The sequence below is a fragment of the Streptomyces sp. NPDC048211 genome (assembly GCF_043202315.1).
Taxonomy (GTDB): domain Bacteria; phylum Actinomycetota; class Actinomycetes; order Streptomycetales; family Streptomycetaceae; genus Streptomyces.
In genome coordinates this window covers 54,974-110,065 of the sequence record NZ_JBIDAD010000017.1, presented here as the reverse complement: position 1 = coordinate 110,065, position 55,092 = coordinate 54,974, and the positions used below count along the sequence as shown (strand labels likewise).

At 71.9% G+C, this 55,092-nt stretch carries 48 protein-coding genes (1 of these 48 running past the window's edge); 21 read left to right on the top strand and 27 right to left on the bottom strand.

Features of this window, described 5'->3' with window-relative positions:
• Positions 1-1,299 (bottom strand): heavy metal translocating P-type ATPase (locus tag ACGFZA_RS37985; RefSeq protein WP_393685252.1); only part of this gene is annotated, 1,299 nt, incomplete at its 3' end.
• Positions 1,300-1,549: 250 nt separating this feature from the next.
• Between ACGFZA_RS37985 and ACGFZA_RS37980 the strand changes: the two genes are divergently transcribed.
• Both ACGFZA_RS37980 and ACGFZA_RS37975 read left to right on the top strand, forming a co-directional pair.
• Complete coding sequence (locus tag ACGFZA_RS37980) at positions 1,550-2,239, top strand: copper homeostasis protein CutC (RefSeq protein ID WP_385288168.1); 690 nt, start codon at positions 1,550-1,552, stop codon at positions 2,237-2,239.
• A gap of 331 nt (positions 2,240-2,570) precedes the next feature.
• Positions 2,571-5,162, top strand: a complete 2,592-nt coding sequence (locus ACGFZA_RS37975) for a glycoside hydrolase family 9 protein (protein ID WP_393685249.1) — start codon at positions 2,571-2,573, stop codon at positions 5,160-5,162.
• Between the two features lie 80 nt (positions 5,163-5,242).
• Here the strand turns inward: ACGFZA_RS37975 and ACGFZA_RS37970 are convergent, their stop codons facing one another.
• Positions 5,243-7,321: a HelD family protein gene (locus ACGFZA_RS37970; RefSeq protein ID WP_385288173.1), complete on the bottom strand. Its 2,079-nt coding sequence runs from the start codon at positions 7,319-7,321 to the stop codon at positions 5,243-5,245.
• A 519-nt stretch (positions 7,322-7,840) separates the two neighbouring features.
• Here ACGFZA_RS37970 and ACGFZA_RS37965 point away from each other — a divergent pair.
• Positions 7,841-8,029 (top strand): hypothetical protein, encoded by a 189-nt coding sequence (locus tag ACGFZA_RS37965; protein WP_385288176.1) that lies wholly within the window; start codon positions 7,841-7,843, stop codon positions 8,027-8,029.
• A 53-nt stretch (positions 8,030-8,082) separates the two neighbouring features.
• Here ACGFZA_RS37965 and ACGFZA_RS37960 read toward each other — a convergent pair whose 3' ends face one another.
• Together ACGFZA_RS37960 and ACGFZA_RS37955 are read right to left on the bottom strand one after the other, a co-directional pair.
• Positions 8,083-9,726 (bottom strand): DNA repair helicase XPB, encoded by a 1,644-nt coding sequence (locus tag ACGFZA_RS37960; RefSeq protein WP_385288178.1) that lies wholly within the window; start codon positions 9,724-9,726, stop codon positions 8,083-8,085.
• Positions 9,727-10,401: 675 nt separating this feature from the next.
• Positions 10,402-12,855: a helicase C-terminal domain-containing protein gene (locus ACGFZA_RS37955; RefSeq protein WP_385288850.1), complete on the bottom strand. Its 2,454-nt coding sequence runs from the start codon at positions 12,853-12,855 to the stop codon at positions 10,402-10,404.
• Between the two features lie 75 nt (positions 12,856-12,930).
• Between ACGFZA_RS37955 and ACGFZA_RS37950 the strand changes: the two genes are divergently transcribed.
• Positions 12,931-13,992: a hypothetical protein gene (locus ACGFZA_RS37950; RefSeq protein ID WP_393685245.1), complete on the top strand. Its 1,062-nt coding sequence runs from the start codon at positions 12,931-12,933 to the stop codon at positions 13,990-13,992.
• A 620-nt stretch (positions 13,993-14,612) separates the two neighbouring features.
• Here ACGFZA_RS37950 and ACGFZA_RS37945 read toward each other — a convergent pair.
• From ACGFZA_RS37945 to ACGFZA_RS37930, 4 genes are read right to left on the bottom strand one after another with little or no spacing between them, the layout of a single operon-like run.
• Positions 14,613-15,593, bottom strand: a complete 981-nt coding sequence (locus tag ACGFZA_RS37945; RefSeq protein ID WP_393685243.1) for an ABC transporter substrate-binding protein — start codon at positions 15,591-15,593, stop codon at positions 14,613-14,615.
• Positions 15,594-15,617: 24 nt separating this feature from the next.
• Positions 15,618-16,463, bottom strand: a complete 846-nt coding sequence (locus tag ACGFZA_RS37940) for an ABC transporter ATP-binding protein (protein ID WP_385288499.1) — start codon at positions 16,461-16,463, stop codon at positions 15,618-15,620.
• Positions 16,460-17,530 (bottom strand): FecCD family ABC transporter permease, encoded by a 1,071-nt coding sequence (locus ACGFZA_RS37935; protein WP_385288502.1) that lies wholly within the window; start codon positions 17,528-17,530, stop codon positions 16,460-16,462. Before ACGFZA_RS37935 ends, ACGFZA_RS37940 begins: the two co-directional genes overlap by 4 nt.
• Entirely contained in the window at positions 17,527-18,537 is a 1,011-nt protein-coding gene (locus tag ACGFZA_RS37930) for a FecCD family ABC transporter permease (protein WP_393685240.1), read from the bottom strand. The genes ACGFZA_RS37935 and ACGFZA_RS37930 overlap by 4 nt, the downstream gene beginning before the upstream one ends.
• 124 nt (positions 18,538-18,661) lie before the next feature.
• Between ACGFZA_RS37930 and ACGFZA_RS37925 the strand changes: the two genes are divergently transcribed.
• On the top strand, positions 18,662-19,288 hold the full coding sequence (locus ACGFZA_RS37925) for an HAD family hydrolase (RefSeq protein ID WP_393685238.1): 627 nt from the start codon (positions 18,662-18,664) through the stop codon (positions 19,286-19,288).
• A gap of 1 nt (position 19,289) precedes the next feature.
• Here the strand turns inward: ACGFZA_RS37925 and ACGFZA_RS37920 are convergent, their stop codons facing one another.
• Complete coding sequence (locus ACGFZA_RS37920; protein WP_393685236.1) at positions 19,290-19,721, bottom strand: MerR family transcriptional regulator; 432 nt, start codon at positions 19,719-19,721, stop codon at positions 19,290-19,292.
• Between the two features lie 48 nt (positions 19,722-19,769).
• Here ACGFZA_RS37920 and ACGFZA_RS37915 point away from each other — a divergent pair, with 48 nt between their 5' ends.
• Positions 19,770-20,624, top strand: coding sequence for an MBL fold metallo-hydrolase (locus ACGFZA_RS37915; RefSeq protein ID WP_393685235.1), 855 nt, complete (start codon positions 19,770-19,772; stop codon positions 20,622-20,624).
• On the opposite strand, the gene ACGFZA_RS37910 is transcribed toward ACGFZA_RS37915, so the two are convergent.
• Positions 20,615-20,839 carry a hypothetical protein gene (locus tag ACGFZA_RS37910; RefSeq protein WP_385288515.1) on the bottom strand — a complete coding sequence of 75 codons (225 nt, stop codon included), beginning with the start codon at positions 20,837-20,839 and terminating at the stop codon, positions 20,615-20,617. The genes ACGFZA_RS37915 and ACGFZA_RS37910 overlap by 10 nt on opposite strands.
• A 209-nt stretch (positions 20,840-21,048) precedes the next feature.
• Here ACGFZA_RS37910 and ACGFZA_RS37905 point away from each other — a divergent pair, with 209 nt between their 5' ends.
• Positions 21,049-21,432, top strand: coding sequence for a cold-shock protein (locus ACGFZA_RS37905; protein ID WP_285574602.1), 384 nt, complete (start codon positions 21,049-21,051; stop codon positions 21,430-21,432).
• Positions 21,433-21,513: 81 nt separating this feature from the next.
• On the opposite strand, the gene ACGFZA_RS37900 is transcribed toward ACGFZA_RS37905, so the two are convergent.
• Genes ACGFZA_RS37900 through ACGFZA_RS37885 form a run of 4 tightly spaced genes read right to left on the bottom strand, consistent with a single transcriptional unit; the run spans position 21,514 to position 25,115 of the window.
• Positions 21,514-22,797 (bottom strand): ABC transporter permease, encoded by a 1,284-nt coding sequence (locus tag ACGFZA_RS37900; protein ID WP_393685233.1) that lies wholly within the window; start codon positions 22,795-22,797, stop codon positions 21,514-21,516.
• Positions 22,794-23,546, bottom strand: a complete 753-nt coding sequence (locus ACGFZA_RS37895) for an ABC transporter ATP-binding protein (protein ID WP_385288522.1) — start codon at positions 23,544-23,546, stop codon at positions 22,794-22,796. The genes ACGFZA_RS37900 and ACGFZA_RS37895 overlap by 4 nt, the downstream gene beginning before the upstream one ends.
• On the bottom strand, positions 23,543-24,892 hold the full coding sequence (locus tag ACGFZA_RS37890) for a peptidoglycan-binding protein (protein ID WP_393685230.1): 1,350 nt from the start codon (positions 24,890-24,892) through the stop codon (positions 23,543-23,545). Before ACGFZA_RS37890 ends, ACGFZA_RS37895 begins: the two co-directional genes overlap by 4 nt.
• A complete protein-coding gene (locus tag ACGFZA_RS37885; protein WP_385288528.1) occupies positions 24,882-25,115 on the bottom strand; it encodes a LuxR C-terminal-related transcriptional regulator in 234 nt (77 codons plus the stop codon). The genes ACGFZA_RS37890 and ACGFZA_RS37885 overlap by 11 nt, the downstream gene beginning before the upstream one ends.
• Before the next feature lie 334 nt (positions 25,116-25,449).
• Here ACGFZA_RS37885 and ACGFZA_RS37880 point away from each other — a divergent pair, with 334 nt between their 5' ends.
• Entirely contained in the window at positions 25,450-25,917 is a 468-nt protein-coding gene (locus tag ACGFZA_RS37880) for a hypothetical protein (RefSeq protein WP_385288531.1), read from the top strand.
• A gap of 4 nt (positions 25,918-25,921) precedes the next feature.
• Positions 25,922-26,842 (top strand): hypothetical protein, encoded by a 921-nt coding sequence (locus ACGFZA_RS37875; RefSeq protein WP_385288534.1) that lies wholly within the window; start codon positions 25,922-25,924, stop codon positions 26,840-26,842.
• A 247-nt stretch (positions 26,843-27,089) separates the two neighbouring features.
• Here the strand turns inward: ACGFZA_RS37875 and ACGFZA_RS37870 are convergent, their stop codons facing one another.
• From ACGFZA_RS37870 to ACGFZA_RS37855, 4 genes are read right to left on the bottom strand one after another with little or no spacing between them, the layout of a single operon-like run.
• Complete coding sequence (locus ACGFZA_RS37870; protein ID WP_385288537.1) at positions 27,090-27,965, bottom strand: 1,4-dihydroxy-6-naphthoate synthase; 876 nt, start codon at positions 27,963-27,965, stop codon at positions 27,090-27,092.
• Positions 27,946-28,650: a futalosine hydrolase gene (locus ACGFZA_RS37865; RefSeq protein WP_385288540.1), complete on the bottom strand. Its 705-nt coding sequence runs from the start codon at positions 28,648-28,650 to the stop codon at positions 27,946-27,948. The genes ACGFZA_RS37870 and ACGFZA_RS37865 overlap by 20 nt, the downstream gene beginning before the upstream one ends.
• 29 nt (positions 28,651-28,679) lie before the next feature.
• On the bottom strand, positions 28,680-29,159 hold the full coding sequence (locus ACGFZA_RS37860; protein WP_385288543.1) for a DUF2771 domain-containing protein: 480 nt from the start codon (positions 29,157-29,159) through the stop codon (positions 28,680-28,682).
• 27 nt (positions 29,160-29,186) lie between these two features.
• A complete protein-coding gene (locus tag ACGFZA_RS37855) occupies positions 29,187-30,617 on the bottom strand; it encodes an MFS transporter (protein WP_393685226.1) in 1,431 nt (476 codons plus the stop codon).
• 419 nt (positions 30,618-31,036) lie between these two features.
• On the opposite strand from ACGFZA_RS37855, the gene ACGFZA_RS37850 reads away from it, so the two are divergent.
• The 3 genes from ACGFZA_RS37850 to ACGFZA_RS37840 all read left to right on the top strand — a co-directional run bounded on the left by ACGFZA_RS37850 (position 31,037) and on the right by ACGFZA_RS37840 (position 36,767).
• Entirely contained in the window at positions 31,037-31,972 is a 936-nt protein-coding gene (locus ACGFZA_RS37850) for a DUF3027 domain-containing protein (RefSeq protein WP_385288548.1), read from the top strand.
• 604 nt (positions 31,973-32,576) lie between these two features.
• Entirely contained in the window at positions 32,577-35,783 is a 3,207-nt protein-coding gene (locus ACGFZA_RS37845) for a sacsin N-terminal ATP-binding-like domain-containing protein (protein WP_393685256.1), read from the top strand.
• A 240-nt stretch (positions 35,784-36,023) separates the two neighbouring features.
• A complete protein-coding gene (locus ACGFZA_RS37840; RefSeq protein WP_385283976.1) occupies positions 36,024-36,767 on the top strand; it encodes a calcium-binding protein in 744 nt (247 codons plus the stop codon).
• A 78-nt stretch (positions 36,768-36,845) separates the two neighbouring features.
• On the opposite strand, the gene ACGFZA_RS37835 is transcribed toward ACGFZA_RS37840, so the two are convergent.
• Positions 36,846-39,323 carry an HAD-IC family P-type ATPase gene (locus ACGFZA_RS37835; RefSeq protein WP_393685223.1) on the bottom strand — a complete coding sequence of 826 codons (2,478 nt, stop codon included), beginning with the start codon at positions 39,321-39,323 and terminating at the stop codon, positions 36,846-36,848.
• A 115-nt stretch (positions 39,324-39,438) separates the two neighbouring features.
• Positions 39,439-39,723, bottom strand: a complete 285-nt coding sequence (locus tag ACGFZA_RS37830) for a DUF2530 domain-containing protein (protein ID WP_393685221.1) — start codon at positions 39,721-39,723, stop codon at positions 39,439-39,441.
• A 188-nt stretch (positions 39,724-39,911) separates the two neighbouring features.
• Here ACGFZA_RS37830 and ACGFZA_RS37825 point away from each other — a divergent pair, with 188 nt between their 5' ends.
• Positions 39,912-41,360: an NCS2 family permease gene (locus ACGFZA_RS37825; RefSeq protein ID WP_385283967.1), complete on the top strand. Its 1,449-nt coding sequence runs from the start codon at positions 39,912-39,914 to the stop codon at positions 41,358-41,360.
• 45 nt (positions 41,361-41,405) lie between these two features.
• Here ACGFZA_RS37825 and ACGFZA_RS37820 read toward each other — a convergent pair whose 3' ends face one another.
• Positions 41,406-41,612: a ribbon-helix-helix protein, CopG family gene (locus ACGFZA_RS37820; RefSeq protein ID WP_326737854.1), complete on the bottom strand. Its 207-nt coding sequence runs from the start codon at positions 41,610-41,612 to the stop codon at positions 41,406-41,408.
• Positions 41,613-41,757: 145 nt separating this feature from the next.
• Here ACGFZA_RS37820 and ACGFZA_RS37815 point away from each other — a divergent pair, with 145 nt between their 5' ends.
• The 3 genes from ACGFZA_RS37815 to thpR all read left to right on the top strand — a co-directional run bounded on the left by ACGFZA_RS37815 (position 41,758) and on the right by thpR (position 44,284).
• Positions 41,758-42,198 (top strand): MarR family winged helix-turn-helix transcriptional regulator, encoded by a 441-nt coding sequence (locus tag ACGFZA_RS37815; protein ID WP_123524412.1) that lies wholly within the window; start codon positions 41,758-41,760, stop codon positions 42,196-42,198.
• A 94-nt stretch (positions 42,199-42,292) separates the two neighbouring features.
• The gene (locus tag ACGFZA_RS37810) at positions 42,293-43,627 is read left to right on the top strand and encodes an MFS transporter (protein WP_385283964.1); all 1,335 of its coding nucleotides are present in this window, start codon (positions 42,293-42,295) and stop codon (positions 43,625-43,627) included.
• Between the two features lie 93 nt (positions 43,628-43,720).
• The gene (thpR, locus tag ACGFZA_RS37805; RefSeq protein ID WP_393685217.1) at positions 43,721-44,284 is read left to right on the top strand and encodes an RNA 2',3'-cyclic phosphodiesterase; all 564 of its coding nucleotides are present in this window, start codon (positions 43,721-43,723) and stop codon (positions 44,282-44,284) included.
• A 121-nt stretch (positions 44,285-44,405) separates the two neighbouring features.
• On the opposite strand, the gene ACGFZA_RS37800 is transcribed toward thpR, so the two are convergent.
• Positions 44,406-45,182 carry an alpha/beta fold hydrolase gene (locus ACGFZA_RS37800; protein WP_385283958.1) on the bottom strand — a complete coding sequence of 259 codons (777 nt, stop codon included), beginning with the start codon at positions 45,180-45,182 and terminating at the stop codon, positions 44,406-44,408.
• 90 nt (positions 45,183-45,272) lie between these two features.
• On the opposite strand from ACGFZA_RS37800, the gene ACGFZA_RS37795 reads away from it, so the two are divergent.
• Both ACGFZA_RS37795 and ACGFZA_RS37790 read left to right on the top strand, forming a co-directional pair.
• Positions 45,273-45,797: a PadR family transcriptional regulator gene (locus ACGFZA_RS37795; protein ID WP_385283992.1), complete on the top strand. Its 525-nt coding sequence runs from the start codon at positions 45,273-45,275 to the stop codon at positions 45,795-45,797.
• Between the two features lie 64 nt (positions 45,798-45,861).
• Entirely contained in the window at positions 45,862-46,857 is a 996-nt protein-coding gene (locus ACGFZA_RS37790; protein ID WP_385283955.1) for an aldo/keto reductase, read from the top strand.
• A gap of 37 nt (positions 46,858-46,894) precedes the next feature.
• Here ACGFZA_RS37790 and ACGFZA_RS37785 read toward each other — a convergent pair whose 3' ends face one another.
• The 3 genes from ACGFZA_RS37785 to ACGFZA_RS37775 form a co-directional block, all read right to left on the bottom strand.
• Positions 46,895-48,547 (bottom strand): serine/threonine-protein kinase, encoded by a 1,653-nt coding sequence (locus ACGFZA_RS37785; RefSeq protein ID WP_393685214.1) that lies wholly within the window; start codon positions 48,545-48,547, stop codon positions 46,895-46,897.
• A 119-nt stretch (positions 48,548-48,666) separates the two neighbouring features.
• The gene (gene pip / locus ACGFZA_RS37780) at positions 48,667-49,641 is read right to left on the bottom strand and encodes a prolyl aminopeptidase (protein WP_393685212.1); all 975 of its coding nucleotides are present in this window, start codon (positions 49,639-49,641) and stop codon (positions 48,667-48,669) included.
• A gap of 46 nt (positions 49,642-49,687) precedes the next feature.
• Entirely contained in the window at positions 49,688-50,386 is a 699-nt protein-coding gene (locus ACGFZA_RS37775) for a hypothetical protein (RefSeq protein WP_393685210.1), read from the bottom strand.
• A 96-nt stretch (positions 50,387-50,482) separates the two neighbouring features.
• Here ACGFZA_RS37775 and ACGFZA_RS37770 point away from each other — a divergent pair, with 96 nt between their 5' ends.
• On the top strand, positions 50,483-50,983 hold the full coding sequence (locus ACGFZA_RS37770; protein ID WP_393685208.1) for a hypothetical protein: 501 nt from the start codon (positions 50,483-50,485) through the stop codon (positions 50,981-50,983).
• A gap of 22 nt (positions 50,984-51,005) precedes the next feature.
• On the opposite strand, the gene ACGFZA_RS37765 is transcribed toward ACGFZA_RS37770, so the two are convergent.
• Positions 51,006-51,689 (bottom strand): glycoside hydrolase family 11 protein, encoded by a 684-nt coding sequence (locus tag ACGFZA_RS37765; protein ID WP_385283989.1) that lies wholly within the window; start codon positions 51,687-51,689, stop codon positions 51,006-51,008.
• Between the two features lie 328 nt (positions 51,690-52,017).
• Positions 52,018-53,412, bottom strand: coding sequence for a collagen-binding domain-containing protein (locus ACGFZA_RS37760; RefSeq protein WP_393685206.1), 1,395 nt, complete (start codon positions 53,410-53,412; stop codon positions 52,018-52,020).
• A gap of 332 nt (positions 53,413-53,744) precedes the next feature.
• Between ACGFZA_RS37760 and ACGFZA_RS37755 the strand changes: the two genes are divergently transcribed.
• Positions 53,745-54,746, top strand: coding sequence for an endonuclease/exonuclease/phosphatase family protein (locus ACGFZA_RS37755; protein ID WP_393685204.1), 1,002 nt, complete (start codon positions 53,745-53,747; stop codon positions 54,744-54,746).
• A gap of 107 nt (positions 54,747-54,853) precedes the next feature.
• Positions 54,854-55,092: the 5' portion of a hypothetical protein gene (locus ACGFZA_RS37750; RefSeq protein WP_393685202.1), read on the top strand. 817 nt of this gene lie beyond the right edge of the window; 239 of the gene's 1,056 nt are visible here — the first part of the coding sequence; it begins with the start codon at positions 54,854-54,856; its stop codon lies off the right edge, out of view.

Sequence of the window (55,092 nt, the reverse complement as noted above, 5' to 3'; positions counted from 1 at the left end):
GGTGCCGACCATGAGGGCGGTCGGGGTGGCGAGGCCCAGGGCGCACGGGCAGGCGATGATCAGTACGGCGACGGCGGCCGTGAACGCGGCCGTCAGGCCCTCGCCGCTGCCCAGCCAGAAGCCGAGCGTGCCGAGCGCCAGTGCGATCACGACGGGGACGAACACCGCCGAGATCCGGTCGGCCAGCCGCTGCGCCGCGGCCTTGCCGTTCTGCGCGTCCTCGACCAGCCTCGCCATCCGGGCGAGCTGGGTGTCGGCGCCGATCCGGCTCGCCTCGACGACGAGCCGGCCGCCCGCGTTCAGCGTCGCGCCGGTGACCGCGTCGCCGACCGTGACCTCGACGGGCACGGATTCACCGGTGAGCATCGACGCGTCCACCGCCGAACTGCCCTCCACCACCGTGCCGTCCGTGGCGATCTTCTCGCCCGGGCGGACCAGGAACCGGTCCCCGACCCGGAGGTCCTCCGTGCCCACGGTGACCTCGCGGCCGTCACTCAGAACGGTGACCTCCTTCGCGCCGAGCTCCAGCAGCGCCTTCAGCGCGGCGCCCGCCTTCCGCTTGGAGCGGGCCTCGAAGTAGCGCCCGGCCAGGATGAACGCGGTGACGCCTGCGGCCGCCTCCAGGTAGATGTTCCCGGAGCCGTCGCTGCGGCCGATGGTCAGCTCGAAGGGGTGCGTCATGCCGGTCATCCCGGCGGTGCCGAAGAACAGCGCCCACAGCGACCACAGGAAAGCGGCCGACGTGCCGACCGAGATCAGCGTGTCCATGGTGGCCGCGCCGTGCCGGGCGTTCGTCCACGCGGCCCGGTGGAAGGGCCAGGCGGCGTAGGTGACGACGGGGGCGGTGAGGGTGAGGGCGAGCCACTGCCAGTCGTCGAACTGGAGCGCCGGGATCATCGACATCGCGATGACCGGCACCGCGAGCAGGACCGCCGTGATCAGGCGCTGCCGCAGCGGGCGGAGCTCGTCCGCCTCCGCCGCCTCGACGGGGGCGTCGCCGCCGCGTGCCGGCGGGGCGGGCTCCTGTGCGGTGTAGCCGGTCTTCTCCACCGTGGCGATCAGGTCCTGTACGGAGACGTCCTCGCCCCGGTAGCTGACCTTGGCCTTCTCGGTGGCGTAGTTGACGGTGGCCTCGACCCCGTCCATCCGGTTGAGCTTCTTCTCGATCCGGGCCGCGCACGAGGCGCAGGTCATGCCGCCGATCGCGAGCTCGACCTCTGCGGTGGTGCCGGTACCGGCGGGTCCGCCGGTACCGCCGGGGGCAATGGTGCCGGTGGTGGCTGCGGTCTGCGCGGACACGGGGGCCTCCTCATATGGCGGGATGCATACCCCTAGGGGGTATGTATTTCTGATTCAGGTATACCCCCTACCCCTATGGGAACGCAAGGGTGATCCCTTGCGAAGGCGCGGACCGCGCGCCTCCGGTCGCCGGTCGCGCGCCCGACCTCGCGTATCTTCACGTTCGCGGTGAGGCTGCGCCCCCGGCCTACCGCCCCGTAGGCTGGCATTGGACTAGACCTATAGATGCTTCCTGGAGGATTGGGTTCCCATGAGCAACCGTGCAGTCCTGGAGGTGATCGCTCTCGACGCGGAGGACGCGGTCGCTGCCCAGGCGGGTGGTGCGGACCGGCTTGAGCTGGTCACCGACATGGCGGCGGACGGCCTCACCCCGTCCTGCGCGACGTTCGCGGAGATCCGCGCCGCGGTGGACATTCCGCTGCGGGTGATGCTCAGGGTGGCGGACGGCTTCGCGGCCGGCGACGTCGGCGTGCTCGTACGCAAGGCGCGTGAACTGCGGGCGGAGGGCGCGGACGAGTTCGTGCTCGGCTTCCTGGACGAGGACGGTCACCCCGATCTCGTCGCGGTCGAACGGATCGTGGCCGAGCTGGACGGCTGCAAGTGGACGTTCCACCGCGCGATCGACCGCGCCGCCGACCGGGATTCGCTGCGCAAGGCCCTCGCCGACCTGCCGGGCCTGGACACCTACCTCACCGCGGGTTCGCCCGCGGGGGTGGACGAGGGCATTCCCGTCCTGCTCGTCGAGGCGGCGCGCAGGGGTGAGCCCGGGTACGAGCCGCAGATCCTCGTCGGCGGCGGCCTGCGGCTGGACCATCTGCCGGAGCTGCTGGACGCGGGCATCGACGCCGTCCACATCGGCGGCGCCGCCCGGCCGGGCGGCTGGTCGCGGCCGGTGGACGCGGCGGCGGTACGGGAGTGGCGGACGATTCTCGACGCGTAGCGGGGGTCGCGCGGGCGCGGCGGGCGGGGCGGGATGCCGGACACGCCGTCCCGCCCCGCCCGTTTGCGCGAGGCCGCCTCTCCGGGCCGTCCTCAGGCTCGTGCTGTCACGACCCTGGCGTAACAAACACCACGGGCTTCACAATGGCGACGTGGCGGTGTGGGAACGCTCCCACGGTGCCTCCCCGGCTCTGTCTGCCAAATATGGGAGCGTTCCCACCGCTCATCCGTCATGCACCGGACTCTCACCCGCCCCTACCGAAAGGCCCCCGGTGAACGCCTCTCCGCCCCCGTCCCCCACCGGTCGCACCCGCGCCCGGCGCGGGCGTCGCGTGCTCGGCACGTTAGCCCTCACCGCACTGTTCGGCGGTGTCCTCACCGCGCCCGGTGCCGCCGCCGAGGACGCCGACCCGGCCCCGGAGCAGATCACCAACGGCGACTTCACCGCCGGCACCGCACCCTGGTGGTGGACCGCCAACACCGCCGCCGCCGTCACGGACGGCCGGCTCTGCACCGACGTACCGGCCGGAACGGCCAACCCGTGGGACGTGATCGTCGGCCAGAACGACATCCCGCTCGTCGCCGGGGAGACGTACAGCCTCACCTACACGGCCACCTCCACCACCCCGCTGTCCATCCACACCAATGTGCAGATGGCCGTCGACCCGTGGACCACGGACCTTTCCGCGACCGACCTCATCGGCACGGAGGCGGCCCCCGTCACGCACGTCTTCACCGCGACCGCGGACCGCGACGCCGCCCAAGTCGCCTTCCAGATAGGCGGCAGCGACGAGGCGGCCACCTTCTGTCTCGACGACGTGTCCCTGCGCGGCGGCGCCGAGCCGCCCGTGTACGTGCCCGACACCGGCTCGGCGGTCCGCGTCAACCAGGTGGGCTACCTCCCGCAGGGCCCCAAGAACGGCACCCTGGTCACCGAGGCGACCGAGCCCCTGCCCTGGACCCTCAGGGCCGCCGACGGATCGGCCGCCGCCACCGGCACCACCGTCCCGGGCGGCGTGGACCCGACCTCGCGCCAGAACGTCCACACCTTCGACTTCAGCGAGGTCACCACCCCCGGCGACGGCTACACCGTCGAGGCGGACGGCCAGGTCAGCGAACCGTTCTCGATCCGGTCCGACCTGTACGACACCCTGCGCGGCGACTCGCTCGCGTACTTCTACCAGAACCGCAGCGGCATCGAGATCGACGCCGACCTCGTCGGTGAGCAGTACGCGCGCCCGGCCGGACACCTCGGCGTCGCCCCCAACAAGGGCGACACGGACGTCCCCTGCCAGCCGGGCGTCTGCGACTACCGGCTCGATGTACGGGGCGGCTGGTACGACGCCGGCGACCAGGGCAAGTACGTCGTCAACGGCGGCATCGCGGTCGCCGAACTGATGGACACGTACGAGCGGACCCTGACGGCCGACGGAGCCGAGTCCGCCGAACTGGGCGACGGCGCGCTGCGCGTGCCCGAGCACGGCAACAGCGTGCCGGACATCCTCGACGAGGCGCGCTGGGAGCTCGACTTCATGATGCGCATGCAGGTCCCGGCCGGGCAGCCGCTCGCCGGAATGGTCCACCACAAGATGCACGACGCCCAGTGGACCGGCCTGCCGATGATGCCCGATCTCGACCCCCAGCAGCGCGAACTGCACCCGCCGTCCACCGCCGCGACGCTCAACCTGGCCGCCGCGGCCGCCCAGTGCGCCCGGCTCTTCGCCCCGTACGACGCGCAGTTCGCCGGCCGCTGCCGTACCGCCGCCGAGACGGCGTGGACCGCGGCGAAGGCCCACCCGGACGTGTACGCCGACCCCGCCGACGGCACGGGCGGAGGCACCTACAGCGACAACGACGTCTCCGACGAGTTCTACTGGGCCGCGGCCGAACTCTTCACCACTACCGGCGCCGCCCCCTACCGCCAGGCGCTCCTCGACTCGCCCCTGCACGGTGACACCGACGCGGCCTTCCCGGCCGACGGCGGCATGTGGTGGGGCGGGACCGCGGGACTCGGCGTCCTCACCCTGGCCACCGTGCCCAACGACCTCACCGCCGGCCAGCTGGCACAGGTCCGCTCCGTGGTGACCACGGCCGCCGACCGCTACGCCGGCCAGACCGAGGACCAGCTGTACGGCGTCCCGTACGCCCCGGCCGGCCAGAACTACGTCTGGGGCTCCAACAGCCAGGTGCTCAACAACATGATCGTGCTGGCCACCGCCGCCGACATCACCGGGAAGGCCGGGTACCGCGACGCCGTCCTGCGCGGCGCCGACTACCTCTTCGGACGCAACCCGCTGAACCAGTCCTACGTCACCGGGTACGGCGAGCGCAGCTCCGAGAACCAGCACCACCGGGTCTGGGCGCACCAGAGCGACCCGTCCCTGCCCCACCCGCCCGCCGGCTCCCTCGCGGGCGGGCCCAACCTCACCGCCCCCACCTCCGGGGACCCGGAGGCCGCGGCAAGGCTCACCGGCTGTGCCGCCGCCATGTGCTACCTCGACGACAACGGCTCGTACGCCACCAACGAGGTCGCCATCAACTGGAACGCGCCGCTCGCCTTCGTCGCCTCCTACCTGGACGACGCCGGCGACGGGGCAGGGCCGGCCCGCTCCTGCGCCGTCACCTACTCCTCGCACCCGTGGAGCACCGGCTCGACCACCACGGTCACGGTGAAGAACACCGGGACCGAGGCGCTCACCCCCTGGTCCCTGACCTGGCTGCTGCCGGGCGACCAGAGGCTCAGCCACACCTGGAGCGCCGAACTCGCCCAGTACGGGCGGACGGTGACCGCCGCACCGCTGTCCTGGAACCGCACCCTCGCGCCGGGAGCGGCCGTCGACTTCGGGTTCAACAGCAGCGTCTCGGGCGCCGCCGCGGACCCGGGCACAGTCAAACTGAACGGGAGGGCGTGCACGAAGGGCTGACCGGACGCGGGGGCGGGGCGCACCGCCCCGCCCCCGCACAGCTCCTCAGGGCTGTCCCGTCATCCTCGGCGGGACAGCCCTCACCCCAACTCCGCCGGCAGCGGCGCCGAGTGGAGGACGATCAGCCCCGACACCGCACGGGTCAGGGCGACGTACAGCCGGCGCAGCCCGGTCCGCTCGTCTGGCTCCCCGTCGACCACGGCCGCCGGCTCGTCCAGCACCACGTAGTCGTACTCCAGGCCCTTGGCCAGCGACGCCGGGACCAGAGTCAGCCGGGACTCCGCGGTCGTCTCCTCACCGGGCGACAGGTAGGCGTGGCCCGCCGCCGTCAGCGCCCCGGCCAGCGCGGGGATCCGCGCGTCGGCGGCGATCAGACCCGTCGAACCCTCCTGCTCCAGCGACTCCACACACGCCGCGACCACCGCCGCGTCCAGCGCGTCGGTGCCCGCGGCCCCCACCTCCCGGACCGACAGCGAACCGGGGGACTCACGCACCGACTCCACCGCCGCCAGACCGGGCGAGATCACCGGCAGCAGCCGCGAGGCGTACGCGATCACCTCACGCGGCACACGGAAGCCCGCCGTCAGCTCCTCCACCACCGCGTCCGACTTCCCCAGATGGCGCAGCGCCTGATCCCAGCTCTCCGTCGACCACGGCGTCGTGCCCTGCGCCAGGTCACCGAGGACGGTCGCCGAACCGGTCGAGCAGCGCCGGCCCACCGCCCGGTACTGCATGGGGGACAGGTCCTGCGCCTCGTCGATCACCACATGCCCGAGCGAGTGGGTGCGCGCCACCAGATCGCTCGCCTCGTCGATCAGCACCGCGTCGGCCGCCGACCACTTCGCCGACTTCACACTGCGGGCCGGCCTGGTCCACAGGATCGTCTTCTGCTCGTCCTCACTGAGCAGCCCGTCCGCGTGCGCGGCCAGGAAGTCCGGGTCCGACAGCAGCCGCAGCACCAGCTTCGACGGCTCGACCGCCGGCCAGACCGCCTTCACGGCCGCCTTCACCGCCGGAGTGCGCGCCACCGCGTTCTGCACCCGGTCGTCGGGCGCCTCGCCCGCCTCCTCCATCCGCACCAGCACGGCGTGCGCGATGCGCTGCGGAAGGGCCTCGTGCGCGGCCCCGTACCGCATGTCCCTGGCCAGCAGCTCCTTGACCATCTCCTCGATCTCGTACGCCGGGACCCGCCAGCGCCGCGACCCGCGCACCACCATCACCGACTCCGTCGGCATCGTCACGTGCGAACGGATCGCCCTGCGCAACACCTCCGCCATCCGGGCGTCGCCCTTCACGACGGCGGCCCGCGCCTCGTCCGTTCCCCGGACCTCGACGTGCGCCGTCACCAGGTCGTCGACGGTCGCCTGCTTCACCTCCAGCTCACCGAGGGCCGGCAGCACCTGCTCGATGTAGTGCAGGAACGACTTGTTCGGCCCGATGACGAGCGTGCCGGTGCGGGCGAGCCGCTCACGGTGCGCGTACAGCAGGTACGCGACCCGGTGCAGCCCCACGGCCGTCTTCCCGGTGCCGGGACCGCCCTGCACACACACGGTGCCCCCGAGCTCGCTGCGGACGATCTCGTCCTGCTCGGGCTGGATCGTCGCGACGATGTCCCGCATCGGACCGACGCGGGGCCGCTCGATCTCCGCCTGGAGGAGCTTGCTGGTCTGCGCGGCCTCGGACGGGTCGGTGAGGTGCTCGTCCTCGTACGCGGTCAGCTCACCGCCGGTGTAACCGAAGCGGCGCCGCTGACCGACGTCCAGCGGGTCGTTGCGGGACGCCCGGTAGAACGGCTGGGAGACCGGCGCGCGCCAGTCGATGACCATCGGATCGCCTTCGGCGTCGTGGACGTGACGGCGCCCGATGTAGAACTGCTCGCCCTCCGCGCCCTCGGCCTGCGCCGCACCGACGACATGGAGGTAGTCCAGCCGTCCGAAGAAGAGCGGGGTGTGGGCGAGATCGGCGAGCGACTTGATGCGGTCGGCGATCTGGGCCTGCAGTACGGCGGCGTTGACCCAGTTCGCCGTGACATCGCGGATGTTCAGGGCCTGGGCGTCCTCGCGCATGGCGCGCAGCGCGGCGCGCGAGGCGGCGAGATGGGCGCGCTCGTGGGCGAGGGGATCGGTGGTGGTGTCGCTTTCGTGTTCGTGCGCGGGCACGGTGTTGCCTCCGGCATTCAACGCAGGACGGCGGACCGCACCGAGGGCCTTTCCTCCGGGTCAGGCCGGGCTCCCGTGCCCCGGTGCCGCACCCCGCCGCGTGGTCGTCGGTCGCCATGGCTCCGCCATGACTTTCTCCTCCGCCTTGCGATGCACGGCACCGGACCCCGCTCGCTGATCCGGCCTGACCCGAACGAGAGGCCCCGTCCCGGTCACTGCTCGGGGACGATGCGGTCCGCTCGGGGATCGATCACTGACTGTCGGCCGGTTTCCGTCCGGTCGGCGGCGCTCCCCCGGCTGCCGGCGCGGGCCCTTGCGGGCGGCCGGTACCACGGTGCGGGAGGCGGGCAGACCGGCGATTGTATCGACCGCCCCGGCCCGGCGCGAACGGATTTCGCGGGGCCGTCCCGCATCCATCCCGTAGGGGACGGCATGCGACCCCAGGGGGATACACGCGCACCCGCGCTTCAGCCTCCGGACCGACGCCGCGGCGCACGCGTCCGGAGCACCATGGAAGACATGAGCACCGTCACCCTGAACCCGCGAAGGACCGGCCCCGCGCACGGCGCGACCGCGGCCACCGGTCACCCACACACCCACCGCGCCGGGGACGCGCTGCGCGCCGTCAAGGTCTATGTGCGGGCCGCGTTCGGCGTCGTCGTCCTCGGCGAGTACGCGGAGGAGGCGGGCGTCCGCCGCTCGCACTGAGCGCGACGCCCCGCCCCCGGCCCCTTCTGGCCTCCCTGGCCGCTCCCGGCCCGTCAGTTGTCCGACAGCAGCTCGTCCGCGTCCACGATCCGGTACGCGTAGCCCTGCTCGGCCAGGAAGCGCTGGCGGTGCGCCGCGAAGTCCTGGTCGATCGTGTCGCGCGCGACCACCGAGTAGAACCGCGCCTCGTGCCCGTCCGCCTTCGGCCGCAGCACCCGGCCCAGCCGCTGGGCCTCCTCCTGGCGCGAGCCGAAGGTGCCCGACACCTGAATGGCGACGGTGGCCTCCGGCAGGTCGATCGAGAAGTTCGCCACCTTCGACACGACCAGCACGCTGATCTCACCCTCCCGGAAGGCGCCGAACAGCTTCTCGCGCTGGGCGTTGCTGGTCTCGCCCTTGATCACCGGGGCGTTCAGATGCTCACCCAGCTCGTCGAGCTGGTCGATGTACTGCCCGATGACCAGCGTCTGCTCACCCTTGTGCTTGCGCACCAGCGCCTCGGTGACCTTCCGCTTCGTCGCGGTCGTCGCGCAGAACCGGTACTTCTCCTCGGCCTCGGCGGTCGCGTACGCCAGCCGCTCCGAGTCCGTGAGATTGACCCGCACCTCGACGCAGTCGGCGGGCGCGATGTAGCCCTGCGCCTCGATCTCCTTCCACGGGGCGTCGAACCGCTTCGGCCCGATCAGCGAGAAGACGTCCGACTCACGCCCGTCCTCCCGCACCAGCGTCGCCGTCAGACCGAGCCGGCGGCGGGCCTGGAGATCGGCGGTGAACTTGAAGACGGGCGCGGGCAGCAGATGCACCTCGTCGTAGATCACCAGCCCCCAGTCGCGGGAGTCGAACAGCTCCAGGTGCGCGTAGACGCCCTTCCGGCGGGTCGTCAGCACCTGGTACGTGGCGATGGTGACCGGCCGGATCTCCTTGCGCGTACCGCTGTACTCGCCGATCTCGTCCTCGGTCAGCGAGGTCCGCTTCACCAGCTCGTGCTTCCACTGCCGGGCCGAGACCGTGTTCGTGACCAGGATCAGCGTGGTCGCCTTGGCCTGCGCCATCGCGCCCGCCCCGACCAGCGTCTTGCCCGCGCCGCAGGGCAGCACGACGACCCCGGACCCGCCGTGCCAGAACCCCTCGACGGCCTGCTGCTGGTAAGGCCGCAGCGCCCAGCCGCTCTCGTCCAGCTCGATCGGGTGCGCCTCGCCGTCCACGTACCCGGCGAGGTCCTCGGCGGGCCAGCCCAGCTTCAGCAGCGTCTGCTTGACCTGCCCGCGCTCGGACGGGTGCACGGCCACGGTGTCCGGATCGATCCGGGCCCCGACCAGCGGCTGGACCTTCTTCGACCGGAGGATCTCCTCCAGGACCGGCCGGTCCGTGGACGTCAGCACCAGCCCGTGGACCGGATGCTTGGACAGGGTGAGGCGGCCGTACCGGTCCATCGTCTCGGCGATGTCGACGAGCAGCGCGTGCGGCACGGGGTAACGCGAGTACTTCACGAGCGCGTCGACGACCTGTTCGGCGTCGTGCCCTGCGGCGCGGGCGTTCCACAGCCCGAGAGGGGTCAGCCGGTAGGTGTGGATGTGCTCGGGCGCACGCTCCAGCTCCGCGAAGGGGGCGATCACACGGCGGCAGGCGTCGGCCTGCTCGTGATCGACTTCCAGGAGCAGCGTCTTGTCGCTCTGGACGATGAGGGGTCCGGTCACGCGCTTCGGCCCTTTCTGCGGGGCCGCCACGGGGGCGGCGGGTTGGCCAAACCTCCAGTGTGCCGTATGCCGGTGCGGTGTGCCGGGGGGTGGGGTTCTGTGGTGCCTGCCCCAGTCCGGGGCGCGGGTCTTTGTCCTCAATCGCCGGACGGGCTTGTTGGTGCGGGTGTTCCCGTTGGGTGCGGGGTGCGCCTCTGCCGGGTGGGTGGGGGTCCGGGGCCCCTCCGGGGCGTCTCCTCAAACGACGAACGTTCCGCGGGTACGCAGCCGACCCGGGTCGGTGTTCGTCGTCCTGCGGGGACTCCCCTGCACGGCCCCGGCCCCGGCCGCCCTGCGTCTGCGGCAGTCGCCGGGCCGGTGTGCAGACGCGGGCGATGCAGGGTGGGGGCGTGCAGGGGAGTCCCCGCAGGAAATGGCGTACGACCCGGGTCCCTCACGGTCCTGGGTGAACACGCCATTTCTGAGGAGACGCCCCGGAGGGACCCCACCCCCACCCACCCAGGAACGGCGCACCCCGCGGAGCGACCCGCACCCCTCAAGCCCGTCCGGCGATTGAGGACGGAACCCTCCGCCGGAGGGCCGGGCAAGACACAGGACCCGGCCCCGAAAGGGGCCCCCGCCCTCCGGGCAGACGTGCCCCCCGCGGAGCGCCCCGCACCACGGACCGCCCGGCCGTCAGGCCGTCTGGTCGTCCGCCAGTTCCGCGACGCCCGTGATCCGGTGGAGGGGGTACGTGCGGACCTCGTCCGCCGTGTGGTCGTACGCCGTCACGTAGCCGCCCTCGACGCGGACCGGGGCGATCACGCGCTGGCTGGCCGCGCCGTCCGCGTTGACGTAGCCGATCCAGATCGCGGAGCCCGTCATCGCCGCGGCCTGGACGGTGACCAGGGTCTCCGCGGAGGTCGTACGGGGCAGGGTCCCGGCGGGGGCGGAGGGGCCCGACTCCTTGTGGACGACCGTTGCCGCCGTGTCCCCGGCCCGGATCGCCCGGACTGCGGCGCCGAGGAGGGTGGGGTCGGGGACGGGCGGGCCCTCCGGGACGGGGACGGGGGCCGTGCGGGGCGGTGTGCGACGGGCACCGGCGCGGGTGATCAGGACGTCGCCGTCGGCGGACTCGGCGGCGGGTGCGTACCCCATCTCGCGCAGGCCGTCGAGGAGGGACGCCGGGTCGGTCTGGGCGGCCAGGGCCGTCGGGGCGAGGCGGCGCAGCCGCAGGGTCGCGGAGCGCTTGTCGGCGAGGATCTCGTTGAGGACGGCCTCGTCGTCGCAGCGTACGTACGCGGAAGCGGCGCCGATCCGCAGATGGCCGTGGCGGCGGGCCACGTCGTCGATGAGGTAGCTGAGCGGCTGCGGCACCGGCGTACGGCTGTGCGCGGCGAGGAAGGCGTGAAGGTCGGCGGCGGACTGCCCGGCGTCCAGGGCGCGGCGTACGGAACCGGGCGTGAAGCGGTAGACCGTCGCGCCGCCCTTCGACTCGATGTCCGCCAGGGCGCCGAGCATGTCCGCGAGGGGGCGTTCCAGCGGGCCGGGGGCGACGGCTGTGAGGTCGGCCTGGAGCAGGACGTGGTCGAGGGGTTCCGGGAGGAGCGGGGCGAGCCGGGCGGCGGCCTCGGCGGGTCCGGTGGAGAGCAGGGCACGGGTCTGCGAGGCGAGGGCGCCGCGGCCGGTGATGCCGAGGAGCTCCGACTCGTTCAGCGTCCACAGGGCGATCCGGGACCGCAGGTCGGTGGTGTCCCCGGCGGAGGCGGACGCACCGCGCAGCGGGCGTTCCCAGCGGAGCCGGGCGAGCAGGGACTCCGGGTCCGGGGCGGTGCCGGGCGGCAGCGCGGAGAGGAGGGCCAGGACCCGGTGGCGGACCTCGGGCGCGGCGGAGCGGTCCAGTTCGGGGCCGAGCGTGGACAGAGCACGGCCCTTGGCGTCCTGGCCGCCGACCAGGCCCGAGGTGCGGGTGGCGGCGAGCCAGGCGGAGGCGAGCTCCACCCAGCGGTCCTGGGCGGAGAGCTCCGTCCAGTCGTCGTACGCGGGAGTCGGCGCGTACCGCTCGTCCGCTTCGCCGTCGGAGGCCAGCAGCCCGGCCGCGTAGGCGAGTTCGATCCAGAACGCGGCGACGGGCTCCGGCACGTCCAGCGTGGTGGCGGTCTTCTTCAGCTCGCGGACGCTGAGGCCGCCGGCCCGCAGTATGGCGGGGCCGCCGCCGTTCCAGCTCTTCAGCAGCTCCTCGACGACGGACACCGCCAGGAACGCCTGACCGGCGGCCGCGCCGTCCACAGCCTGTGGATCGCGTTCGGCGACGGCGACGACGGCGGGCGGCTGCGGTTCGGGCACCCGGTGGGCGCGTCCGGCGCGCAGATGCAGCGCCGCCTCGCGCGGCAGGACGACGGTGCGCGTCGACACGGGCAGCAGGAGCCCGCGGTCGCGCAGCCACTTCACGGGCGGGGTGGGGTTCGGGGTCACCTCGCCGTACGGCGGGCCCCAGACCAGCCGGTCCAGCACCGAGAGCGCCTCCACCGGTGCGGTGTCGAGGAGTTCGCCCATCCGGGTGCGGTCGGTGAACAGCGCGGACAGGGCGCTCACCGCGGAGACCGGGTCGTAGGTGGCGGGCAGCCCCGCCGCCGACAGGATCTCCTGGAGCCGGCCGGGGGACATGCCGGCGGTGGCCTCGGCGACGGTCGGGCCGAGACCGGTGGGGGAGGGGTGCTGCGGGGACGGCGACAGCAGTTCGCGAGCGGTGCGCACCAGGCGCATCCGGTCGTTCTCCCCCCAGACGAGAGCCTGTTCGCGCAGCGTGGCGAGGGCGCCGGGCAGCGCGGCCACGATCGCGGCGCCCGCGTCGTCCCGGTGCTCCCCGTCGTCCCGCCCGTCGCCCGTGAGTAGGCCGAGCAGGATGTCGTACGGGGCCGGGTCGGGTGCGACGGCCAGTGCCTCGGCGGTCTGCAGCGCGAAGCGGTCGAGGTGTTCCAGGGCGCGGACGACGGAGGCACGGGTGCCGGCGCGCGTCGCGAGCTGGGTGATGTCGCCGGGCACGGGGGTGAGGAGATCGGGCCGGGCACGCAGCAGCCCGGCCAGTGACTCGTCGTCCCGGGCGCGCAGAGCCTCGGCGAGCGTCCGCGGTGGTGTGGTCATCCCCATCCGTCCCACGGTAGTCGCTCCGGACAGGCCCGAGGGCGCTACCGTCGGTGCAGGGCCGTAGAGGGGAACCATCGCGTGGGGATCGAGAGCGACCAGCTGGTCTACGACTACCTGAGCCGGGTCGGCGACCTGGCGCAGCAACAGCAGCTGTCCTCGGGCACCCGGATGAGGCTCGTGTCGGAGCTCCGGGGCGAGATCGACCGGCAGCGTGTGGCGCAGGCCGCGGACACACCCGGGGCGGTGCGCCGCATCATCGGGAAGCTCGGAACCCCCGACGAACTCGTCGCGGCGGCGGCCCGGTCGGCCGACGGCTCGCCGCCGCCGCTGTCGCCGGAGCCGGATCAGGGCGGCGCGCAGGCGGCGGGCATCCCGCGCCCGCGCCGGGCGAGGCTCCGGAAAGACAGTTCGCGCAAGGGCGCGTCGGAGGTACGGGAGGAGGCTTCGCGGCCCTCGTCCGGGCCGGCCCCGTCCCCGCCGCACCGCGCGGGTTCGGACGAACTCGGCCCGTCCGGCGACGACACGGACTGGTGGAGCGTCGCCCCGGGCCGGTTCGGCGACCCCGGTGAGTTCGGTGCGGGGACCGACGTGCCGGGGTTCCGGGGCGGGGTGGAGATCCCGGCCGTGCTGAGACCGCCGGTGCCGGACGACGAGGACGAGGGCGACGACGAGGACGACGCGTACGAGGACGAGGAGGAGTACGAGGAGGAGGCCGAGGCGCCCCGCCGGCGGAGGCGGCTGCCGCGGCTGCGCCGCGCCCGCGCCGAGGACGCCGCTCCCCGCGGCTTCTCCCACCCGATGCTCCTGCTCGCCGCCGGGCTGCTGGTGGCCGGTGTGGTGATGGACACCCCGCAGGCCCTGCTGGCCCTGGCGGGCGGCTGGCTGCTCGCGTACAGCTCCCGCAAACTGTCGCGGGCGGAGGCGAAGTGGGCGGTGATGGGGCTGCCCGGGGTCGTCGCCGTGGGCGGCCTCGTCTGGCTGTGGGGCCGGTTGGACGGGCGGTGGGGCGCGCCCATCGCGGAGGGCCGGATGGGACCCGCGATCGGCGATACGTGGCCGTGGGTGGTGCGGGGTGCCGCGGTGGCCTCCGCGCTCTACCTGGTGTGGCGGTCCCGAGGCCCTCGGCCGGGCGGGCGGTGAGGGCCCCTTCCCCTGGCGGAGGGTTCCGTCCTCAATCGCCGGACGGGCGGGGGCCCCTCTCGGGGCCGGGTCCTGTGTCTTGCCCGGTCCTCTGGGGGAGGGTTCCTCCTCAATCGCCGGACGGGCTTGAGAGGTGCGGGTGCCCCTGTGGGGTGCGGCCCGCCACCGCCGGGTGGGTGGGGGTGGGGTCCCTCCGGGGCGTCTCCTCAGAAATGGCGTGTTCACCCGGGACCGTGAGGGACCCGGGTCGTACGCCATTTCCTGCGGGGACTCCCCTGCACGCCCCCACCCGGCATCGCCTGCGTCTGCACACCGGCCCGGCGTCTGTCGCAGACGCAGGGCGGTCGGGGCCGGGGCCGTGCAGGGGAGTCCCCGCAGGACGACGAACATCGACCCGGGTCGGCTGCGTACCGGCGGAACGTTCGTCGTTTGAGGAGACGCCCCGGAGGGGCCCCGGCCCCCCACCCACCGGGGAACGGCGCACCGCACCACCGCGGAGCACTCGCACCCCACGGGAACACCCGCACCACCAAGCCCGTCCGGCGATTGAGGACGGAACCCCGCGCCAAGGGCAGGGGCAAGACACAGGACCCGGCCCCGCAGGGCCAAGGCGCCCGCCGTCAGCCGGTCATCTTCGCCTGGAACTCGTCGAGGATCCGGCCCGCCGCCGTGTAGCCGATGCCGGCGATCCACAGGCGGTCGTCGACCTTGAAGACCTTGCCGTTCTTGGCGGCGGTCAGGCCCTTCCACAGCCCGCTCTTCATCGTCTTCGTCGTTCCCGCCTTGTCCGGGTCGCCGTACGTGGACGTGAAGACGACGTCCGCGTCCGCGAGGTCGATCTTCTCGGGGGAGACGTCGTAGGAGAAGCCGTCCTTGGCCTTGTCGGTGATGGCGGGGCGGCCCATGCCGAGGTCGGCGAGGATCGAGCCGATGTAGTTCTGCTTGCCGTAGATGCGGATGTCGGCGCCCTCGACGAAGCGGACGAAGTTGACGTCCGTGGCCGCCGCCTTCTCCTTGCCGCCGATCGCCTCGGTCACCTCGGCGATGTGGGCGTCGTACGCGGCGACGATCTTCTTCGCCTCGGCCTGCTTGCCGAGCGCCTCGGCGTGGACCTGGAAGTTCTCCTTCCAGGTGGTGCCGGTGGACTCCGTCATCACGGTGGGGGCGATGGCGCTGAGCTGCTCGTAGCGGTCGCCGTCACGCACCTTGCTGGTGAGGATCAGGTCCGGCTTCAGGGAGGCGACCGTCTCCATGTTGGGGTTGGCGATCTCGCCGACCTCGGTGAGCTTCTTCGTCCTGTCCGCCGGCAGGTACGTGGGGAAGCCGTCCTCCGTCGCCGAGTGCGTCGCCCCGACGGGCTGCACGCCCAGGGTGAGCGCGGAGTCCAGCTCACCGGTGTCGAGGACCACGACGCGCTTGGGCGCCACGGGGACCTTCACGTCGCCCATGGCCGTCTTGACGGTGTGGGTCGCGGCGGCGGCCGCTCCGGCGCCGCTGCCGCCGTCGGAGTCCGAGTCGGACGAGCAGGCGGTGAGTGTGAGCGCGCCGGTCAGGGCGAGGGCGCCGAGGGTGATGCCGCGGCGGCGGAGGGCGGTGGGCATGCGGTGCCTTTCGTGGGCGGGCGTTCAGGAGGACGCGGTGGGCTGCCAGGGCGCACCGGGCACGACGAGCGGCGATCCTGTGACCGGGTCCGGGACGATCACGGCTTCGAGGCCGAAGACCTCGCGTACGAGTTCGGCGGTGACGACGTCCTGCGGGTGGCCCTCGGCGACGATCCGGCCCGCCTTCATGGCGACCAGGTGGTCGGCGTAGCGGGCGGCCTGGTTGAGGTCGTGGAGGACCGTCACCACGGTGCGGCCCCGGGTGCCGTCGGCGGCCGGGGCGGCGAGCCGGCGCACCAGGTCGAGGACCTCCACCTGATGGGCGATGTCGAGGTACGTGGTGGGCTCGTCGAGGAGCAGCAGGTCCGTGTCCTGGGCGAGGGCCATCGCGATCCAGACGCGCTGGCGCTGTCCGCCGGAGAGTTCGTCCACGGAGCGCGAGCCGAGTGCGGTGATGTCGGTACGTTCCATGGCCTCGGTCACCGCCCGTTCGTCCTCCTGGGACCACTGCTGCCACCAGTGCTGGTGGGGCTGGCGGCCTCGGGCGACGAGGTCGGAGACGGTGATCGCCTCGGGGGCCACGGGGGTCTGCGGGAGCAGGCCGATCGACTGGGCGATCTTCTTCGTGGGGATCTTCGACAGCTCTGTGCCGTCCAGGAACACCGCCCCGCCGCGCGGCTTGAGGAGCCGGCCGAGCGCGCGCAGTGTCGTCGACTTGCCGCAGGCGTTCGGCCCGACGATGACGGTGACCTTGCCGTCGGGGACGGCGAGGTCCAGCTCGTGGACGACGGTGCGGTCCTCGTACGCGAGGGTCAGCTCGCGCACCGTCAGCCGGCTGGTCGCGGTGTTCTGCTGCCGGGTCGTGGTCATGCGTTGCCTCCCGAGCGGCCACCGTGACCGCGGATGATCAGCCAGATCAGATACGGGGCGCCGACCGCCGCCGTCAGGACGCCCACCGGCAGTTCGGTGGGGGAGAAGAGCCTGCGGGCCAGCAGGTCCGCGAAGACGACGATCACCGCGCCGAGCAGGGCCGAGCAGAGCAGCGGAATCTGTGCGGTGCGGGTCATGCGGCGGGCGATCTGCGGGGCGAGCAGCGCGACGAAGTCGACCGGTCCGGCCGTCCCCGTGGCCACGGAGGCCAGGATCACGCCGAGTGCGACGAGCCCGAGCCGTACCCGGCCCAGCCGGACCCCGAGCGCGGTCGCCGTGTCGTCGTCCATGGACACGGACCGCTGGGCGCGGGCGGCCCACAGGACGGCGGGCAGCAGGATCAGCAGGGTCCAGCCGATGGGTGCGGCCTCGTCGTAGCCGCGGCCGTTGAGTGAGCCGGTCATCCAGATCTGGGCCTGCTGGGCGACGAGGTAGTCGCCCTTGGTCAGGAACAGGGTGGTGACCGAGCGCAGCGCGATCGCGAAGCCGATGCCGATGAGGACGAAGCGGGTGGCGTGCAGGCCGCCGCGCCATGCGAAGGCGTAGACGAGGGCCGCGGCCGCGACTCCGCCGATCACCGACAGGTACGGCAGCACGGTGTACGAGGTGATGCCGAACGTCATCGCGCCGACCGTGAGCGCGCTCGCGCCCTGGCTGATGCCGATGATGTCCGGGCTCGCGAGGGGGTTGCGGGCCACGGTCTGGATCAGCGCGCCGGCGATCCCGAAGGCGAGGCCGACGAGCAGCCCGACGACCATGCGGGGGAGCCGCAGCGTGCCCACGACGAGTTCGTCGGGGGACGGCCGCCCCAGGAGCACGTTCAGGACTTCGGAGGGTGCGACGAAGCTCTCGCCGACACAGAGGTACGCGACACAGACGGCGGCCAGCAGGACGACGAGCGAGGCGGCGACGACGGCGGCCCGGCGGTGCAGCAGGAACCGTCCGCGGGCCCCTATCCGTACGAGGCTGTACCCGGCGGGCCGCACGGCGGCCGTCGGGGCGCTCATGCGGGCACCGCCTTCCGGCGCACCAGCGTGACCAGGAAGGGCACCCCGATCAGGGCGGTCATGACCCCGGCGGGCACCTCGCTCGGCGGGAAGACGATCCGGCCGATCACGTCGGAGATGAGCAGCATCACGGGTCCGATCAGGGCGGCCATCGGGAGCACCCAGCGGTGGTCGCTGCCGACGACGGCGCGGGCGATGTGCGGTACGGCGAGACCGATGAACGCGATCGGACCTGCGGCGGCGACCCCGGCCCCGGTGAGCACGGTGGCGCCGATGCCCCCCACGATCCGTACGGTCGCGATCTTCTGGCCCAGGCCCTTCGCCATGTCCTCGCCGAGTGCGAGCGCGTCGAGGCCGCGGGCGACGCAGAGCACGAGCACCGTGCCGAGCAGCAGGAACGGCCAGATCTGCTGGGCCACCTCGGCCTCGCGGCCGGCGATCGAGCCGACCTGCCAGAACCGGAACTCGTCCAGTGCGGAGGCCTTCGTGGTCAGTACGGCCATGGTCACGGAGACCAGCAGCGCGTTGATCGCGGCGCCGCCGAGTGCGAGCTTCACCGGAGTGGCACCGCCGCGCCCGCTGGAGGCGATGGCGTACACGGCGACGGAGGCGATGGCCGCCCCCGCGAAGGCGAACCAGACGTATCCGGTGAGCGTGTGGATTCCCGCGTACGCGATGGCCAGCACCACCCCGACCGAGGCGCCCTGGCTGATGCCGAGGATGCCGGGGTCGGCGATGGGGTTACGGGTGATGCCCTGGAGCACCGTGCCGGCGAGGGCGAGTGAGGCGCCGACCATCAGGCCGATCAGGGTGCGGGGAACCCGCATGTTCCGGATGACCTCGGCGGCGTCGGAGTGCCCGCCGTGGATCAGGGCGTCGAACACCTCGGACGGGGGTATGGAACGAGCCCCGACGGCGAGGCTGAGCAGTACGGCGACCAGCAGCGCCGCGACGGCCGCCGCCGTCGCGAGAGCGCGTCTGGAGCGGCGTGGTGCGGCGGCTGACATCGGACCCCATCGACAAGCGAAACAAACCAAAACAAAGCCAAGCAAAGTAAGGCTTGGCTAAGTCTAAGCGTCGGCTGTGCGGGGCCGTCCGGGGGTGGGCCGGGAGTGGTGGGCGGTCGGCACAATGGACGTCATGGCTACGCACGCACTGACGGTCGGCTTCGACCTGGACATGACGATCATCGACTCACGGCCCGGCATCGCGGCCGCCTTCGTGGCGCTCTCCGCGGAGACGGGGGCCGTCATCGACACCGATCTGGTGGTCGGCCGGCTGGGCCCGCCCCTGGAGCAGGAGATCGCGCACTGGTTCCCGGCAGCCGACGTCGCCGCGATGGCCGACCGCTACCGCGAGATCTACCCCGACTATGCGATAAGCCCGTCGCTCGCGATGCCCGGGGCACGGGAGTCGATCGCGGCGATCCGCGCGCTGGGTGGCCGGACGATGGTCGTCACCGCCAAGTACGAGCCGAACGCCAAGCTGCACCTGTCCCACCTCGGCATCGAACCCGACGTGATCGTGGGCGGCCTCTGGGCCGAGGCGAAGGCCCGGGCGCTGCGCGAGCACGGAGCGGCCGTGTACGTGGGCGACCACACGGGCGACGTACGCGGCGCACAGGCCGCGGACGCCTTCTCGGTGGGCGTGACGACGGGCCCCTGCGACGCGGCGGAGCTGCGTGCGGCGGGCGCGGACGTCGTCCTGTCGTCGCTCGAGGAGTTCCCGGCGTGGCTGGAGACGTACTCACGGGGCTGACTCACCCGGCCCCGGCGAGCCCGCCGGGGCCGAACGCCGGTGAGGCGACGTTGCCGATGGCCCGTTTGAACTCGGGGCAGTCGACGACCGGCTCGTGGTCGCACACGGCCGCGTGGCGAAGGCTGTCACGGAGACGTGTGAGGCGACCGAGCTGCTCGTCGAGGTCACGGGCGCGGGCGGCCATGCGCGTCCGCAGGTCCGGGTCCGACGGTTGTGTCGCCAGGAACCGTCCGATCTCGGCGACCGGGAGTCCGGCGCTGCGCGCGCACGTGATCAGGGCCAGGCGGGCCAGCACATCCGGGTGGTACGTACGCCGCAGGCCGTTTCGTCCCGCGGGGGCGATGAGGCCCTTCCTCTCGTAGAACCTCAGCGCCGAGGGCGCCAGTCCGGACGACCGCGCGACCTCGGAGATGTCCAGCAACGGCTCGGTCATCACAGCCCCCTTGACTTGAATCGCGGTTCAAGTTGCAGCCTAGTCGCCATGAAGATTCATCACCTGAACTGCGGATCCGTCCGGACGATCGAGCCCACCTACGCCGGCCCGCCGCCCGCTCCCGCGGTGAACCACTGCCTGCTGATCGAGACCCCTGCCGACGGCCTGGTCCTGGTCGAGACCGGAATCGGGCTCGGTGACGTCCGGGATCCGGCGGGCACACTCGGCTCGGAGTGGGTCGAGATGGCCGGTCCCGCGCTGAACGAGGAGGAGACGGCCGTACGCCAGGTCGCCCGGCTGGGATACACGCCGTCGGACGTGCGCCACATCCTCGTCACACACCTGGACGTGGACCACAGCGGCGGCCTGCCCGACTTCCCCGATGCCCACGTCCACGTACTCGCGTCCGAACTCGACGCGGCACGCTCCGAAGCGCCCAGCTTCCGCTACCGGCCGGCCCACTGGTCACACGAGCCCCACTGGATCACCTACGGTTCCGAGCCCGATGAGCAGTGGTTCGGGTTCACCGCATTGCAGCCGAAGGGGCTGGGGCCGGAGATCAAGCTCGTCCCCCTGGGCGGTCACACCGCCGGCCACACGGGGATCGCCGTCCAGGACGGCGAAAGATGGCTCCTCCACTGCGGCGACGCCTACTACTACCACCGCGAGGTCGGCCCGCTGAAGGAGACCCATCCGTTGCTCGACCTCGTCCAGACCGGCTCCCAGGTCCACCGGGAGCTGCGCCTGGGAACCCGGGCCCGGCTCCGTGAACTGCTCCGCGACCACGGGGACGAGGTCGAGCTCTTCTCCGCACACGACCCGTGGGAACTGGCCCGCTACACGGGCGGCACGGGGGAGCCCCCGGTGGACTCCACGGCCGTGGGCGCCAGTCCCTACCGCTGAGCCGACCCCGCTCGTGCCGACCGGACCACGCCTGCCGCTGCGATCAGGAAGCCGACGCCCATCAGCATGCAGAGGGACCAGAAGACGGACGGAAGCGGATCCGTGCCGAGGAACAGCGGGGCCATGGTGGCGAGGGTCGACAGGGCGCCGATCAGGAAGACGATCGCGCCGATACGGACCAGCCGGTCGCCCGCGCCGGAAGAAGGAGTACTCACCCCGTCAGGGTAGTTCCCCGAGGCGGCGGACCACCCCGGGCGGCCCGCGGAAGAAGCAGGTGCCGTTTCCGGACAGAGTCCGGATGACCAGGCTTGACGAGGGGTACTTCACCTGTGGAGGCTTCTGCCAGCAGGGGAAGCGCGACCACAGGACGGCCTGACCTGCTGAGGCTTTGTTCCGGCATACGGGTTGAGATGGGGTGCGTGCTTTGCCGACTGGCAAGGTCAAGTGGTTCAACAGTGAGAAGGGCTTCGGCTTCCTCTCCCGCGACGACGGCAGTGACGTCTTCGTGCACTCGTCCGTGCTTCCCGACGGAGTCGACGCACTCAAGCCCGGCCAGCGCGTCGAGTTCGGCGTGGTCGCCGGACAACGCGGTGACCAGGCACTTTCCGTGGCGATCCTCGACCCCACCCCGTCCGTCGCGGCGGCCCAGCGCCGCAAGCCGGACGAACTGGCGTCGATCGTGCAGGATCTGACGACCGTTCTGGAGAACATCACGCCGATGCTGGAACGGGGCCGCTACCCCGACAAGGCGGCCGGCGCCAAGATCGCCGGTCTGCTGCGCGCGGTCGCGGACCAGCTCGACGTCTGAGCGGTAGCGGGAGGTGCGGGACGGACCTCCCCGGGGGCGTGCCCCGGGGAGGTCCGTCCCGCACCGCTCCGGTGCAGCCGCTCAGCGCCGCAGCGCCTCGACCGGCTGGATCCTGGACGCACGCCAGGCCGGGTAGAGGCCGGCGAGAAGGCCGGTGGCGAGACCGATCACCGGGGCCGATGCCACGGTCGCGGGGTGGATGAGGGGTGTCCAGTCCCGGGCGACGGCGACACCGACCACGGTGAGCGTGCCCAGACTCGTGCCCACGAGCCCGCCCAGCGCGCCGAGTGCACCGGATTCCGTGAGGAACTGCGCGGTGATGTGCCGGGCGCGTGCGCCGAGGGCGCGCCGCAGCCCGATCTCTCCCGTGCGCTCCAGCACCGCGACCAGCGTGGTGTTGGCGATACCGACCGTGCCGATGACGAGGCAGATGCCGGCGAGGAGCAGCAGGAGCTGGTCGAGGTCGCCGCTGACGTTGCCCCGCAGGGTGCGCGGGTCGGGTGGCGGGATCGACTTGAACCGGTCGGGATGGGCCGGGTCCAGGGCCGTGGCCGCCTCATGGGCGATCTGGGTGGCGGCACCGAGCCGGGTGGACACCAGCATCTTCGCGCGTTCGCCGCGGGAGGGGCCGCCCCAGTACTTCTCGGCGGTGGTGCTCGGGACGATGACGGAGAGCAGCAGGTCCTCCTGCCGGTCCACATCGCCCACGATGCCGACGACCGTGAGCGGGGTGCCGCCGACGAAGACCGCGGGCTGGGTCTCCAGGGTGGTGATGCCGAGGCGGTTGGCCAGCCCGGAGCCGATGACCACGACGTCTTCGGCGCGTTGCTGGTGGAAGGCGTCGAAGATCCGCCCCTGGGCCATCGCAGGTCCGGCTGCCGCGAGCACTCCGGGGGTCGCGGCGACCACCGGGGCTTCCTCGCCGCCTGCCCCGTCACCGACGGGCGCCGCCGTGACGGTGTTCCTGCCGCTGACGGAGACGTGCCAGTACACGCCCGCGTGCTGGACGCCGTGCAGACGCTCCATGCGGGAGGGCGCGTCGGCGGGGAAGGAGTTGGCGAGGTGTTCGGCGCTCTCGCCGCCGATGTCCTCGATCGTCACCTCCGTCGCGACGAGCGTGTTGAAGCGTGAGTCGATCTGTGAGGACGCGGTGGCGGTGAGGCCGAGGATGGCGACGAACGTGCCCACCCCCAGCACCGTGCCCAGCGCCGTCAGGGCGGAGCGGCCGGGGCGCTGGAGCATTCCGGCGTGGGCCTCCGTGAGGAGGTCCCGTGTCCGCAGGCGCGTACGGGGAGCGGTCGCACGGGTGGTGCCCGTCCCCGGGCGGGAGCGCCGGATGAGGGCCTTGAAGCGGTGACGGTTCATCGGGTACCCGCCGCCGCGGGGACGGGGCGGGTGCCGGACTCGGTGAGGAGCCCGTCCCGGATCGTCACCGTTCTGGCCGCGCGCGCTGCCACGACCGGGTCATGCGTGATGACGAGGAGGGTCATGCCGTCGCTGTGGAGTTCGTCGAGCAGCGTCAGCACGGACTCGGCCGTGGCGGAGTCCAGATTGCCGGTGAGCTCGTCACAGAGCAGCAGCGAGGGACGCGCGACGAGGGCTCGTGCGATGGCGACCCTCTGCCGTTCGCCGCCGGACATCCGGATCGGCAGGGCGTCGGCCCGGTGGTCGAGTCCCACCCGGTCCAGGGCTTCGAGCGCGCGCTTCGTGCGTTCGCGGCGCGGCGTTCCCGTGTACAGCATGGAGAGGGTCACGTTCTCGACGGCACTGCGATGCGGTACGAGGTGGAAGGCCTGGAAGACGAAGCCGATCCGCCGGCCCCGCAGCGCCGTGCGGTCCGCCTCGTGCAGGGCGGTGGTGTCCGTCCCGTCGAGCAGATAGCGGCCCTCGGTGGGCACGTCGAGAAGTCCGGCGATGTTGAGGAACGTGGACTTCCCGGAACCCGAAGGACCCACGACGGCGAGGTACTCACCCCGCTTCACCGCGAGGCGGCACGGCTTGAGGGCCTCGACCGGCGGCGGTCCCGGGTACGTCAGCGCCACGTGGTCGAACTCCATGACGAGGGGCGCGGGGTCGGGCTCCTCGGTGCGGGACAGGGGTGCGGGAACGGTCATGAAGGCAGGCCGCCCTGCTCCGCGGGGCCGCTGCCGGCCGGGCTGACGCCGACGATGACCTTGTCGCCGGGGGCGAGGCGGTTCTGTCCCGTCGGAGTGACCTCGACGTACCCGTCCCCCGAGATGCCGGGACGTACCTCCACCCGGCTCCGCCCGCCGCCGGGACCGAGGACCGTGACGGTCGTCCGCGCGTCCGCACCCGCGGACACCGCGGAGAGGGGGACGACGAGGACCTTGGCCTTCGACGTCGCGGCCTCGACCGTCAGCCGCACGTCCTGGTGGGCGAGTTCCATGGGCAGTGCCTTGTCGGGGGTGACCACGAGAGCGTGGCCGACCGCCCCCTTGTCGGCGCCCTCGGCCGCGCCTTCCTCCTGCTCGGCGGAATCGGCGGCGGACAGCGCGCCGGCCACCGAGGCGACGACGCCCGAAGCGCTGGTGCCGGTGAGCTCGGAGAGGATCTGCACCTTCTGGCCCGGCCTGACCAGGCCGGTCTCGCTCGAACCGAGGGACCCCTTGACCACCAGGTCCCCGGCCGAGACGGTGAGGAGCTTGTCCCCGGCGGGGCCGCCCACCCGCGCGGCGAGCGTGTCGACGCGCGCCGGGAACACAGGGAAGAGGGCGAGTTCGGAGGCGGGGACCATGGGGCCGTCCGCCTCTTCCGCCGCCGTCAGCTCCACCCGGGCGTCGGCCAGGTCCTCGGCCGCGCGCTGCTTGTCGGTACCGGCCTTCGCGTCCTGGTGTGCGCGCTCCATGTCGGTCACCGCGCGCCGGGCGTCCCTGAGCTTCCGCTGCCCGTCCTCCTGCGCGGGGACGGGGTCGTAGCCGAGCGAGGCGTAGAGCCGGGTCACCGCCGACTTCGTCCCGGTGCCGAAGTAGCCCGGCTGGTCGCCCCGGCTGCCGAAACCGATGGCGGAGAGGGCGTGCTGGAGCTGGCGTACGTCGTCCCCGTGCGACCCGGGCCTCAGATCGCGGTAGACGGGCAGGCCGCCTTCGAGCGCGAACAGGGGGCGCCCGGAGATCTCCAGCAGCACCTTGCCGGGCTTCACGGAGGCGCCGGGCTCGACCATCACCTTCGTCACCACGGGGGAGCCGGAGTCCTTCCCCGCCGGTCCGGCGGACGAGACGTCGAAGGTCCGGCCGGCGGCCACCTGGCCGCGCAGGACGACGCTGTCCGTCAGTACCCGGCGTTCCACCGGGGCGGTGAGGACGTCCGGCGCGGGCGGGCCGGCCTCGGCGGCTGCCTGCTGGGGCGAGGAGATGTAGGCGGTCGACACGAGGCCGACGCCGGTCAGGGCGACCGCCAGGGCCGCCACCGTGAGGAGGGCATGCCGTCGGCTACGCGGCATCGCGTCTCCCCGTCTGCTGCGCCCGCGACGCTTCGGAGATGTGGGCGTCCGTCCGGTCACGGGCCGGATCCAGCCAGCCGAGTTCCTGCGCCCGTGCGCCGAGCGCCAGCCTGCTGTTCACGCCGAGTCTGAGCATCAGCCCCTTCACGTGACGTTGCACGGTTCGGTGGCTCAGCCCCAGGGCGCGCGCCGCCCGGGCGTCCTCGTATCCGGCATAGAGCAATTGGAGGAGTCGTAGCTCCCTTTCGTCGACTCTATGAATTATGTCCGACTTGCTCATATCCCCCCCCGGGGAATCATCCGCGAAATCGTTAGTTCCGTGGTCCGGACCAGACTAGCGCACTGATCGAATGTCGAGATAGCCCCGCGAATCGCCCCCAAGGCGACACAAAGGTGCATGTCGGCTGGCGTATTTACGTCATGGGCTATGACGTGGGTGGTAAGGCGTGCGGGGACTGATTAGTGTCCGGTGGCAGTCACGCTCACCCACTCTGGGAGGTTCTCTTATGTTTGCACGTTGGACACGCGGTGTCGCGGTATTGGGTGCCGGTTTCCTCATGGCCATGCAGAATGGCGCGCCCGCTCAGGCGGTGCCGACCTCGTACGTGTCGGATGTGTGCAGCTCCAGCGGGAATCAGTACTGCTTCGAGATCTACTACGACAGTGCCGGTGCCACGACCGGGTATTCGTACAGCTCCTGCTTCCTGGCGAATCAGAGCGTCTCCGACCACTATGGGTATTCGCCGAACGGCGCCGTGCTCGTACGTTATATATTCGAGGGTGGTACGGGGCGGATAACGGGTTCGAATCCGGGGTGCACGGGTGCGTCGGGCGATGGAATCGGGCTGAAGAACGCGGCGGCATCGGCCGTGAACAACGAATGCTCGGTCAATAACATCGTGTACTACAACTCCGGATATCAGGGTACGTCGCAGACCATTACGCCGGGCTGCGGAAGCGACTGGCCGTCCACCAATCTGAAGTCCACGCTGAAGAACAACAATGCTTCGCACAAGCGGGTCTGACCGAATGCGCGGAGCTGCCGCGGGTGTCGTCCTGCTGGCTGCGCTCCTGGTGTCCGGATGTTCTGCGGGGCAGGCCCAGGAGCTGAAGGCGGGCAGTGGGCCGGCGGGCGGGTCGAAGGTGGACGAGGGGGCCTGGCCCGCCCGTACGCCGGTCAGTGGCCTGACCAAGGGGAAGGTTCTGCCGATCGAGGGGTACCTGATCTCCTACCCGGAGACGGTCGCCTGGCAGCGTGCCCAGCAGAGTCTCTGGAAGAGATGTATGCAGAGGTACGGATTCACCTCCTTCGAGCCCCCTGAGCCCGGAATGTTCCCACCGCCCGGATACGACGACGCGAACATGGCTCGCCGCTACGGGATATCGGATGCCAAGGAGGCGGCCCGCTACGGGTACCACCTGCCGGGGGGCACGCGTGAGCCGCCCGTCTGGGAGCCGGGCGAGGGCGCCGAGAGGGCGGTCTTCTCCGGATCGGGCGTGCAGGTCGAGGGCGGTTCGTACAAGGGGGAGAAGGTTCCGGACAACGGCTGCCAGGGCGAGGTGAAGGGCAAGCTCGGAAGGATCTCCTACGCTCTGGCGAGCAAGGTCGAGTTCGCTTCGCTGGAGGAGTCGCGAAACGTTCCCGCGGTTCGTTCCGCCGTGGCGGCGTGGTCCTCTTGTATGAAGTCACACGGTTACCGGGCGGAACACCCGTACAAGGCACCTGACTTGATTTCGACCCTGGGTTCCGAAACTCCGTCAGCGGCGGAGACGGCACTGGCCGTGGCCGATGTCGGCTGTAAGACGACGTCCCGTCTGGTGGATGTCTGGTTCGGTGCCGAGGAGAAGATTCAGAAGCGGCGTATCGAGGAGAATCAGCTCGCGCTGGATGAGGAGCGGAAGAAGAACGACGCGGTGCTGAAGACCGCGTCGCGCGCGAACGACTACTGATTCCGTCTCCGTCCCCGGTGGGGGATTCGGCCTGCCAGGGCTTCACGCACGCCATGACACCCCCCGTCCGGTCCCGGCCCGGGCGGGGGCCGGCCGAGGGCGGCAGTGCCGTACGCCGTACCGACGGATGTCCCGCAGCCGGAACGCGCGTCGGACCGGTCAGCCGGCTCGACCGCCCCCTATCCGAAACAGGGGGCCGGTCCGGCCCGTTCCGCACGTGCCCGCGGGACACGGACCTGCGGGTCGCTCAGACGAACGACAGCGCATCCGGGCCGAGGGCCGGAACCAGTCCTTCGGCCGCGGCGCGCGTCAGCAGACCGCGGATCGCCGCGTAACCGTCCTCGCCCAGGTCCGCGGTGAACTCGTTCACGTACAGACCGATGTGCTGGTCGGCGACGGACGGGTCCATCTCCTGTGCGTGCTCCAGCACGTACGGCCGCGAGGCCTCCGGGTCGTCCCACGCCATCCGGACCGACGCACGCACCGACTCGGCGAGCAGCTTCAGCGTGTCCGCGCCCAGCGAGCGCTTCGCGATGATCGCGCCCAGCGGGATCGGCAGCCCGGTCGTGTCCTCCCAGTGCCGTCCCATGTCGGCCAGGTTGTGCAGGCCGTAGTTCTGGTACGTGAAGCGCGCCTCGTGGATGACGAGACCGGCGTCGACCTTCCCGTCCCGCACCGCGGGCATGATCTCGTCGAACGGCATGACGACGATCTCGCCGACCCCGCCCGGCACCACTTCGGCCGCCCACAGGCGGAACAGCAGATACGCGGTGGAACGCTCGCTCGGCACGGCGACGGTCTTGCCCGTCAGGTCCGTACCCGCCTCCTTCGTGAGGACGAGCGGCCCGCAGCCGCGCCCCAGCGCCCCGCCGCACGGCAGCAGCACGTACTCGTCCAGGACCCAGGGCAGCACCGCGTACGACACCTTGAGCACGTCCAGTTCGCCGCGCTCGGCCAGGCCGTTCGTGATGTCGATGTCCGCGAACGAGACATCGAGGGCGGGCGCGTCGGGGACCCTGCCGTGCGCCCAGGCGTCGAAGACGAACGTGTCGTTCGGGCACGGCGAGAAGGCGATCCGCAGCGGGGCACGAGTCGCCGACGGGTCAGTGGTCGTTTCGGTCATGGTGCGTCCAGCCTTCCAGTACGGGGGTGAGCTTCCCGAACGCCTCGGTGAGCGCGGCCAGCGCGTCGCCGATGCGCCAGGCGTCGCGGTCGCGCGGGCCGACGGCGTTCGAGACGGCCCTGATCTCCAGGACGGGCACGCCGGTCAGGGCGGCCGCCTCCGCGACCCCGAAGCCCTCCATGGCCTCGGCCACGGCGCCGGGGTGCGCGGCGCGAAGGGCGGCGGCGCGTCCGGCGCTGCCGGTCACGGTGGAGACGGTGAGGACGTCGCCGGTCACCGCACGGGTCGCGGCGACCACGGCCTTCACCAGCGAGCGGGGCGGGAAGTGCCAGACCCGGCCGAAGCCGAGTCCGGTCACGGGCACGAAGCCCGCGGGGGTCTCGGCGCCCAGGTCCGCCGCACCGATGCGGCCGGCCACGACGAGGGAGCCGACCGGGGCGACCCCGGCGAAGCCGCCGCCGATGCCCGCCGAGATCACCAGGTCGTAGCGGTCCGCGGCCAGGGCGAACGCGGCGGAGGCCGCCGCGGCGGCCGGTCCCGCACCGCCCGCGAGGACGTCGTAGGGGCCCGCGCGATGGATCTCCGCGCCCGGCACCGTACGGACGGAGACCTCGTCGGCGGACCCGGACGCGCGCGTGACCGCGTCCCGTTCCACCGGGACAGCGGTCACGACAAGCACACGCACGGGGGGTTCCCTCCGAGGTCAGGAGGGGATCAGTCGGTCTTCTTGAGCTCGAAGTGCCAGATGCCGGTCAGCTGCTTGCCCTTGGTCTCCACGATGCTGATCTGCGTCTTGTCCGTGGTCTCGCCGGTCTGGCTGGAGAAGAAGGCGCTGCCCGGGATGGTCCGGTAGGTCTTCTTGTTCGGCTCCTGCTCGGCCTGCTGGCCGTTGACGAAGATCGTCCAGCCGTTGTCCGCGATCTCGGGGTCGACACCGAAGTGGACCTTGTCCTCCATCGCGACCTTGACGGTCTTCTCCGCCTTCTTGTTGAGGCAGCCCTGGATCTCGGATTCCTTGAGGGCCTTGCCATCGTTGTAGCAGGACGCCTCGGCACTCACCGAGTTGTCGCCGACCGTCACGGTGGCGAGCGGCGTCGGCTTGTCGCAGGCGGAGAGGACAAGGAGTCCCGCGGACACGGCACCAAGAGCGACGCCGATTCGACGGCCCTTACCGGAGAAGAACGCAACGGTCATGGGCCGAAGGCTATCGGTCGCTCCCGCTCACGCCACGCGGGGGTGCGGCGAGCCGCGCCGCGCGGCACCCAGCAGACCCCGTACGGACGCGGCGGCACCGAGCGCGAGGATGCCCGCGGCGACCGACATGCCCAGTACTCCGTTGAGGGGGAGGGCGATCCCGATCGCCCCGCCGGCCACCCACGCCATCTGGAGCAGTGTCTCCGAGCGGGCGAACGCGGACGTCCGCACCTCCTCCGGCACGTCGCGCTGGATCATCGCGTCCAGCGACAGCTTCGACAGGGCCTGGGTGAAGCCCGCCATGGCCGCGAGCGCGGCGACCATGACCGTGCTGAAGAAGACGGCGGCCAGCACGGCGACGCCCAGGGCCAGGCCCAGCACCGAGGCGATGATGATCTCGGGACCGCGCGCCCGGAGCCAGGAGCCGACCGCCGTACCCAGCGCGTTGCCCACCCCGGCCGCCACCCCGACGATGCCGAGCGAGATCGCGGCGCTCTGCCCGGCCAGCGGGTGCTCACGCAGCAGGAACGCCAGGAAGAAGATCAGGAAGCCGGACAGCGCCCGGTGCGAGGCGTTGGCCTGGAGCCCGTGCAGGACGGACGGGCCGACGGAGCGCAGACCCGGCCGCTTCTCGCCGTTCCTCTCCTTGGCCTGCTTCTTCCCGGTCCTGGGCGCGGCGGTCTTCCGGAGCGGTTCGGGCCGGACGGCGGCCTCGCCGTGCGGCGGCACCAGATGTGCCTTCCGCTCACCCTTGGCCGAGTCCACCTTGGGCGGCAGCGTGAAAGCGAGGACACCACCGCCGACGAAGATCGCGCAGGCGCCGTACAGCGGCCACGGCGGTCCGATGGTCTGGAGCCCCGCCCCGATGGGCGCGGCCGCACCGGTCGCCAGGAGACCGGCGAGGGTGACCCGCGAATTGGCCTTCACCAGGGAGAAGCGGGGTGGCAGCAGACGCGGTACGACGGCGCTGCGCACCACTCCGTACGCCTTCGAGCACACCAGCACGCCCAGGGCGGCCGGATACAGCTCCAGGCCGCCGGTGGCGACCGCGCCCGACATGGTGAGCGCCAGCGCGGCCCGGGCCAGCATGGAGCCCGCCATGGCGGCGCGGCGGCCGTGCGGCAGGTGGTCCAGGAGCGGCCCGATGACCGGGGCCAGGAGAATGAACGGCGCCATGGTGACGGCGAGGTACAGCGCGACCCGGCCCCGGGCCTGGTCCGTCGGTACGGAGAAGAACACGGTCGACGCGAGCGCGACGGTGATCATCACATCGCCCGCGCCGTTCACCGCGTGCAGTTCGATCAGCTTGCCGAGGCCCGACTCACCGGCCCCGTGGGCGTGTGTCGCCTTCCGGATGCCTCTGGCGGTTCCGGTGAACGGGGTGTGGAGGGCATGACCGATCGACCGGCCCGTTCTGCGGAGCGGACCGGATTCGTCGTGCGACCTGGCAGAAGCCACTTGGTCATACTGCCCCAGTCCCCGGCGTCACGAACCGAGATCGGGGCGGGGCGTGCTGCGAACCGCCCCGTCGGGTCAGTGACCGGGCAGGTCGCAGGGGGTGCGCAGGGGCTGATCCGGGTGGCCGGTGTGCGCTCTTCACACGGGACACGGCGTCGGATACGGCGTCGTTTGGGACGGGCAGGTGGGCGGGGAGCGGCGGAGAGGGTAGCGTGCGTAGCGCGCCACCGGCGGTTGTTCTTGGCCGCGCGCCTCTCGGCGATCCCGCAGAATGGGTTGCAGAAGGTGCGCCCGAGGCAGGCACAACGGGTGTGGACGTCGACGCGGCCCCCAGGTCCGCTCCGCCCGCAACCGTATGGCCGAAATCGATGGATGTGCTGGCGCGCTCGTGAGACTGGCGTAGGAGAGAAGCGAGACCTGTGAGTGCTGCGACGACGCGAAGCCGTACGGCCCGTACCCCCGTTCCCGACCGTCTGTGCGCCGAGGCCGTAGACCTCGCCCGCGCGGCGGCCGAGGAAGCGGCCGCGCCAGGGGTGGTGGGTGAGCATGTGGCCGTGGTCCCCGAGGGGGACCGGGTCGTCACGCACTACTTCGAGTGCAAGGACCCGGCCTACCGGGGCTGGCGCTGGGCGGTGACGGTCGCCAGGGCCTCCCGCGCGAAGAACGTCACGCTGGACGAGACGGTCCTGCTGCCGGGCACCGACGCGCTGCTCGCGCCGGAGTGGGTGCCGTGGAGCGAGCGGCTGCGGCCGGGCGACATGGGGCCGGGCGACCTGCTGCCCACCGAGGCGGACGACCTGCGTCTGGAGCCGGGCTACACCGGCGAGGACGAGCTGCCGCCGAACTCCGCGGTCGCCGCGGTCTCCGGCGAGCTGGCCGATCTCGTCGAGGCCGAGGACGCGGAACTGACGACGCGCCCGGAGCCGCCGCGCCGCGGCTCGATCGCGGCGGTCGCGGACGAGCTCGGCATGCGGCGTGCGCGGGTGCTGTCCCGGTACGGGCTGCATGCCGCGGCCGACCGCTGGGACGAGGGGTTCGGCGCGAAGACGCCGATGGCTCAGGCCGCTCCGGCCACGTGCGTGTCGTGCGCCTTCCTGGTGCCGCTCGCGGGTTCGCTGAAGCAGGCCTTCGGGGTGTGCGCGAACGAGTTCGGTCCGGCGGACGGGCATGTGGTGTCCCTGTCGTACGGCTGCGGTGGGCACTCCGAGGCCGCGGTGATGCCGAAGCCGCCGAAGCCGGCGCCGCACGCGCTGGACACGATGCAGGTGGACGAGTACCCGCTGCGTCCGGCGCGCGACTCCGGCTCGGTGCCGGTGGAGACGGACGGGCAGTCGGAAGACCTCGGCCACTCCTGAAGCGGGGCCCTTGGGCGGGCGGCAGCGGGGGCCCTTGGCCCCGCCCGGTCCCTTGGCGCGGGGTTCCGTCCTCAACCGCCGGACGGGCTTGTTTGTGCGGGTGCCCCCGCGAGGTGCGCTGTTCCCTCGGTGGGTGGGGGTCCGGGGCCCCTCCGGGGCGTCTCCTCAAACGACGAACGTTCCGCGGGTACACAGCCGGCCCGGGTATCTGTTCGTCGTTCTGCGGGGACTCCCCTGCACGGCCCCGGACCCGGCCGTCCTGCGTCTGCGGCGGTCGATTCGACGGTGTGCAGACGCGGGCGGTGCAGGGTGGGGGCGTGCAGGGGGGTCCCCGCAGGGAATGGCGTACGACCCGGGTCCTGCGCGTTGCCGGGTGAACACGCCATTTCTGAGGAGACGCCCCGGAGGGCCCACCCCCACCCACCGGGCAAGGAGCGCACCCCGCGGGGGACCCGCATCGAGCCCGTCCGGCGATTGAGGACGGAACCCTCCGCCACGGGACGGGCGAGGTCGAGGAACACCGCGCCCACGGGGGCGCACACTGGGCAGCGCGGGTACGCGCGACCGGAGCACGGACAACGGACGAGGGAGTCACAGCGTGAGCATCATGGCGACCGAGGGGGCCGACCCATTCGGAACCGCGCGGCTGCGACGCGGCGTGCTCGACGCCTGGGGTGCGGGCCCCGCCCGCTTCCGTGAGGACGCCAACGCCGAGGAGGACCTCGCGCTCGGCGGCTACCGCGACCGCCTCGTCGTCGAGCTGGCCCAGAACGCCGCCGACGCCGCCGCCCGCGCCCGGGTGCCCGGCCGGCTCCGGCTGACCCTGCACCCGGCGACCGAGGTCGCCCCCGCGGTCCTCGCCGCCGCGAACACCGGCGCACCCCTGGACGCCACCGGCGTGGAGTCGCTGTCCACCCTGCGGGCCTCCGCCAAGCGCGAGGGGCACGAGGGTGCCGTCGGCAGGTTCGGCGTCGGGTTCGCCGCCGTGCTCGCGGTGAGCGACGAGCCGGCCGTCGTCGGGCGGCACGGCGGTGTGCGCTGGTCCCTCGCCGAGGCCCGCGATCTCGCCCGCGAGGCGGCCGTCGGCAGCCCCGGCCTCGGCGACGAGCTCCGCCGCCGCGACGGACACGTACCCCTGCTGCGCCTCCCGCTGCCCGCCGAGGGCACCGCCCCCGACGGCTACGACACCGTCGTCGTCCTGCCCCTGCGCGACGGCGTGGCCGAGGACCTCGTCGGCCGGCTGCTCGGCGCGATCGACGACGCCCTGCTCCTGACGCTGGCCGGACTCGACGAGATCGTCGTCGAAACCCCCGACACCGTACGGACGTTGCGCCGCTCGCAGCACGGCCCGTACACGCACGTCGAGGACTCCGCGCACGGCACGAACCGCTGGCGCACCGTCACCCACCACGGCCCCGTCGAGCCCGCGCTGCTCGCCGACCGCCCGCTGGAGGAACGGCTGCGCCCGCACTGGTCGGTGACCTGGGCCGTCCCCGTGGACCCCGAGGGCGCCCCGGTCCGCCCCCGTACCGCCCCCGTCGTGCACGCGCCGACGCCCACCGACGAACCCCTCGGCATCCCGGCGCTGCTCATCGCCTCGCTGCCGCTGGACACCACCCGCCGGCACCCCGCGCCCGGCCCGCTCACCGACTTCCTGGTGCAGCGCGCGGCCGACGCGTACGCGGAACTGCTCGCCGACTGGCAGCCGGTGTCCGTCGCCACGATCGGCCTCGTGCCCGGACCGCTCGGCACGGGCGAGGTGGACGGCGCTCTGCGGGGCGCGATCCTGGAGCGGCTGCCGCGCGTCGCGTTCCTGGAACCGGCCGCCCCCCGAGACCCCGCCGCCGAACCGGACCGGTGGGACGACTGGGACGCGGGCACGGAGAGCGCCCGCAAGGCCACCACCGCGCTGCGGCCCATCGAGGCCGAGGTGCTGGAGGGCGTCGGCGCCGGGACGGTCGCCGTGCTGGCCGAGGTGCTGCCCTGCCTGCTGCCCGCCGGTCTTGAGCGCCGCGTCGAACTGCGCACGCTCGGTGTCGCCCGCGTGCCGCTGACCGAGGCGATCGACCGGCTCGCGGGCCTGGAGCGCGAACCGGGCTGGTGGCGACGGCTGTACGACAGCCTGGCGGGTGTCGAGCCGGACCGGCTCTCCGGCCTTCCGGTGCCGCTCGCCGGGGCGGTGTCCCGGGGCGCGGACCCCGAGGCGCCGGCCGTCCCGCGTACGACGATCGGCCCCCGGCAGGTCCTCCTCCCGCTGCCCGACGCGCTGACCGGCCCGGTCCTGGACCGGCTCGGCCGGCTCGGGCTGAAGGTCGCGCATCCGGATGCCGCGCACCCGCTGCTGGAGAAGCTGGGCGCCCTGCCCGCCACGCCGCGCGCCGTGCTGACGACCCCGCAGGTGCGGGCCGCCGTCGCCGGTTCGCTGGACGCGGGTGAGATCTGGGACGAGGACGCGCTGGACGGCGACGAGCTCGTGGACACCGTCCTCACCCTGGTCCGGGACGCCGATCTGGCCCCCGGCGACGAGCCGTGGCTGGGCGCCCTGGCTGTGCCCGACGAGGACGGCGAGCTCGCGCCGGCCGGTGAGCTGGTGCTGCCGGGCAGCCCGTTCGCCGCCGTCATGCGCGAGGGCGAACTGGCCTTCTGCGACGCGGAACTGGCCGGCCGCTGGGGCGAGCAGCCGCTCACCGCCTGCGGGGTGCTCGCCACGTTCGCGCTTGTCCGGGCCACCGACGTGGTCCTGGACCCGGATGAACTGGAGCCCAGGGAGGGCGACTTCGCCGAACCCGACGACGCCGGTCTCCTCGACGCCGTCGACGTGTGGTGCGAGGACATCCTCGACCAGTTCCCGGACACCCCCGTACCGCCGGTCGCCACCGAGATCGTCGCCGTCCGCGACCTCGACCTCGTCGACGACGACGCCTGGCCCCAGGCGCTCGCCCTCCTCGCCAGGCCGCCTCTGCGGGACGCCCTGACCCAGCCGGTGCGCGTGCTGCTCCCGGACGGCACCACGCAGTCCGTCCGCCCGTACACCGCCTGGTGGCTGCGCGACCACCCGGTGCTGGACGGCCGCCGCCCGGCCGGTCTGCGCTCCCACGGCGGTGATCCCCGGCTGGCGGGTCTGTACGACTCCGTCGACGCGACCGGTTTCGACGACGCCCAGGTGCTGCGCGCCCTGGGCGTGCGGACCTCGGTCGCCGCCCTGCTGGACGAGCCCGGCGGTGCGGCCGAGCTCCTCGGCCGGCTCGCGGACGAGGACCGCCCGGTCGGGCCCGTGCAACTGCACTCCCTGTACACGGCGCTGGCCGAGCTCGACCCGGAGCAGGTCACGCTGCCGGACGAGCTGCGGGCCGTCGTCGACGGTGAGGTGCGGGTCGTCGACGCGGCGGACGCGATGATCGCGGACGCCCCGGACCTGCTGCCGCTGACCGGGGGCGTGGCGCTCCTGCCCGTCGCCCCGGCGAGCGCGGCGGAGCTGGCCGAACTGTTCCAGGTGCGGCGGCTCGGCGAGAGCGTCGAGGCGGAGGTCACGTCCGAGGGCGAGGAGCACGAGGTCCCGGATCCGGTCCGCGTCCTGCTCGGCCCCGGCACCCCGGACACGTACATCGAGCACGGCGAACTCCGGGCGGGGGGCGTCGAACTGGACTGGCGCCGCACCCAGGACGGCGTCGTGCACGCCTCGACCGTGGAGGGTGTCGCGGCGGGCCTGGCGTGGGCGGCGGGCCAGTGGCCGCGCCGCTTCGAGGTCGCGGCCCTGCTGGAGGACCCGTCCCGTACGGAGGAACTGGCCCGGGACCGCTGGTTCGACTGAGGCGGGCGGCCCGCGGGTTCCGGTGGGCGGGCGGGCCGCCGGGCCGACCGGGGTGCACGCGACGCCTGTTGGGGTCGACGTCCGGGCCCGCCGAGGCGTGATCTTCGCGAAATCTTCAGATTCCCGTACAACCCTTCACACCGGTCCCGTGTCTGGTCTGTTGAGTCAACGGACTCAACAGACCGATCGGCCCCACCGGTGCCTCAGCGCACCAGGGGCCCTTTCCCACGGGGAAAACACATGCGCATGCGTACCTCTGCGACCGTCGCCGTCGGTGCTCTGGGCCTGCTGGCCCTCGCCGTACCGGCCGCCCAGGCCAACGGTCACTACGGCGACACCGCCATCACCAAGGTGACGGTCAACGGTGGCAAGAACGTGGTGGTCGGCACCAGCCTCGTCAAGAAGTTCACCGTCGCGGTGACCGCGAAGGACAACTCCGGCATCAAGGGCATCGACATAGACCTGGAAGGCCCGGCGTTCGGCTACCTCTCGCCGGACAGCACCAAGTGCTCCGGGAGCACCTGCACCGCGTCGTTCACCGTCGACCCCAAGGTCGACCTGCCGTACTCCAACGACGTCGCCGGTACCTGGTACGTCAACGCCTGGGTGGACGCCAAGGACGGCGACTACAACTGGACGGACAAGGTCGGCACCTTCAAGTTCCAGCGGGCTGCCTCGCAGACCGTCAACGCCGCCCCCGAGCCGGTGAAGAAGGGCAAGACCATCACGGTCACCGGCAAGCTGGCGCGGGCCAACTGGGACGACTTCCAGTACCACGGCTACACCAGCCAGCCGGTCAAGCTGCAGTTCCTCAAGAAGGGCGGCACGGCCTGGTCCACGGTGAAGACCCTCAAGACGAACAGCATCGGCACCCTGAAGACCACGGTCACGGCCTCGGTCGACGGTTACTGGCGCTACAGCTTCGCCGGTACGGCCTCCACCCCGGCCGTCAACTCCACGGGTGACTTCGTCGACGTGCAGTAACCTCCGCGCGGCGGGCCGGTGCTCTCCCCGTACCGGGAGGCGCCGGCCCGCCGGGCACCAGGTGTACCGGCGCTCTCCCTACACCGGGAAGCGCCGGCCCACCAGGCGCCAGGTGTACTCCAGGGCGACCGAGGCCACCACGGCGATTCCCACCGCCGTCCACGGCATCGTCGTCCCCACCAGCTTCAGGGCGAAGAAGTCCTGGAGCCACGGCACCACGAGCACGATCAGGAACGCCAGCCCCATCGCCGCCACCAGGCAGATCCGCCACCAGGTGTACGGGCGGGCGATGATCGCCAGGACCCACATCGAGACGAGGAACAGCGTGAGCGTCGCCGCGCTCGTCTCCGCGTCCAGCGCGCCCGTACCGGAGTAGTGGCTCCGGGCGATCAGGTACATCGCGAAGGTGGCGGCGGCCGCGATGGTGCCCGACGGGATCGCGTACCGCATGACGCGGCGCACGAAGTGCGGATGGGCCCGTTCCTTGTTCGGCGCCAGGGCCAGGAAGAACGCCGGGACGCCGATCGTCAGCGTCGACAGCAGGGTCAGATGCCGGGGCAGGAACGGGTACTCGACCTGGAAGCAGACGACCAGGACGGCCAGCAGCACCGAGTAGACGGTCTTCGTCAGGAACAGGGTGGCGACCCGGGTGATGTTGCCGATGACCCGGCGGCCCTCGGCGACGACGGACGGCAGGGTCGCGAAGCTGTTGTTCAGCAGGACGATCTGGGCGACCGCCCGGGTCGCCTCCGAGCCCGATCCCATCGAGACGCCGATGTCGGCGTCCTTGAGGGCGAGGACGTCGTTGACGCCGTCGCCCGTCATCGCGACGGTGTGGCCGCGGGACTGGAGGGCGGCGACCATCTCCCGCTTCTGCTGCGGCGTGACCCGCCCGAAGACCGAGTTCTCCTCCATGGCGGTGGCCATCGCGTCGGGGTCGGTCGGCAGCTTGCGCGCGTCCAGGGTGTGCTCGGCGCCCGGCAGCCCGAGCTTCGCGGCGACGGCGCCGACCGAGACGGCGTTGTCCCCGGAGATCACCTTCGTGGCGACCCGCTGGTCGGCGAAGTAGGCGAGGGTCTCCCCGGCGTCCGGCCGCAGCCGCTGCTCCAGGACGATCAGTGCGCCCGGTACGGCTCCGGCGGCGGTCTCCGGGCCGTCCAGCTCGCCGCGTACCCGGGCGAGCAGCAGCACCCGCAGGCCCTGTTCGTTGAGCTGCTCGATCTCGGTGAGCGCCGGGTCGGCCTCGGGCAGCAGCACGTCGGGAGCGCCGAGCAGCCAGGCCGACTCGTGCCCGTCGCCCTCGTCGAACGCGGCGCCGCTGTACTTGCGGGCCGAGGAGAAGGGCAGCGCCTGCGTGACGTCCCAGCGCTGCCCGTCGGGGACCGGGTAGGCGTCGATGATGGCCTGGAGGCTGGCGTTCGGATGCGGGTCCGAGGAGCCGAGGGCGCCCAGGACGCGGTGCAGGTACGGCTCGTCCGTCCCGTTCAGCGCGCGGACCTCGGTGACGTCCATACCGCCCTCGGTGAGGGTGCCGGTCTTGTCCAGGCAGACGACGTCGACCCGGGCCAGGCCCTCGATGGCGGGGAGTTCCTGGACGAGGCACTGCTTGCGTCCCAGCCGTACGACGCCGATCGCGAAGGCGACCGAGGTGAGCAGGACCAGCCCCTCCGGGATCATCGGGACGATGCCGCCGACGGTCCGGGCGATCGAGTCCTTGACGTTGTTGTCCTTGACGACGAGCTGGCTGATGACCAGGCCGATCGCGGTCGGGATCATCATCCAGGTGACGTACTTGAGGATGGTGGAGATGCCGCTGCGCAGCTCGGACTGGACGAGTGTGAAGCGGGAGGCCTCCTCGGCGAGCTGCGCGGCGTAGGCCTCGCGGCCGACCTTGGTGGCGGTGAAGGCCCCGCTGCCGGCGACGACGAAGCTGCCGGACATGACGGGGTCGCCGGGCCGTTTCAGCACCGGGTCCGCCTCGCCGGTGAGCAGCGACTCGTCGATCTCCAGGCTGTCGGCCTCGGCGACGGTGCCGTCGACGACGGCCTTGTCGCCCGGGCCGAGCTCGACGAGGTCGCCGAGGACGATCTCGGAGGTGGAGATCTCGGCCGCCACCCCGTCCCGGCGCACGGTGGGTTTCGCCTCGCCGATGACCGCGAGGCTGTCCAGGGTCTTCTTGGCCCGCCACTCCTGCACGATGCCGATGCCGGTGTTGGCGATGATCACGAAGCCGAAGAGGCTGTCCTGGATCGGCGCGACGAACAGCATGATCACCCAGAGCACGCCGATGATCAGGTTGAACCGGGTGAAGACGTTGGCGCGGACGATCTCCGTCAGGGACCGCGAGGAGCGCACGGGGACGTCGTTGACCTCACCGCGGGCGATCCGCTCGGCGACCTCGGCCGCGGTCAGCCCGCGCGCGGCGGCGGGCCGGCCGGCCGGGTGCACCGGATCGGGTTCGGAACCGGCGTCGATCTTCACCTGCCGACCGGTTCCGTCAGGCATGGGGGATCTGTTCGGCTCATCCCCTGAGGGGTCGAGTGCCCGCTGAGTCATGGTTCCGACGGTACGGGCGGAACATCACGTTCACCCGCCGGGGGGCCGGAAGATCAGACCGGGGGAGGAGGCGAATGGTCCCGTGGTGGTACGGCCCCGGGTGGCGCGTCGGCTCTCAGGCGGTGGCGCCGGGGGTGTCCCCGGCCTCGCCGTTCGCCGCGGCGGCGCGTTTGAGTGCCGCGTCGCGGCCCCGCACGTACCAGATGCCGATGAGTCCGAGCCCGGCACCGGCCAGACAGGTCCAGATCCACCACAGGTGTCCGTGGTCGTCGAACCAGCCGTAGAAGGGGAGCTGGACCAGGAAGAGGACGAACCAGAGGATCGTGCCGCCGGTGATGGTCGCGACGACGGGCCCCTCCAGGGGCTCGGGTGCCTCGTGCTTCGGTGTCCACTTCGCCATGCGCTCAGTGTATGCGGCTCGCTCATGGGGACCGTCGGGCCAGTCGACGCAAGGGTCTACGCGCGGAGATAGCGATCTTCGCCTTATGTATTCATACTGAATCTGCTTACGACTGTCTCGAATTATTCGTGTGAACGTCCAAAGCTGACCGAATTTAACCCCCCCTCTACGCACGACTGAGGTCATACATGTCCCCCTCGGCCACCGCTCCGGTCGACTCCACACCGCCTCCCGCGCCCACCGGCGGCCTGGACGGTTTCTTCAAGATCTCCGAGCGGGGATCGTCGGTCGCGCGTGAGATCCGCGGTGGCTTCGCCACGTTCTTCGCGATGGCGTACATCATCGTGCTGAACCCGATCATCCTGGGCAGCGCGAAGGACATGTACGGCCACCAGCTCGACAGTGGCCAGCTGGTCACCGCGACGGTGCTGACCGCGGCCTTCTCCACCCTGCTCATGGGCGTCATCGGCAACGTGCCGATCGCGCTCGCCGCGGGCCTCGGCGTCAACACCGTCGTCGCCCTCCAGCTCGCCCCCCGGATGAGCTGGCCCGACGCGATGGGCATGGTCGTCCTCGCGGGCATCGTGGTCATGCTGCTCGTCGCCACCGGGCTGCGGGAACGCGTGATGAACGCCGTACCGACCTCGCTCCGCAAGGGCATCGCGATCGGCATCGGTCTCTTCATCCTGCTCATCGGTCTGGTCGACTCGGGCTTCGTCTCCCGCATCCCGGACCTCGCGCACACCACCGTTCCGCTGCAGCTGGGCAATGACGGTCACCTCAACGGCTGGCCGGTCCTGGTCTTCATCCTCGGCGCGCTGCTCACCCTCGCGCTGATCGTCCGCAAGGTGCCGGGCGCGATCCTGATCTCCATCGTGGCCATGACGGTCGTCGCGCTGATCATCGACGCGGTCGCCGACCTGCCGGGCGAGGCCTGGGGCCTGACCGTGCCCGAGTGGCCGGGCAATCCCGTCGCCTCGCCCGACTTCGGGCTGATCGGCGACGTCAGCCTGTTCGGCGGCTTCGACAAGGTCGGTGTCCTCACCGGCATCCTGTTCGTCTTCACCGTGCTGCTGTCCTGCTTCTTCGACGCGATGGGCACCATCCTCGGTGTCGGCGACGAGGCCAGGCTGACCGACAAGGACGGCAACTTCCCGGGTATCAACAAGGTGCTGTTCGTCGACGGCATCGCGGTCGCCGCGGGCGGCGCGAGCTCCGCCTCGGCGGGCACCTGCTTCGTGGAGTCCACGGCGGGCGTCGGCGAGGGAGCCCGCACCGGCTTCGCGAGCATCGTGACGGGTCTGCTGTTCACGGCGGCGCTGTTCCTCACGCCGCTGGCGACCATGGTCCCCTCGCAGGCGGCCACTCCGGCGCTGCTGGCGGTCGGCTTCCTGATCATCGCGGGCTCGGTGCGGGACATCGACTGGAGCGACTACACGCTCGCGATCCCGGCCTTCCTCGCCATGGTGATGATGCCGTTCACGTACTCGATCACCAACGGCATCGGGATCGGCTTCATCACGTTCTGTGTGCTGCGGCTGGCCGCCGGACGCGGTCGTGAGGTGCCGGTGGCCATGTATGTGGTGTCGGCGGTCTTCGTCTTCTACTACGCGATGCCGGCGCTCGGCCTCACGTGATCCCGGCGGGGACGCGGGGGCGGGCGCGCGGCCCGGAGGTCTCCGTCAGGTGACCTCCTCGGCCGCGACCCCCTCCGCCCCGTAGAACTTCTCCGTCTCGTCGACGGCCGCCTGGAAGCGCTCGTCGAAATCGTCGCGAATGAGCGTCCGGACCACATAGTCCTGGACGCTCATTCCGCGTTTGGCGGCGTGCTGCTTGAGCCGGTCGAGCAGCTCACCGTCTATCCGCAGGCTGAGCACTGTCGATCCCATGCCAAGCAGGGTTACGTCCCACGGGCTCGACGCGCGTGACTTTCGGCCGCCGACTCACTCGTTTGGGTGATCGATTGGTGATTCGACTCTCGCGCGTGTACCACCGAGTGGTCTTTAGGGTAGGTAATGAGTTACGCTAACAAACATGCCTGACCTGATCCACGACAGCGACAGTGCCGCTGCCGTGAGCTCCCTTCGTTCCGCCGTCATGCTGCTCGGCCGGCGCCTCAAGCACCAGCGCGTCGACGAGTCGCTGAGCCCTACCGAGATGTCGGTGCTCGGCACACTCGCGCGTTGCGGCTCGGCCACTCCCGGTGAGCTGGCCCGCAAGGAGCATGTGCAGCCGCCGTCGATGACCCGCATCGTCGCGCTGCTGGAAGCCAAGGGACTGGTCAGACTGGAACCGCACCCCGATGACCGTCGTCAGAAGATGGTCAGCCAGACCGAGCAGGCGGAAGCCATGCTCGCCGAGAGCCGCAACAAGCGGAACGCCTGGCTGACCACCCTCGCCGAAGGCCTGGACGAGGACGAGTGGGAGACGCTGCGCAACGCGGCGCCCGTGCTGGAGAAGCTCGCCCACCTGTAGCGGAGCGGGCCGCGCCGGACAGAACCGGCGCACCGCCCCACCGCCGCATCCCCGTCAGTCAGCGCAATGTCCACGCCCGAGGAGGCGAACCCTTTTGAGTACGGGATCCGGAGCAGACTCCGCCCCCGCACCGACTTCCACCCACGAGAGCAAGCCCGGCGGGACCTTCTCGTCGCTGAAGATCCGCAACTACCGCCTGTTCGCAACCGGCGCCGTGATCTCCAACACCGGTACCTGGATGTCCCGCATCACGCAGGACTGGCTCGTCCTGAGCCTCACCGGGTCCGCCGCCGCCGTCGGTATCACCACGGCACTCCAGTTCCTCCCGATGCTGCTCTTCGGCCTGTACGGCGGCGTCATCGCCGACCGGCTCCCGAAGCGCAAGCTCCTGCTCATCAGCCAGGCGGCACTCGGCCTGTGCGGGATCGCGCTCGCCGTGCTCACGCTCTCCGGTGTGGTCCAGGTGTGGCACGTCTACCTGATCGCCTTCCTGCTCGGCATGGTCACGGTCGTGGACAACCCGGCCCGCCAGGCGTTCGTCTCCGAGATGGTCGGCCCCGCCCAGCTGCGGAACGCGGTCAGCCTGAACTCGGCGAACTTCCAGTCCGCCCGTCTCATCGGTCCCGCCGTCGCGGGTGTGCTGATCACCACGGTCGGCAGTGGCTGGGCCTTCATGTTCAACGGCCTGTCCTTCCTCGCGCCCCTCGTCGGCCTGCTGATGATGCGTACGAGCGAACTGCACAGGGCCGTCGTCATCCCGCGCGCCAAGGGGCAGCTCCGTGAGGGACTGCGCTACGTCTCCGGACGTCCCGAGCTGATCTGGCCGATCGTCCTCGTCGGCTTCGTCGGTACGTTCGGCTTCAACTTCCCGATCTGGCTGACGGCCTTCGCGGACGAGATCTTCCACGGCGGCGCCGGGATGTACTCGTTCTTCAACATCCTCATGGCGGCCGGCTCCCTCGTCGGGGCCCTGCTCGCCGCCCGCCGCCGCTCCTCGCGGCTGCGGATGCTGGTGGCCGCCGGTACGGCGTTCGGTGTGCTGGAGATCATCGCCTCCATGGCACCGTCCGTCTGGATCTTCGCGATCCTGCTCGTCCCGATCGGCATGATCGGCCTGACGACCAACATCAGCGCGAACACCAGCGTGCAGATGGCGGCGGACCCGGCCATGCGCGGCCGGGTGATGAGCCTGTACATGATGGTCTTCGCCGGGGGTACACCGGTGGGCGCCCCGATCGTCGGCTGGATCAGCGACGCGTACGGCGTCCGGACCGGCATGGCGGTCGGCGGGGCGTTCTCCCTGGCGGCCGCGCTCGGTGTCGGGTTCATGCTGGCCCGCGTCGGCGGCCTGCGCCTCAAGGTCGACCTGCGCCCCGGCCGCCCGCACGTGCGGTTCGTCCCGCGCGAACAGCTGGCGACGGCGGCCTGAGAGCCGCGGACACGGACGCGATACGGCCCCGCCCGGGATTCGGGCGGGGCCGTACGCGCAGGACGGCGCCCACGGGGCTGCCAGACTCGCCGCATGAGACTCTTCGCCGCCGTCCTGCCACCGGCCCCCGCCGTCGAGGAGCTGCGCCGGGCCGTGGTTCCGCTGCGCTCGATGCCCGGCGCCGACGCGCTGCGCTGGACCGGGACCGCCGGGTGGCACTACACGCTGGCCTTCCTCGGGGACGTCGACGAGGACCTGCTGCCGGACCTGTACAGCCGGCTGGAGCGGGCCGCGCACCGGACCGAGGCGTTCCCGCTGCGCGTCCACGGGGCCGGCCGGTTCGACGGGCGGGCGCTGTGGGCGGGGGCCGCGGGCGCGCTCGACACCTTGCGGCTGCTGTCCGAACGCACGCACGCCGCCGCCCGGCGCGCCGGGGTGCCGATGGAGGAGCACCGCCGCTACACCCCGCACCTCACCCTCGCCCGCAGCCGCGTCCCGGCCGATCTGACCCCGTTCACCGCGGCGCTGGAGGGCTTCGAGGGCCTGCACTGGGAGGCCGGTGAGCTCAGCCTCGTACGCAGCAGGCTGCCGGTGGACGGGGTGCCCGGGGAGCAGCCCAGGTACGAGGTGGTGCGGGCCTGGGGCCTGGGCCGCTGAGCGGGGCGGTTACGCTCGACGGGTGGACCCGAAGACCAGAAACCGCATCATGGCAGCCGTGCTCGTGCTGATGTTCGCCGTCGTCGCCGTGGCGGCCGCGGTCGGCTGATGACGGCCCGCCTCAGCTGAAACCCCGCGCCGTCTCCTTCGCGAACGCCCCGGGGTTGTCGAGCATGATGTTGTGCCCGCAGTCCGGGACCGCGACCACGCGTACCCCGCCCGCGGTGAGCGTGTCCTCGCCGGGCAGCGGTCCGTCCTTCTCCGGGCGCAGGTACGTCACCGGGACCGGCAGCTCCAGCAGGAGTGCCCGCATCGTCGGCGTCGTCCCGCGCGCCAGGTGGACCGCGCTGCGGTGCAGGGCCTCGGGCCCGGCGAGCCGCATGGTCGACCACCAGTGCGCGCCCACCCGCTCACGGACCTCGTCCCGGCCGTGGGCCAGGAACTCCTCCTCCGTGTACGCGGCGATGCCGCTGCTGCCCGCCGGGGGCACCGGCGCCGGGACGACCGGGTCGAGATTGGCGTCCACCAGCACCAGCCGTGCCACCAGGTGCGGGTGGCGGGCCGCGAGGACGATCGCCACCGCGCCGCCCATGCTGTGTGCGACGACCTCCGCGTCCCGGACCCCGGCCGTCTCCAGCGCGCCCGCCACGGCGTCCGCGTGGTCCTCCAGGGTGTAGCCGAAGTCCGTGGGCCGGTCGCTGATGCCGAAGCCGAGCAGGTCCATCAGCAGGGCGCGGCCGCCGGCGAGCAGCGGATGGGTGGCGCTCGCCGTGAAGTAGGGACCGCTGGAGGCGCCGAGTCCGTGGAGGTAGAGCCGGGGCGGTGCGGCGGCGTCGTGGCCCGCGATCTCCACCCACCGGATACGCGCGCCGCCGGCTGTCACCTGTGCGTCCTGCATGCCGCCTCCTCTGATCCCGTCGTCTCGCCCACGTATCGGTGGGACTATACATCGATGCCGAGGTATAACGACATGGGGGAAGATACGGGAATGCTGGAACTGGCCATCCTGGGATTTCTGTACGAGCAGCCGCTGCACGGGTACGAACTGAAGCGGCGGGTCGCCCACCTCACCGGCCATGTGCGCCCGATCGCCGACGGCACCCTCTACCCCGCGATCAAGCGGCTGGAGCGCGCCGGCCTGCTCGACCGCCGCACCGAACCCGGCGCCAGAGCCGCGCCCCGGCACACCCTCACCCTCACCGACGGGGGCCGCGACGAGCTGCTCCGCCGACTGCGTGAGGCCGCTGACCTGGACATCAGCGACGAGAACCGCTGGTTCACCGTCCTCGCCTTCCTGCGTCACCTCACGGACCCGGCCGAGCAGGCTGCCGTACTGCGCAGGCGGCTGACGTTCCTGGAGGAGCCCAGCAGCTTCTTCTACGAGGGGGAGCGGCCGCTCGGTGCCGAGGCGTTCGGCGACCCCTTCCGCCGGGGCCTGCTGAGGATCGCCCGCGCGACCGGTGAGGCGGAGCTGGGCTGGCTGGCCGAGACCCTGGCCGGACTGGAGGACTGACCCTTCGCGCGGATGTGGACACGTGCTTGCTTCGAGCGGACTCGAAGGCGTTGGCTTGGGCCCCATGAAGTACACACATCTGGGACGCACGGGACTCGAAGTCAGCCGCCTCGTACTGGGCACCATGAACTTCGGTCCGCAGACCAACGAGTCCGACAGTCACACGATCATGGACGCCGCGCTCGACGCGGGCGTCAACTTCTTCGACACCGCGAACGTCTATGGCTGGGGCGAGAACAAGGGCCGCACCGAGGAGATCCTCGGTACCTGGTTCGCCCAGGGCGGCGAGCGCCGGGACAAGGTCGTCCTGGCGACGAAGGTGTACGGGAACATGGCCGCCGAAGGCGACGCCTGGCCCAACCACCACAAGCTCTCCGCGCTGAACATCCGGCGCGCCGTCGACGCCAGCCTCAAGCGGCTCCAGACGGACCACATCGACCTGTACCAGTTCCACCACATCGACCGGGACACCCCGGTCGACGAGATCTGGCAGGCCGTCGACGTCCTGATCCAGCAGGGCAAGATCCTCTACGCGGGCTCGTCCAACTTCGCCGGCTGGAAGATCGCGCAGACCAACGAGACGGCGCAGCGCCGGGGTTCGTTCGGCCTGGTCAGTGAGCAGTGCCTCTACAACCTCGCGGAGCGCCGCGCGGAGATGGAGGTCATCCCGGCCGCGCAGGAGTACGGCCTCGGTGTCATCCCGTGGTCGCCGCTGCACGGCGGACTGCTCGGCGGCGCGATCCGCAAGGAGAGCACCGGCGGCTCCGCGCGCTCGACCACCGGCCGGTCCGCCGAGACGCTCGCCGACCCCGCGGCGCGGGCGCAGATCCAGGCGTACGAGGACCTGCTCGACAAGCACGGCCTGGAGCCCGGCGAGGTGGGCCTGGCCTGGCTGCTGACCCGTCCCGGTGTCACGGGCCCGATCAGCGGTCCGCGCACCCTGGAGCAGCTGGAGTCCGCGGTGCGCGCGGTCGACCTGGAGCTCTCGGACGAGCTGCTGGCCGGCCTCGACGAGATCTTCCCGGGCCCGGGCCCGTCGCCGGAGGCCTTCGCCTGGTAGGTCCGGCCGGCCGGGCGGCCCGGGGCGCTGTGCGCGCTCAGGCCGTCCGGCCGCTCCGACGCGCGGACGGGGCCAGGATCCGGCCCAGCAGCGCGGCGGTGACGAGCCATACGCCGCAGGCGACCGGGACCGCGCCGACGGTTTCGAGCGGGGAGCGGTGGGCGAGTACCGCCCAGGCGCCGACGCCGTTGATCCAGCCGCTCATGGAGAGGATCAGCGCCGCGCGCGGCGAGAGGCGGAGCCGGGCGATGAGCTGGTCCGCGATCAGTACCCCCACCGTCAGCGCGGCGACGCAGGCCGCGAACGCGATCACGAAGTAGCGCCCGACGATCACGTCGGTTGCCGCGTAGTCGATGGCCGTACCGCCCACGCCGAGGGGGACGGCGAGCAGGAGTGCGGAGACGAGCCGGGTGAAGAGCGACTTCTCCTGTGGGTCGAACACGTTGGCGAACCCCTGGGCGCCGGACATGCCCAGCAGCCAGCCGAGTGCGGTGCCGGCGAGTACCCCCTCCGTGCCGGCCGGGGAGCACCCGGCAACCAGGAGCGCCGCGACCAGTGCCGTACCTCCACCGGCGAGCCAGGTGGCCCCGACGGTCCGGGTGGAGATCACCCCGTCGCGCGACGCCCGCCCGGTGATGCGCAACCGCGGGGGCGTGGCCGGACGCTGCGGGCTGCTCGGGAGCGGGAGCGGGTACGCCGGCATCGACGGCTGGAAGGGGAGCGTGGGCGGGACCGGCGGATGCGGGACCGGGGCGGCGGGAGCCGCGGTGCGCGGGACGGACCCGAGGACGGCCCGGGACTTCTCGGCCGGGGCGGGTGGCGCTGCCCCACTCGGTCCGGAAGCGATCGCGGCCCTCAGGAGAGCAGCCGTCTCCGCCGCGTCCGCGGGCCGCTCGCCCGGCTCCTTGGCGAGTAATCGCAGGACTATCGCGTCTAGTTCACCGAATCCGGCGAGGTCCGCGCGCCGGGCGCTCGGCGGCTCGGGGGCGTCGCCGAGGTGCTGCGCGAGGACGGCCGTACCGGCTCCGGTGAACGGCGGTCCGCCGGTCAGCAGGGTGTGGAGCAGGCAGCCGAGGGAGTACAGGTCGCTGCGGTTGTCCAGGACGTCGGGCGCCCGTATCTGCTCCGGCGACATGTACAGCGGGGTGCCGACGACGAAGCCGACGGCGGTCAGGTCGGTGTGGGTCATCGCGGCGGCCGACGACAGCATGCGCGCGATCCCGAAGTCGAGGATCTTGATGGTGCCGTCCGCGGTGAGAAGGACGTTGGCCGGCTTGATGTCACGGTGCACGATGCCCGCCCGGTGTGCCGTCTCCAGCCCCGCGCAGATCTCGACGCCCCAGCCCATCACCTCTTCGGGCGAGGGGAGTTGTGGCTTCCGGCTCTCCAGCACAGCCCCGAGGTCCCGGCCCTGGAGGTGCTCCATGACCAGGTACAGCACGCGTTCCCCCGCCACCTGCGCCTCGCCGAAGTCGTGCAGGGTGACGATGTGCGGGCTCGACAGTCCGCCGACGACCCGGGCCTCACGGGCGAAGCGGGTGGCCGAGGTGTCCTCGTCGATGCGGGAGAGGATCTTGACCGCGACCTTGCGCCCGATGCGTTCGTCCTCGGCCACCCAGACCCGGCCCATACCGCCCGAACCCATCGGCTCCGTCAGCCGGTACCGTCCGTCGAGAATCTCGTCACGCATCGCTCGCCCCCGCCTCATCTCGCGTTGCCTGCCTGCTACATGATGGACCGCCAGATATGGCGTTGCCCAGCGCATCCCGGTGCCCGCCCGTGGTCGCGGCCGCTCAGCCCGGCGGCCCGCTACCCGGCGAACCGGTCCAGCGCCGCCCGCACCGCCCGGCTCGTCGCCACCCCGCCCAGATGCCCCGCGTCCTCGATCACCGTCAGTTCCGCGTCCGGCCACGCCTTCGCCAGCTCCCACGCGGTGGCCGGCGGACCGCCCATGTCCAGGCGCCCGTGCACCAGTACGCCCGTGATTCCCGCCAGCCGTCCCGCGTCCCGGATCAGTTGGCCCTCCTCCAGCCATGCGCCGCGGGAGAAGTAGTGCGCGCAGATCCGCACCAGGGCCAGCCTCGCCCTGCCGGGGCGCCCGCTGTACGGAGGCGGTCCGGTGTACGCCTCCATGGAGAGCACCGCGTCCTCCCAGGCACACCAGTCGGCCGTGGCCCGTGCCCGTACCTCCGGGTCGGGGCTCTCCGTCCGCCGGGCGTAGGCGGCGAGCACGTCCGGGGTCGCGTCGCTCGCCGCCTCCGGTACGCCGGCCCGGAACGCGTCCCACGCTTCGGGGAAGAAGCGGCCGGCGCCCCGGTACAGCCAGTCGATCTCGGAGCGGCGGCTCGTGGTGACGGCCGGGATCACGATCTCGCTGACCCGCTCCGGGTGCCGCTCGGCGTACGCGAGGATCAGCGTGGAGCCCCAGGACCATCCGTACAGCAGCCACGTGTCGATGCCGAGGTGGACGCGCAGCAGCTCCATGTCGGCGATCAGGTGGCCCGTCGTGTTGTGCCGCAGGTCGGTGGCCGGGGCGCCCGCGTGCGGGGTGGAGCGGCCGCAGTTGCGCTGGTCGAAGAGGATCACCCGGTAGCGGTCCGGGTCGAAGTCCTGCCGGGGGCGCGGTGTGCACCCGGAGCCGGGGCCGCCGTGCACGACCAGGGCGGGCTTTCCGGCCGGGTTGCCGCACGCCTCCCAGTACACGAGGTTGCCGTCGCCCACGTCGAGCATGCCGTGCTCGTACGGTTCGGCCGGCGGGTACCTGTCGTCGGGGCGACGTTCCATGGCGCTTCTTCCTCCCTGTTGTGCCTGTCCTTGCTTCTGCCGGTCCTCAGCCCTTGACCGCGACGTGGTACGCGGAGGCCCACAGCACCGCGGCCGATGCCAGGCCCACCACGGCCCGCACGCTCTCGTCCGTCAGGCCGGCCGCGAGGAGGGCGAATCCGGCGACACCGACGACGCTCAGCAGGACGGCCGTCACCTTGTACTGCCACTGGTCGTAGAAGCGCGCGAGCGGGAAGAAGTGCAGGCCCACCACGAGGGCGATGGCCGCCGGGATGAACCCGGGGTGCCCGGAGGCGTTGGAAGCCGCGATCACCGCGAAGATCGCCACGACCTCGACGCCGTTCACGATGCCGATCGCGCGGCCCCAGTTCGGCGGCAGGCTCACCAGGCGCGGCGAGGGCGCCGCCCCCTTGCGGTAGGCGAGGAGGACCGCCACCGCGGTGAGGGCCACCGCGACGATCTCGACGGCCGTGGCGGCGCCCGACGTTGCGAGCCCGGACGCACCGGCGAACGCCCAGACGACGGCGAACACCGACAGGACGAGGGTGCCCCGGCGGCGCAGACTGCGGGTGAGGGCCAGGCACTCGGCGTCCGTGGCCGAGGGGTCCGACGGTCCGGAGGGCGAGGTGGGCGTGGCCGAGGAGTCCGGCCGCCCGGAGGGTGAGGCGGGCGTGGCGGAGGCCGCGGATATGCCGGGAGCGGGAGTTCCCGAGGGCGCCGGCGATTCGGGTGTCATGGGCGTCATGCGCGGAGAGTACAGCGATCATGCTCTCCGGCTGCCGGTTTTCCGGCGGCGGGTGGGTGCCGGATGACGTACCGCTCCGCGGCGTAGCCTGGAAGCGTGAATTCCACTCCCGAGGTACTGGCCGTACTCGGCGGGCTGCTCGCCGCCGCAGCTCCCGAAGACCGCGGAGCTCTCTGGCAACTGGACAAGCAGGGGCGGGAGTTGGATGCCAACCTGGTCCGGCTGCCGCCGGGAGCCGAGGTGGGGGAGCATCAGGAGGACGTCCTGGACGTGCTCCTCGTGGTCCTCGAAGGCGACGGCCGCCTCACTCCGGGCGGTGGCGCCGACGTTCTCCCTCTGAGTCCCACCACGGTCATGTGGCTGCCGCGCACCTCGCGCCGCTCCCTGACCGCGGGCCCGGACGGCCTCGCCTACCTCACGGTGCACCGCCGCCGGCCGGGCCTCTCGATCGGGAGCGCGCCGGCCGCCGCCGTGACGCACGAGGGGGGCGAGGCGCCCTGCTCCCTGGACCGGGTCTGCCCCGAGTGCGGCCGGATGTCGCAGGAGTCCGCACCTAAGTACTGCGGCGAGTGCGGGGAGCGCTTCCCGGGGCGCTGATCCAGGGAGCCGGGGGCCGGGGCTATCCGCTGACGGTGATGCGGGAGTTGCCGCTGCTCTGGTAGCCCTCGGTCGCGAGGATCATGTAGTAGTTGAAGCTGCCCAGGGGCATCCCGTGGGCGGCCCACGCGTCGAAGTGGTTGCCCGTGGTGATGCTTCCGCCGGTCCGCTTCGACTGCCGGACGCTCCAGTACTGGTCGAACGTCCTGGTGCCCTCGACGGAGGGGGCGTTGGTCCGGGTGGTCCGGTAGATGTCGTACGTACCGCCGTCGCTGCTGACCGTGCCCTTGTACGTGCCCGTGGGCCGGTAGGTGCCCCAGTTGTCGACGATGTAGTACTCCACCAGCGGGTTGGCCGTCCAGCCGTAGAGGGCCAGGTAGGCGTTGCCCGACGGGTTGAAGCTGCCCGAGTAGTTCACGGTCCGGCGTGCGCCGTTGCTCCATCCCTTGCCGGCCACGAAGTTGCCGACGTTGCTCCATGAGGTGCCGTAACCGCCGCCGGAACTCAGGTTCATGGAGACCGATCCGCCGCCGTCGGTCCAGAAGGAGTAGTAGAAGCCGTTGTTGGTGCCGGTCTGGTTCGTGGTGATGGTCGTGTCGGCGTGGGCGGTGCCGGGCAGGACGAGCGCGGTCGTCGCCAGCGCCAGGGCGCCGGCGCCCCCGATGAAGCCGCGGCGGCTGAGCGGCTGGGCGGGAGTGCTGTCCATGTTCATGGTTCCTCCTCGTGAAGGCTGACCGGTGTGACGCCGACAGGCTCGTGTGACGTCATGTCCGTGTCAACAGTTTCGGCAGGGATTGCGAAACTTCAGCTCCTATTCGGGCGCCCTTGAGGGGAAATACTCCCTGATCAAAAGCCCCGCTCAGATGAATGAGCGGGGCTTTGTGAGTGGAGGCTTGAATTCAGGACGGTTGGCAGGGTCGGTTAATTCCGAAAGTTTCGAGGAAAGCTCCGATCAATATCTGGCTGTCCGGTGGTAGCCAGTGGACAGCGCATGGCGGAAGGCGGGCGGCGGTAGGTGGATGTCCGTGCGGAGGTCAGTGCCGGGGGCGACGGCGACGCCCCAGGAGGAAGAGGCCGGCGGCGACGAGGGCGAGACTTCCGCTCGCCGCGATGAGGGTGGTGGAACTGCCGGTGTCGGCGAGCCCGCCGCCCGGGTGGTGATCGCCGTGATCGCCGTGGTCGCCGTGGTCGCCGTGGTGGCCCGGCGGCGGCGTGGGACGGAAGGGCGTGCGGGTCGCGGTCGGCTCGGTGGGCGTCGGCGTCTGATCGGTCGGGGTCGGCGTCGGCGTCGGTTCTGTGGGGGTGGGGCTCGGTGACATGCCGGTGGGCGACGGTGTGGGGGAGGGGGACTCGTCTCCGGTGCAGTCGATCTCGGCGGCGAACGGGAACTGGTGGATCTCGCCGGCGTCGACGGAGGAGCCGTCGGCCGAGAGGGGGCCAGCGGTGAACTCCCGCGCCACGATCGTGCCCTCGATGTTGGAGGGGTCGAGGTCGGTGAGGTCGGCCCGGGGCGCGAAGATCGTGCCCTCCAGGGAGTCGCCGTCCGCCAGGGTGATGTCCGTGGCGTCCGGGAAGTTCCACAGCATGTACGGGGCCTGGTCGCCCGAGACGCCGGCGAGGTTGGGGACGTGCCAGACGTACGTACTGCCCGTCCCCGTCGTGTCGACGTTGACCACGAACGGCGTCATCGCCGACGGGGGCGTGTCGAAGGTGATCTCGGACAGGTTGTTGAGGTCCTCGCCGGTCAGGTCGAGGACGTTCGTCTCGCCTTCGGTGAGGACGATGTGGGCGGTCGTTCCCGCCGGGAAGCCGGTCTGCTCGGGCAGCGGGTTCCTCTCGGCGTCGCGCAGGACGACGTTGGTGTCGCAGGTGGCGATGGCGTCCGAGCGGTCCCGGTAGGTCGTGAAGAGCGCGTCGAGATCGGGCAGACCGGTGGTGTCCGTGACGGAGTCGAGGGGCTGATGGATCGTTGTCTCGATCCGGGGCGTCGAGTTGTAGCCCGCGCCGGACGCCACCGCCTGCGTGGCGACGTCGGCGTCGTTGCTGTCCTGGTTCAGGACGTCCGTGCCGGTCGGGTCGCCGATCTTCAGGTAGCCGTCGTTGAGCACCTTCAGCACGCCCTGCGGTGAGCTGCCCGCGTGGTCGACCCTGCCGCCCACGAGCAGGGCGGTCGGCCGGGCGTCACCGGGTGCGGTGAAGGTGCCGGGGGTGTGCAGCGCGACGTTGTACCCGGGTCCGTAGGTGAGGTTCCCGCCGATGGCCACCGAGCCCTCGGTCTCGGTGCTGCCCAGGGTGGCGTCGCCCTGGACGATCACGCCGAAGCCGTTGTCCCCTGCCAGCGGATTGCCCGAGTAGTCGGCCGCGGCGGGGACGGCGGTGGCCAGGCACAGGACGCAGACGGTTGCGGCGGCGAGACTGGTGCGTTTCATGCCGGGGACCGTAGAGGCGAGGCCCGGCCCCTACGGCGAGACGAGGCCGCGGGGTCACCCACACGGCCACCGCACTCCCTCCACTGGCGGCCACCCACTCCGGGTTCGGGCTCCCGCTCCGCTTCCGTATCTCGTTCGGGCGGCCGCCTCCTGTTCGAGTCCCGGTTCCGCTTCCGGTTAAGGCCTGACTCCGATTCAGGTGCCGGTTCCCGGCGGGGCGATGCCCGGCCGGAGCGGGGCGCCGAGGGGGCCGCGCGCACACGTCCGGAACTGCCCGCCCCCGTCATCCGTCCTGGACAGCAAGGCCGAGCAGACGGGAATCACGGAACATCATGGCGGAACGGGCGGACAGCGGTGTGATCACGACGGCGAAGGCCGGCGTCTCCTGGCGGGCGTGGGAGCGCCCGGGGCGGTGGGCGCGAGGCCGGGTGATCGCCGGGCTCGCCCTGATCACGGCGCTCCTGCTCGCCTTCCCCCGGGTGTTGCCCAACCGGCCCGGCCATCTGGGAAGTCTGCTGGAGGCGTTCCTGCCGTGGCTCGGCCTCGCGGTCGTTCCCCTGCTCGGCGCCGCCCTGCTGCGCCGCTCGGCCACCGCGCTGCTGTCCCTGCTCCTGCCGCTCGCGGCCTGGGCGTACGCGTTCGGCGGGTTGTTCCTCGCCGCGCCGGCGCCCGGCGAACGGGACCTGGTCGTGGTGCAGCACAACGTGAGCGACGAGAACACGGACCCGGCGGGCACGGCCCGCGCCCTGGCGGAGGCCGAGCCGGACCTGATCGCGCTGGAGGAACTGGTTCCGGCCGCCCTGCCCGCGTACGAGAAGGCACTCGCCCCCGACTTCCGGTTCCACGAGGTCCGGGGCACGGTCGGGATCTGGTCGAAGCACCCGCTCTCCGACACGCGTGCGGTGGACATCAAGCCCAAGGAGATCACGGAGGGCTGGAGCCGTTGCCTGCGCACCGTGGTCCACACTCCGTACGGCGAAGTCGCCGCCTACGTGGCCCACCTGCCCTCGATCCGCGTCGGCGCCGGCGGGTTCGCCTCCTCCTGGCGGGACGAGAGCGCCCACCTGCTGGGCAGGGCCGTCGCCGCCGAGACCGTCGGCAAGGTGATCGTGCTGGGCGACCTCAACAGCACGGTCGACGACCGCGGACTCTCTCCCCTGACCTCGCAGCTGAACACGTCGGAGCGCGGCTTCGCGTTCAGCTACCCCGCGTCCTTCCCCCTGGCCCGGATCGATCAGGTCCTGGCCCGCGCCGCGACGGTCGGACGCATGCGCACCCTGCCCGCCACGGGCAGCGACCACCTGCCGGTCACCGCCCGCGTCACGCTGCGCTGAGCACGTCACGCCTGCGTGTGGGCGGCCTGCCGGGCCGTGTGATGATGCACGCGATCATGGGCCGGTCCCGGGGAGGGCCTCGCGAGCGACAGGGGCGGGAACGCAGCATGGGCAAGGGTGGGACGTCCATACCGGACGAGGAGTGGGAGCGCTTCCTGCGGGACGCGGAGGCGGAGACCGCCGGTGCGCCCGAGGAGCCGTCGGCGCGGGCCCGGACGGTGGCACACCGGCAGACGGGGGAGCCCGGCCCGCCGGAGGGATGGCGTACGTATCAGCAGCCGAAGCCGTCGAGGGGCAGGGCCCGGTACCTCGTCGGATTCCTCGTGGCCGTCGCCCTGCTCGGCGT

Bases quoted from the DNA above. Each gene is read 5' to 3' on its own strand.
- ACGFZA_RS37925 (WP_393685238.1), top strand. From the start codon at position 18,662: ATGGACGTCATGGCTACGCACGCACTGACGGTCGGCTTCGACCTGGAC.
- ACGFZA_RS37835 (WP_393685223.1), bottom strand. From the start codon at position 39,323: ATGACTCAGCGGGCACTCGACCCCTCAGGGGATGAGCCGAACAGATCC.
- ACGFZA_RS37875 (WP_385288534.1), top strand. From the start codon at position 25,922: ATGCGCGGAGCTGCCGCGGGTGTCGTCCTGCTGGCTGCGCTCCTGGTG.
- ACGFZA_RS37815 (WP_123524412.1), top strand. From the start codon at position 41,758: ATGCCTGACCTGATCCACGACAGCGACAGTGCCGCTGCCGTGAGCTCC.
- ACGFZA_RS37935 (WP_385288502.1), bottom strand. From the start codon at position 17,530: ATGAGCGCCCCGACGGCCGCCGTGCGGCCCGCCGGGTACAGCCTCGTA.
- ACGFZA_RS37945 (WP_393685243.1), bottom strand. From the start codon at position 15,593: ATGCCCACCGCCCTCCGCCGCCGCGGCATCACCCTCGGCGCCCTCGCC.
- ACGFZA_RS37800 (WP_385283958.1), bottom strand. From the start codon at position 45,182: ATGCAGGACGCACAGGTGACAGCCGGCGGCGCGCGTATCCGGTGGGTG.
- ACGFZA_RS37760 (WP_393685206.1), bottom strand. From the start codon at position 53,412: ATGAAACGCACCAGTCTCGCCGCCGCAACCGTCTGCGTCCTGTGCCTG.
- ACGFZA_RS37820 (WP_326737854.1), bottom strand. From the start codon at position 41,612: ATGGGATCGACAGTGCTCAGCCTGCGGATAGACGGTGAGCTGCTCGAC.
- thpR (WP_393685217.1), top strand. From the start codon at position 43,721: ATGAGACTCTTCGCCGCCGTCCTGCCACCGGCCCCCGCCGTCGAGGAG.
- ACGFZA_RS37915 (WP_393685235.1), top strand. From the start codon at position 19,770: ATGAAGATTCATCACCTGAACTGCGGATCCGTCCGGACGATCGAGCCC.
- ACGFZA_RS37755 (WP_393685204.1), top strand. From the start codon at position 53,745: ATGGCGGAACGGGCGGACAGCGGTGTGATCACGACGGCGAAGGCCGGC.
- ACGFZA_RS37870 (WP_385288537.1), bottom strand. From the start codon at position 27,965: ATGACCGAAACGACCACTGACCCGTCGGCGACTCGTGCCCCGCTGCGG.
- ACGFZA_RS37895 (WP_385288522.1), bottom strand. From the start codon at position 23,546: ATGACCGTTCCCGCACCCCTGTCCCGCACCGAGGAGCCCGACCCCGCG.
- pip (WP_393685212.1), bottom strand. From the start codon at position 49,641: ATGGAACGTCGCCCCGACGACAGGTACCCGCCGGCCGAACCGTACGAG.
- ACGFZA_RS37890 (WP_393685230.1), bottom strand. From the start codon at position 24,892: ATGCCGCGTAGCCGACGGCATGCCCTCCTCACGGTGGCGGCCCTGGCG.
- ACGFZA_RS37790 (WP_385283955.1), top strand. From the start codon at position 45,862: ATGAAGTACACACATCTGGGACGCACGGGACTCGAAGTCAGCCGCCTC.
- ACGFZA_RS37765 (WP_385283989.1), bottom strand. From the start codon at position 51,689: ATGGACAGCACTCCCGCCCAGCCGCTCAGCCGCCGCGGCTTCATCGGG.
- ACGFZA_RS37830 (WP_393685221.1), bottom strand. From the start codon at position 39,723: ATGGCGAAGTGGACACCGAAGCACGAGGCACCCGAGCCCCTGGAGGGG.
- ACGFZA_RS37785 (WP_393685214.1), bottom strand. From the start codon at position 48,547: ATGCGTGACGAGATTCTCGACGGACGGTACCGGCTGACGGAGCCGATG.
- ACGFZA_RS37920 (WP_393685236.1), bottom strand. From the start codon at position 19,721: ATGACCGAGCCGTTGCTGGACATCTCCGAGGTCGCGCGGTCGTCCGGA.
- ACGFZA_RS37775 (WP_393685210.1), bottom strand. From the start codon at position 50,386: ATGACGCCCATGACACCCGAATCGCCGGCGCCCTCGGGAACTCCCGCT.
- ACGFZA_RS37900 (WP_393685233.1), bottom strand. From the start codon at position 22,797: ATGAACCGTCACCGCTTCAAGGCCCTCATCCGGCGCTCCCGCCCGGGG.
- ACGFZA_RS37880 (WP_385288531.1), top strand. From the start codon at position 25,450: ATGGCCATGCAGAATGGCGCGCCCGCTCAGGCGGTGCCGACCTCGTAC.
- ACGFZA_RS37980 (WP_385288168.1), top strand. From the start codon at position 1,550: ATGAGCAACCGTGCAGTCCTGGAGGTGATCGCTCTCGACGCGGAGGAC.
- ACGFZA_RS37965 (WP_385288176.1), top strand. From the start codon at position 7,841: ATGAGCACCGTCACCCTGAACCCGCGAAGGACCGGCCCCGCGCACGGC.
- ACGFZA_RS37940 (WP_385288499.1), bottom strand. From the start codon at position 16,463: ATGACCACGACCCGGCAGCAGAACACCGCGACCAGCCGGCTGACGGTG.
- ACGFZA_RS37795 (WP_385283992.1), top strand. From the start codon at position 45,273: ATGCTGGAACTGGCCATCCTGGGATTTCTGTACGAGCAGCCGCTGCAC.
- ACGFZA_RS37840 (WP_385283976.1), top strand. From the start codon at position 36,024: ATGCGCATGCGTACCTCTGCGACCGTCGCCGTCGGTGCTCTGGGCCTG.
- ACGFZA_RS37930 (WP_393685240.1), bottom strand. From the start codon at position 18,537: ATGTCAGCCGCCGCACCACGCCGCTCCAGACGCGCTCTCGCGACGGCG.
- ACGFZA_RS37825 (WP_385283967.1), top strand. From the start codon at position 39,912: ATGTCCCCCTCGGCCACCGCTCCGGTCGACTCCACACCGCCTCCCGCG.
- ACGFZA_RS37955 (WP_385288850.1), bottom strand. From the start codon at position 12,855: ATGGGGATGACCACACCACCGCGGACGCTCGCCGAGGCTCTGCGCGCC.
- ACGFZA_RS37860 (WP_385288543.1), bottom strand. From the start codon at position 29,159: ATGACCGTTGCGTTCTTCTCCGGTAAGGGCCGTCGAATCGGCGTCGCT.